The 55,430-nt window shown below is 61.6% G+C and carries 59 protein-coding genes (1 of these 59 running past the window's edge); 34 read left to right on the forward strand and 25 right to left on the reverse strand.

Annotation, left to right across the window (positions count from 1 at the left end):
• A protein-coding gene (locus tag BLU85_RS31260) for a GMC family oxidoreductase N-terminal domain-containing protein (protein WP_256572814.1) crosses the window boundary here: on the forward strand, positions 1-432 show its 3' portion. The gene continues 123 nt to the left of window position 1, outside the view; 432 of the gene's 555 nt are visible here — the last part of the coding sequence; its start codon lies off the left edge, out of view; its stop codon occupies positions 430-432.
• Here BLU85_RS31260 and BLU85_RS01370 read toward each other — a convergent pair.
• Entirely contained in the window at positions 347-1,327 is a 981-nt protein-coding gene (locus BLU85_RS01370; RefSeq protein ID WP_092197769.1) for an AraC family transcriptional regulator, read from the reverse strand. The two genes, BLU85_RS31260 and BLU85_RS01370, sit on opposite strands and share 86 nt — an antisense overlap.
• A gap of 115 nt (positions 1,328-1,442) precedes the next feature.
• On the opposite strand from BLU85_RS01370, the gene BLU85_RS01375 reads away from it, so the two are divergent.
• Together BLU85_RS01375 and BLU85_RS01380 are read left to right on the forward strand one after the other, a co-directional pair.
• On the forward strand, positions 1,443-2,369 hold the full coding sequence (locus BLU85_RS01375) for an alpha/beta fold hydrolase (RefSeq protein ID WP_092196812.1): 927 nt from the start codon (positions 1,443-1,445) through the stop codon (positions 2,367-2,369).
• Between the two features lie 3 nt (positions 2,370-2,372).
• Positions 2,373-3,284: an alpha/beta fold hydrolase gene (locus BLU85_RS01380; RefSeq protein ID WP_092196815.1), complete on the forward strand. Its 912-nt coding sequence runs from the start codon at positions 2,373-2,375 to the stop codon at positions 3,282-3,284.
• A gap of 2 nt (positions 3,285-3,286) precedes the next feature.
• On the opposite strand, the gene BLU85_RS31265 is transcribed toward BLU85_RS01380, so the two are convergent.
• Positions 3,287-3,754: a DUF6196 family protein gene (locus BLU85_RS31265; RefSeq protein WP_092196818.1), complete on the reverse strand. Its 468-nt coding sequence runs from the start codon at positions 3,752-3,754 to the stop codon at positions 3,287-3,289.
• A gap of 124 nt (positions 3,755-3,878) precedes the next feature.
• Between BLU85_RS31265 and BLU85_RS01390 the strand changes: the two genes are divergently transcribed.
• Positions 3,879-4,802: a LysR family transcriptional regulator gene (locus BLU85_RS01390; RefSeq protein WP_092196821.1), complete on the forward strand. Its 924-nt coding sequence runs from the start codon at positions 3,879-3,881 to the stop codon at positions 4,800-4,802.
• Between the two features lie 84 nt (positions 4,803-4,886).
• On the opposite strand, the gene BLU85_RS01395 is transcribed toward BLU85_RS01390, so the two are convergent.
• Entirely contained in the window at positions 4,887-5,789 is a 903-nt protein-coding gene (locus tag BLU85_RS01395) for a LysR family transcriptional regulator (RefSeq protein ID WP_092196824.1), read from the reverse strand.
• 94 nt (positions 5,790-5,883) lie between these two features.
• Between BLU85_RS01395 and BLU85_RS01400 the strand changes: the two genes are divergently transcribed.
• The gene (locus BLU85_RS01400) at positions 5,884-6,897 is read left to right on the forward strand and encodes an NADP-dependent oxidoreductase (protein WP_092196827.1); all 1,014 of its coding nucleotides are present in this window, start codon (positions 5,884-5,886) and stop codon (positions 6,895-6,897) included.
• 8 nt (positions 6,898-6,905) lie between these two features.
• Here BLU85_RS01400 and BLU85_RS01405 read toward each other — a convergent pair whose 3' ends face one another.
• Positions 6,906-7,652 carry a substrate-binding periplasmic protein gene (locus BLU85_RS01405; RefSeq protein WP_092196830.1) on the reverse strand — a complete coding sequence of 249 codons (747 nt, stop codon included), beginning with the start codon at positions 7,650-7,652 and terminating at the stop codon, positions 6,906-6,908.
• A gap of 405 nt (positions 7,653-8,057) precedes the next feature.
• Between BLU85_RS01405 and BLU85_RS01410 the strand changes: the two genes are divergently transcribed.
• From BLU85_RS01410 to BLU85_RS01420, 3 genes are all read left to right on the forward strand, one after another.
• A complete protein-coding gene (locus BLU85_RS01410; RefSeq protein ID WP_092196833.1) occupies positions 8,058-8,291 on the forward strand; it encodes a hypothetical protein in 234 nt (77 codons plus the stop codon).
• 37 nt (positions 8,292-8,328) lie between these two features.
• The gene (locus BLU85_RS01415; RefSeq protein WP_092196836.1) at positions 8,329-8,976 is read left to right on the forward strand and encodes a VOC family protein; all 648 of its coding nucleotides are present in this window, start codon (positions 8,329-8,331) and stop codon (positions 8,974-8,976) included.
• A 216-nt stretch (positions 8,977-9,192) separates the two neighbouring features.
• Positions 9,193-10,146, forward strand: coding sequence for an alpha/beta fold hydrolase (locus BLU85_RS01420; protein WP_092196839.1), 954 nt, complete (start codon positions 9,193-9,195; stop codon positions 10,144-10,146).
• A gap of 295 nt (positions 10,147-10,441) precedes the next feature.
• Here the strand turns inward: BLU85_RS01420 and BLU85_RS01425 are convergent, their stop codons facing one another.
• Entirely contained in the window at positions 10,442-11,368 is a 927-nt protein-coding gene (locus BLU85_RS01425; RefSeq protein ID WP_092196841.1) for a LysR family transcriptional regulator, read from the reverse strand.
• 133 nt (positions 11,369-11,501) lie between these two features.
• Here BLU85_RS01425 and BLU85_RS01430 point away from each other — a divergent pair, with 133 nt between their 5' ends.
• Positions 11,502-11,903, forward strand: a complete 402-nt coding sequence (locus BLU85_RS01430; protein ID WP_092196844.1) for a RidA family protein — start codon at positions 11,502-11,504, stop codon at positions 11,901-11,903.
• Positions 11,904-12,110: 207 nt separating this feature from the next.
• Here BLU85_RS01430 and BLU85_RS01435 read toward each other — a convergent pair whose 3' ends face one another.
• From BLU85_RS01435 to BLU85_RS01450, 4 genes are all read right to left on the reverse strand, one after another.
• Positions 12,111-12,590 carry a VOC family protein gene (locus tag BLU85_RS01435; protein ID WP_092196847.1) on the reverse strand — a complete coding sequence of 160 codons (480 nt, stop codon included), beginning with the start codon at positions 12,588-12,590 and terminating at the stop codon, positions 12,111-12,113.
• A gap of 67 nt (positions 12,591-12,657) precedes the next feature.
• Entirely contained in the window at positions 12,658-13,959 is a 1,302-nt protein-coding gene (locus tag BLU85_RS01440) for an Nramp family divalent metal transporter (RefSeq protein ID WP_092196850.1), read from the reverse strand.
• Positions 13,960-14,112: 153 nt separating this feature from the next.
• Positions 14,113-14,349: a hypothetical protein gene (locus tag BLU85_RS01445; protein WP_092196853.1), complete on the reverse strand. Its 237-nt coding sequence runs from the start codon at positions 14,347-14,349 to the stop codon at positions 14,113-14,115.
• Positions 14,342-15,130, reverse strand: coding sequence for an MlaA family lipoprotein (locus BLU85_RS01450; RefSeq protein ID WP_092196856.1), 789 nt, complete (start codon positions 15,128-15,130; stop codon positions 14,342-14,344). Before BLU85_RS01450 ends, BLU85_RS01445 begins: the two co-directional genes overlap by 8 nt.
• Positions 15,131-15,513: 383 nt before the next feature.
• Between BLU85_RS01450 and BLU85_RS01455 the strand changes: the two genes are divergently transcribed.
• The 4 genes from BLU85_RS01455 to kefC all read left to right on the forward strand — a co-directional run bounded on the left by BLU85_RS01455 (position 15,514) and on the right by kefC (position 20,094).
• Entirely contained in the window at positions 15,514-16,224 is a 711-nt protein-coding gene (locus BLU85_RS01455; protein ID WP_092197771.1) for a response regulator, read from the forward strand.
• On the forward strand, positions 16,221-17,567 hold the full coding sequence (locus BLU85_RS01460; protein ID WP_092196859.1) for a sensor histidine kinase: 1,347 nt from the start codon (positions 16,221-16,223) through the stop codon (positions 17,565-17,567). Before BLU85_RS01455 ends, BLU85_RS01460 begins: the two co-directional genes overlap by 4 nt.
• A gap of 177 nt (positions 17,568-17,744) precedes the next feature.
• Positions 17,745-18,266: a glutathione-regulated potassium-efflux system oxidoreductase KefF gene (gene kefF, locus BLU85_RS01465; protein WP_092196862.1), complete on the forward strand. Its 522-nt coding sequence runs from the start codon at positions 17,745-17,747 to the stop codon at positions 18,264-18,266.
• 1 nt (position 18,267) lies between these two features.
• Positions 18,268-20,094 carry a glutathione-regulated potassium-efflux system protein KefC gene (gene kefC, locus BLU85_RS01470; RefSeq protein WP_092196865.1) on the forward strand — a complete coding sequence of 609 codons (1,827 nt, stop codon included), beginning with the start codon at positions 18,268-18,270 and terminating at the stop codon, positions 20,092-20,094.
• Positions 20,095-20,186: 92 nt separating this feature from the next.
• On the opposite strand, the gene BLU85_RS01475 is transcribed toward kefC, so the two are convergent.
• Positions 20,187-21,050, reverse strand: a complete 864-nt coding sequence (locus tag BLU85_RS01475) for an aldo/keto reductase family oxidoreductase (protein ID WP_092196868.1) — start codon at positions 21,048-21,050, stop codon at positions 20,187-20,189.
• Between the two features lie 100 nt (positions 21,051-21,150).
• On the opposite strand from BLU85_RS01475, the gene BLU85_RS01480 reads away from it, so the two are divergent.
• From BLU85_RS01480 to BLU85_RS01505, 5 genes are all read left to right on the forward strand, one after another.
• On the forward strand, positions 21,151-22,104 hold the full coding sequence (locus tag BLU85_RS01480) for a LysR family transcriptional regulator (RefSeq protein WP_092196871.1): 954 nt from the start codon (positions 21,151-21,153) through the stop codon (positions 22,102-22,104).
• Positions 22,105-22,381: 277 nt separating this feature from the next.
• Positions 22,382-23,065: an SOS response-associated peptidase family protein gene (locus tag BLU85_RS01485; RefSeq protein WP_092196874.1), complete on the forward strand. Its 684-nt coding sequence runs from the start codon at positions 22,382-22,384 to the stop codon at positions 23,063-23,065.
• A 231-nt stretch (positions 23,066-23,296) separates the two neighbouring features.
• Positions 23,297-23,677 carry a RidA family protein gene (locus BLU85_RS01495; protein WP_092196880.1) on the forward strand — a complete coding sequence of 127 codons (381 nt, stop codon included), beginning with the start codon at positions 23,297-23,299 and terminating at the stop codon, positions 23,675-23,677.
• Positions 23,678-23,860: 183 nt separating this feature from the next.
• On the forward strand, positions 23,861-24,406 hold the full coding sequence (locus tag BLU85_RS01500) for a thioesterase family protein (protein WP_092196883.1): 546 nt from the start codon (positions 23,861-23,863) through the stop codon (positions 24,404-24,406).
• A 322-nt stretch (positions 24,407-24,728) separates the two neighbouring features.
• On the forward strand, positions 24,729-26,492 hold the full coding sequence (locus BLU85_RS01505; protein WP_092196886.1) for an L-lactate permease: 1,764 nt from the start codon (positions 24,729-24,731) through the stop codon (positions 26,490-26,492).
• Between the two features lie 188 nt (positions 26,493-26,680).
• Here the strand turns inward: BLU85_RS01505 and BLU85_RS01510 are convergent, their stop codons facing one another.
• Positions 26,681-27,016: a hypothetical protein gene (locus BLU85_RS01510; RefSeq protein ID WP_060741587.1), complete on the reverse strand. Its 336-nt coding sequence runs from the start codon at positions 27,014-27,016 to the stop codon at positions 26,681-26,683.
• Positions 27,017-27,262: 246 nt separating this feature from the next.
• Here BLU85_RS01510 and BLU85_RS01515 point away from each other — a divergent pair, with 246 nt between their 5' ends.
• Positions 27,263-27,919, forward strand: a complete 657-nt coding sequence (locus BLU85_RS01515) for a polysaccharide lyase family 7 protein (RefSeq protein ID WP_092196889.1) — start codon at positions 27,263-27,265, stop codon at positions 27,917-27,919.
• A gap of 18 nt (positions 27,920-27,937) precedes the next feature.
• Here BLU85_RS01515 and BLU85_RS01520 read toward each other — a convergent pair whose 3' ends face one another.
• The 3 genes from BLU85_RS01520 to BLU85_RS01530 all read right to left on the reverse strand — a co-directional run bounded on the left by BLU85_RS01520 (position 27,938) and on the right by BLU85_RS01530 (position 31,625).
• Positions 27,938-29,170 carry a nucleoside permease gene (locus BLU85_RS01520; protein WP_092196892.1) on the reverse strand — a complete coding sequence of 411 codons (1,233 nt, stop codon included), beginning with the start codon at positions 29,168-29,170 and terminating at the stop codon, positions 27,938-27,940.
• A gap of 191 nt (positions 29,171-29,361) precedes the next feature.
• Positions 29,362-30,486, reverse strand: coding sequence for a sugar phosphate isomerase/epimerase family protein (locus BLU85_RS01525; RefSeq protein WP_092196895.1), 1,125 nt, complete (start codon positions 30,484-30,486; stop codon positions 29,362-29,364).
• Complete coding sequence (locus tag BLU85_RS01530; protein ID WP_092196898.1) at positions 30,450-31,625, reverse strand: Gfo/Idh/MocA family protein; 1,176 nt, start codon at positions 31,623-31,625, stop codon at positions 30,450-30,452. The genes BLU85_RS01525 and BLU85_RS01530 overlap by 37 nt, the downstream gene beginning before the upstream one ends.
• 164 nt (positions 31,626-31,789) lie before the next feature.
• Between BLU85_RS01530 and BLU85_RS01535 the strand changes: the two genes are divergently transcribed.
• Entirely contained in the window at positions 31,790-32,788 is a 999-nt protein-coding gene (locus tag BLU85_RS01535) for a LacI family DNA-binding transcriptional regulator (protein WP_092196901.1), read from the forward strand.
• A 171-nt stretch (positions 32,789-32,959) separates the two neighbouring features.
• Here BLU85_RS01535 and BLU85_RS01540 read toward each other — a convergent pair whose 3' ends face one another.
• Positions 32,960-34,051: an SMP-30/gluconolactonase/LRE family protein gene (locus tag BLU85_RS01540; protein WP_092196904.1), complete on the reverse strand. Its 1,092-nt coding sequence runs from the start codon at positions 34,049-34,051 to the stop codon at positions 32,960-32,962.
• Between the two features lie 96 nt (positions 34,052-34,147).
• Positions 34,148-35,278, reverse strand: a complete 1,131-nt coding sequence (locus BLU85_RS01545; RefSeq protein WP_092196907.1) for a sensor histidine kinase — start codon at positions 35,276-35,278, stop codon at positions 34,148-34,150.
• A gap of 321 nt (positions 35,279-35,599) precedes the next feature.
• On the opposite strand from BLU85_RS01545, the gene BLU85_RS01550 reads away from it, so the two are divergent.
• Complete coding sequence (locus tag BLU85_RS01550; RefSeq protein ID WP_092196910.1) at positions 35,600-36,565, forward strand: EamA family transporter; 966 nt, start codon at positions 35,600-35,602, stop codon at positions 36,563-36,565.
• Positions 36,566-36,570: 5 nt separating this feature from the next.
• On the opposite strand, the gene BLU85_RS01555 is transcribed toward BLU85_RS01550, so the two are convergent.
• On the reverse strand, positions 36,571-37,104 hold the full coding sequence (locus BLU85_RS01555; protein WP_092196914.1) for a cysteine hydrolase family protein: 534 nt from the start codon (positions 37,102-37,104) through the stop codon (positions 36,571-36,573).
• A gap of 40 nt (positions 37,105-37,144) precedes the next feature.
• Positions 37,145-38,872 (reverse strand): gamma-glutamyltransferase, encoded by a 1,728-nt coding sequence (ggt, locus tag BLU85_RS01560; RefSeq protein WP_092196916.1) that lies wholly within the window; start codon positions 38,870-38,872, stop codon positions 37,145-37,147.
• Positions 38,873-39,036: 164 nt separating this feature from the next.
• Here ggt and BLU85_RS01565 point away from each other — a divergent pair, with 164 nt between their 5' ends.
• On the forward strand, positions 39,037-39,465 hold the full coding sequence (locus BLU85_RS01565; protein WP_092196919.1) for a GNAT family N-acetyltransferase: 429 nt from the start codon (positions 39,037-39,039) through the stop codon (positions 39,463-39,465).
• A gap of 129 nt (positions 39,466-39,594) precedes the next feature.
• Here BLU85_RS01565 and BLU85_RS01570 read toward each other — a convergent pair whose 3' ends face one another.
• Complete coding sequence (locus tag BLU85_RS01570; RefSeq protein ID WP_060741574.1) at positions 39,595-39,945, reverse strand: hypothetical protein; 351 nt, start codon at positions 39,943-39,945, stop codon at positions 39,595-39,597.
• Positions 39,946-40,084: 139 nt separating this feature from the next.
• On the opposite strand from BLU85_RS01570, the gene BLU85_RS01575 reads away from it, so the two are divergent.
• The 8 genes from BLU85_RS01575 to BLU85_RS01610 all read left to right on the forward strand — a co-directional run bounded on the left by BLU85_RS01575 (position 40,085) and on the right by BLU85_RS01610 (position 44,418).
• A complete protein-coding gene (locus BLU85_RS01575; protein ID WP_092196922.1) occupies positions 40,085-40,345 on the forward strand; it encodes a hypothetical protein in 261 nt (86 codons plus the stop codon).
• Between the two features lie 2 nt (positions 40,346-40,347).
• Positions 40,348-40,683, forward strand: a complete 336-nt coding sequence (locus tag BLU85_RS01580) for a DUF6388 family protein (RefSeq protein ID WP_092196925.1) — start codon at positions 40,348-40,350, stop codon at positions 40,681-40,683.
• A gap of 264 nt (positions 40,684-40,947) precedes the next feature.
• Complete coding sequence (gene tusD / locus BLU85_RS01585) at positions 40,948-41,340, forward strand: sulfurtransferase complex subunit TusD (RefSeq protein ID WP_060743167.1); 393 nt, start codon at positions 40,948-40,950, stop codon at positions 41,338-41,340.
• Positions 41,340-41,702: a sulfurtransferase complex subunit TusC gene (gene tusC, locus BLU85_RS01590; RefSeq protein WP_092196928.1), complete on the forward strand. Its 363-nt coding sequence runs from the start codon at positions 41,340-41,342 to the stop codon at positions 41,700-41,702. The genes tusD and tusC overlap by 1 nt, the downstream gene beginning before the upstream one ends.
• Positions 41,702-41,995, forward strand: a complete 294-nt coding sequence (gene tusB, locus BLU85_RS01595; RefSeq protein ID WP_092196930.1) for a sulfurtransferase complex subunit TusB — start codon at positions 41,702-41,704, stop codon at positions 41,993-41,995. The genes tusC and tusB overlap by 1 nt, the downstream gene beginning before the upstream one ends.
• Complete coding sequence (locus BLU85_RS01600) at positions 41,992-42,327, forward strand: TusE/DsrC/DsvC family sulfur relay protein (RefSeq protein WP_060741569.1); 336 nt, start codon at positions 41,992-41,994, stop codon at positions 42,325-42,327. Before tusB ends, BLU85_RS01600 begins: the two co-directional genes overlap by 4 nt.
• The gene (locus tag BLU85_RS01605) at positions 42,324-43,325 is read left to right on the forward strand and encodes a glycosyl transferase family protein (RefSeq protein ID WP_092196932.1); all 1,002 of its coding nucleotides are present in this window, start codon (positions 42,324-42,326) and stop codon (positions 43,323-43,325) included. The genes BLU85_RS01600 and BLU85_RS01605 overlap by 4 nt, the downstream gene beginning before the upstream one ends.
• 88 nt (positions 43,326-43,413) lie before the next feature.
• Positions 43,414-44,418: a glutathione S-transferase family protein gene (locus tag BLU85_RS01610; protein WP_092196934.1), complete on the forward strand. Its 1,005-nt coding sequence runs from the start codon at positions 43,414-43,416 to the stop codon at positions 44,416-44,418.
• 240 nt (positions 44,419-44,658) lie between these two features.
• Here BLU85_RS01610 and cysG read toward each other — a convergent pair whose 3' ends face one another.
• The 6 genes from cysG to BLU85_RS01640 form a co-directional block, all read right to left on the reverse strand.
• Positions 44,659-46,053 (reverse strand): siroheme synthase CysG, encoded by a 1,395-nt coding sequence (gene cysG / locus BLU85_RS01615; protein WP_092196937.1) that lies wholly within the window; start codon positions 46,051-46,053, stop codon positions 44,659-44,661.
• Positions 46,054-47,334 carry a serine--tRNA ligase gene (gene serS / locus BLU85_RS01620; RefSeq protein ID WP_025213005.1) on the reverse strand — a complete coding sequence of 427 codons (1,281 nt, stop codon included), beginning with the start codon at positions 47,332-47,334 and terminating at the stop codon, positions 46,054-46,056.
• 15 nt (positions 47,335-47,349) lie between these two features.
• A complete protein-coding gene (gene crcB, locus BLU85_RS01625; RefSeq protein WP_018608522.1) occupies positions 47,350-47,724 on the reverse strand; it encodes a fluoride efflux transporter CrcB in 375 nt (124 codons plus the stop codon).
• A complete protein-coding gene (locus BLU85_RS01630; RefSeq protein ID WP_092196940.1) occupies positions 47,721-49,046 on the reverse strand; it encodes a replication-associated recombination protein A in 1,326 nt (441 codons plus the stop codon). The genes crcB and BLU85_RS01630 overlap by 4 nt, the downstream gene beginning before the upstream one ends.
• Before the next feature lie 200 nt (positions 49,047-49,246).
• Complete coding sequence (gene lolA, locus BLU85_RS01635) at positions 49,247-49,870, reverse strand: outer membrane lipoprotein periplasmic chaperone LolA (protein WP_092196943.1); 624 nt, start codon at positions 49,868-49,870, stop codon at positions 49,247-49,249.
• 58 nt (positions 49,871-49,928) lie between these two features.
• Positions 49,929-52,334, reverse strand: coding sequence for a DNA translocase FtsK (locus tag BLU85_RS01640; RefSeq protein WP_092196945.1), 2,406 nt, complete (start codon positions 52,332-52,334; stop codon positions 49,929-49,931).
• A gap of 261 nt (positions 52,335-52,595) precedes the next feature.
• Between BLU85_RS01640 and trxB the strand changes: the two genes are divergently transcribed.
• The 4 genes from trxB (at position 52,596) to infA (ending at position 55,422) form a co-directional block, all read left to right on the forward strand.
• Complete coding sequence (gene trxB, locus BLU85_RS01645) at positions 52,596-53,555, forward strand: thioredoxin-disulfide reductase (protein WP_092196948.1); 960 nt, start codon at positions 52,596-52,598, stop codon at positions 53,553-53,555.
• An 80-nt stretch (positions 53,556-53,635) separates the two neighbouring features.
• Positions 53,636-54,316 (forward strand): leucyl/phenylalanyl-tRNA--protein transferase, encoded by a 681-nt coding sequence (gene aat, locus BLU85_RS01650; protein ID WP_092196951.1) that lies wholly within the window; start codon positions 53,636-53,638, stop codon positions 54,314-54,316.
• A 57-nt stretch (positions 54,317-54,373) separates the two neighbouring features.
• Positions 54,374-55,081, forward strand: coding sequence for an arginyltransferase (locus BLU85_RS01655; protein WP_092196954.1), 708 nt, complete (start codon positions 54,374-54,376; stop codon positions 55,079-55,081).
• 122 nt (positions 55,082-55,203) lie between these two features.
• A complete protein-coding gene (gene infA / locus BLU85_RS01660) occupies positions 55,204-55,422 on the forward strand; it encodes a translation initiation factor IF-1 (RefSeq protein WP_002553999.1) in 219 nt (72 codons plus the stop codon).
• The last annotated feature ends 8 nt before the right edge of the window (positions 55,423-55,430 follow it).

The raw sequence follows: 55,430 nt of genomic DNA on the forward strand, positions 1-55,430 counted from the left end.
AACGAATACGCCGGCCCTGAAGTTGCAGAGCCGGCGCAGTGGCCGCTGAACCTCGGTTCAGAGCGCGACTGGGCATTCGCAGGACAACCCAATCCGCACCTCAACGGGCGTCGTCTTTCCTTGAACATGGGCAAGGGACTTGGAGGTGGCTCCAGCATCAACGTGATGGTCTGGGCACGCGGGCAGCGGATCTCGTCCTCGCAGCCCAGGGTGTCGATGCGCTGGGGACGGACCTCTTTCAGTCAAAAAAGGAACGACGCCCTCAACTGGAAGATAGCGTCAGCCAGGGAGGCAAAGCGGGACCGTCATGCCGAGGGCGCCTTGACTGCTCGCAGGGCCATGAAGATCAACCTGCAATTGTGCGCATTGTCTGGTCAGCCAGGGTGTTCGCGGCCCGGACCGCACTCGGGGACAAGCCCACTGAACGTTTGAAAGCCCGGCTAAAGGCGGCCAATGAGCCGTACCCCAATTGGCTGGCGACGATTTCGACAGGTTGATGCTCTCGGCTCAGACTTAGAAAAGCCAAACGCATTCTCAAATCTGTCAGGTATCGAAGCGGAGAAACGCCTGTCGCCAGAAGAAAGCGTTGCGCAAACACCGAGCGAGACTGATTGGCTTCGTTCGCAAGCGACGCCACCGTCCAATTTTTACCGGGATGCTTGTGCATCATGACGATAGCCCTGCTCAGTCGGGGATCCCTTAACGCGCTTAACCATCCGGTGGCGCTACCGCATCCGCCTGCCACCCAACTTCGTACGATGAGCGCGGCGACCACTTCGGCGAGGCGCGCCAAAATGCCAATGTGCCCCGGGTGTAATGTGAGCGATTCCCGCTCCATTGCCTCAAGCATGGGGCGGATTTCGGGTGATGTGTCCAGGAGCGTGCTCACCAGCAGAACCTCCGGCATCGCAGAAACGAGAGGCTGCATCCCGCCAAGCTCCAGTTCCATGCAGCAACTGAAGATAACCGCATCTTCCTGCGTACCCATTTCATCGCAAATGCCCTGCTCGCGGCGTTTACCCTCGATGACAGCGTCCAAGGCAAACGGCCTTACATCTGAAACAAGCGTGTCTTCGGTGGACAACACCCCATGGGACCCTCCACGGGGGATGAGCACGGCATCCCCGGTATCAAGCCTATACAGATCTGCGCCGGGGCTGCGCAGCCAGACGGGCCCACGTCCGACGAAATGAAACTGTGCTCGTCCTGTTTCGTTGCTGAAGCCAACCCCCAGGGGCTTGGGAATTTCTATTCTGCGAAATTGAACACCGAAAAGGCGCATGCCCATTAGCAATTCGCTGATCAGCTCACTGGAATTGGTTTGCATAGAGGGAACCTTGGAGTCTGGACGAATGATCAACATGTCCGCACCCTGGATCATAGACCGTCCTGAACCCGCGCTCTAGACTCTCCTCATCAACCTTGAGTCTGGAAGCAATCCCATGAATCACCCTCTCCTCACCCGGCTATTACGTGGCGCCTGGCTTGTCGTTTTGTTAGCTGGCCTCTCGTCAATGAGCATGGCGGCAGACAAGCGCTACACAGTGACGGCACCGGATGGAGTCAAGCTCGCGGTACAAGAGTCAGGAAACCCCGACGGTCCCACCATTATCTTCATTCATGGCTTGCTCGGGAGTCGGCTCAATTGGGAAAGGCAGACGAGTAGCCCCGCGCTGCAACGCTACCGGATGGTCACCTATGACCTGCGCGGCCATGGTCTTTCCGGTATGCCCACAAACGCGGATGCATACACCGACGGGCGCCGGTATGCCGATGACTTGGCAGCGGTGATCAAGGCAACGGGCAGCGACTATCCGGTATTGGTCGGCTGGTCGTTGGGTGGCGTGGTCATATCCAACTACCTTGCCACTTATGGTGACGCTGACCTCGGTGGCGTCATGTATGTCGACGGTGTAATCGAACTCAACGCTGCGCTGATTACATCCCATCCCGATGTGTATAGCGGCCTGGCGTCTGACGATCTGAAGACCCACTTGAACGCTATACGTACTTTCCTTGCACTCTGCTTCCACACCCAGCCAGATGGATCGATATTCGAACTGCTGTTATCCAATGCCTCGATGGCTTCCTGGACGATGACTCGCGCCACCCCTTCAATGACTGTCTCTATCGCAGAGGGTTTGCCGAAAGCGCGTGTACCTGTCCTGATGCTGTATGGCGCAAAGGATGAGCTCGTCCAAGTTCAACCCAGCATCGCCCGCGCCAAACAGCTGAATGCTCACATCCAAACGAAGATTTATGAAAATTCGGGTCATGCCCCATTCCTGGAAGAAGCGCCACGATTCAATCAAGATCTGGCGAAGTTCATGGAGTCGGCTACCAGCGCGACAACGGGTATAGCGAGGTGACTGATGACTGATCTTCCGGGCACCACATCTGCACCGTTCTTTCCTGGATTCCGGCCTCTCGAGGTAATGGCCGGTGGTGTGCAATTCGCTGGCGCCATTGGTGGCGAAGGCCTGCCGGTGCTGCTGCTTCACGGCTACCCGCAGACTCATATCGCTTGGAGGCGGATTGCACCTGAGTTAGCGAAGAATCATACGGTGATTATCCCGGACCTTCCGGGGTATGGCTCGAGTCAGCCTCTGGAGACGACCCCAAGATGGACAAAGCGGCGTGTCGGTGATGCGCTGGTAGCTCTTATGGACGCGCTGGGCTACAGGCGATTCGCAGTGGTTGGCCATGATCGGGGAGCACGGGCTGGGTATCGCTTGGTGCTGGACCATCCCGACTCAGTCACTGCCTTCGCCTCCCTTACCGTGGTGCCCACTCTGGACGCGATGGCCTCCATGGACTTCCGCGCCGCAACCAAGGCTTTCCACTGGTTTTTATTTGCTCAGAAGGCCGATCTGCCGGAGCGCTTACTTGCAGCGGACCCGGACGCTTTCATCGATGCTGCTTTGGCGCAAATGACAGAGGGGCGAGACTTTATTGAGGCGACGGCAATGGAGGCCTATAGAGCAGCATTCCGAAGAACCTCGGTGCGTCACGCCATACTTGAAGATTATCGAGCAGCGATGGATGAAGACCTGGTACAGGACGCCGCTGACTTCGCAGCGGGTCGGAAAATACATTGTCCAGTACTGGTTCTGTGGCCCGACGCAGAACACACGAATGGCCGACCTACGCCCGCCGATATCTGGCGACGTTGGGCAACCGACGTCAGTGGTACCTCCATCGGCGGTGGGCATTTGCAGCCAGAAGACACTCCAGCGCAAGTGTTGGCCGCACTGAAGCCATTCCTTGCCCGGAGCGAAGTCTGATATCAAGGCATGAGGTCGCGTTGCGATGCAACGATCAAGGGCCCATCAACCAGAGCCTGGATCTCCCTGAAGACATCCGAGGCCAACGTGGCCGGTACGCCCCAATAGTCAAATATTCCCCCGTCATCTCGATGTTGGCCGCAAGTGACGAAAACACCCGTTCCAAAGCGCTGTTTCAGTCGAGTCGCCAACCACCCTACAAACCCACTGTTGTCTGCACCCTCTGGAAAATGGAAGCGGAAGACACCGAATAGCTCCTGGTCGACGGCATCGCAAGGGACCAGTTGACTCCATACGTTGTCATCCCGAACGAGCGCCAGCGCGTCAGGACGTACTGCGTTTGGAAAAGATGACAACGGAAACTCTAAAAACGCATACGTGCCGCTAAAGAACCGGACGCGCGCTTGGGTTGTCACGCGTAACAGTCGACGCTCCGCAGCCTCTGTCGTTTCATGCGATATGTTCACCATTCCAGCTCTCCGACCTATAAAGCGCAAGGCGCTACCTTTGATTGACCTGGGGGCATGTTAAGCGGGAAGATTTCCAAGATAAACGTTCGATATAGCGCAACATTGACAACCAAAGGTTGTAGATATGGATAAGCTGAAAAGCATGGCGGCTTTCGTTGCGGCCGCCGAATCAAGTTCTTTTTCGGCAGCGGCGGCTGTATTGGGCGTAACCCCGCAACAGATTGCCAAACAGGTCGGCAACCTGGAATCGCAGCTAGGCCTCAAACTGATCACCCGAACCACTCGCCGACAAAGCCTGACCGCCTTGGGAAAAGAATATTATCTGCGCTGCAAGGCCATCCTGAGCGACGTTGAAGACGCCGAAGCGCTGGCACTTTCAGCGAACTCAACACCGCGCGGAAAGATAAGGATCAGCGCCCCTTATAATTACGGCTCCCATCGATTAATCCCGTTCCTTACCCAATATCTGACGCGCTATCCAGAAACCGAAATTGAATTGGAATTGACAGACAGGTTTGTGAATATCGTGGAGGAGGGATACGAAGTGGTTTTCCGGCTAGGAAAACCGCGATTAGCCGACAGTGCCGCGTTGGTACAACGCGGTTTGAAACCTTTCAGGATGTTTGCCTGCGCCTCTCCAGGTTACCTGTCGCGCAAAGGGACCCCGCTCCACCCCCAGCAACTCGTGGACCATGACTGTCTGGGGTATCTGTTTTCTGATCGAATGACGGACAAGCTTTGGCGGTTTACGAAAAACAGGCAGACATTTGCGATTCCCATTGCGAGCCGACTGAAAGTCAATAACACCCTGGCCAAGGTAAACGCAGCGTTGTCGGATTTCGGCATCACGCTCTGTGTAGAGGACGTGCTTGCGCCCTACGTGCAACGTGGGGAGCTGGTCGTACTCTTCGAAGACTTCGAAGGACCTACCTACCCCGTGAACCTGATATACCCAGCCGACCGTCGTCCCTCGGCAAAGGTCAGGCGCTTCATAGACGAAGTAGTCGTCGCTCTCGGCGTGCCACAAGCCCGGAGCGGCGAGGGCTGATCTTGAACTGATGATTCGCATGTTGATCGTGGGCTATCGCTACGGCATTCGGGTAACCCTGCTGGAAAACGACGCCCCCCTCATTCAAAGCAGCTCGATCAACCTGTCGAGAAAGGCACGTACGGCCGGGTTGGTGCGCCGACTCTCGGGCCATATGGCCGTGACGTTGTGTCGGTCCACGGCAAAATCGGACAGGATCGGGATCAACTCTTGGCGCCTCACCCAGGGGGCAGCCATGAAACTCGCGGCCATTCCGATGCCTGCGCCCGCCGCAATCGTCGCGATGACGGCTTCGCTTGCGTCAACGACGATAGGAGACGACGGCAATATCTCAATCTCCTTGCCCGCCATTCGGAACGGCCAGCGAAACACCTGCCCTGTGTTTTGATAGCGCAGGTTGACCGTTTCGTGCCCCACCAGCTCATCGGGATGCCGGGGGGTACCGCACCTGGCCAAATAATCGGGCGACGCATAGCAGCAGAGCCTGTACGGCGAGAGTCGGTGCGACAGCAGGGACGAATCCGGGAGATCGCCGATCCGGACTGCAAGATCGATGCTCTCTTCGACCAGGTCCACGATGTGGTCGCTCAGCCGCAAGTCGATCATTACCTTTGGGTGGAGCTTGCGGAACGCCGTAATGACGGGAGCGATCATGTGCAGACCGATCGGCAGGGATGTCGCTATTCGCAAGGTGCCTGCGGGTTCGGAACGTGCTGACTTCGCCACCTGTTCGATCTCTTCGGCATGGCGCAACAGCTGCAACACACGCTCATGCAGTTCGCGACCTTCGGCGGTGAAACTCAGCGAGCGTGTCGTACGGGTAAAAAGGGAAAAGCCGAAATGACGTTCCAGCCGCTGGATGCTTTTGCTGATCGCAGAGGGAGAAACAGACAGAGACCGGGCTGCGGCTGTATAGCTGCCCAAGGAGCCCGCGCGGGCGAATGCGATTAAGCCAGTCAGGCTCTCGAAACCAATTTGTTCCTTCATGGCATGATTAAAACGAAACCAGGCACCATTATCAATCCTGCAGAATCATCCTACATTGGTCATCCAGGCTAAATCTCTGAGTGAGGTTATTGTGATGAACGAGATGATGAAAGCGGTGCGGCTGCACGAATTCGGTGGCCCGGACGTATTGCATTACGAAGATGCGCCTCGGCCCATGGCGAAAGCCGGCGAAGTACTGGTCCGCATCCATGCGGCAAGCCTCAACCCACCAGACCTCTACCTGCGTGACGGCTATCGGGCGCTACCGCCTGAGTGGCAACCCCATCCAACCTTTCCGCTGATCCTGGGCACCGATGTATCCGGCGTCGTTGCCGCGGTCGGCGACGAGGTTGGCGGGATCAGCGTTGGTGACGAAGTGTTCGCAATGGTGCGTTTCCCGGAAGATCTCATGAAAGGCAGCGGCGCCTATGCCGAATATGTCTGCGTCCCTGAATCCGAACTGGCCTTCAAACCCAAGGGTATCGATCATGTCCAGGCTGCGGGTGTGCCGATGTCGCTGCTCACTGTGTGGCAGTTTCTGATTGATCCCGGCCATGACTTGCCGAACCCCTTCCAGTCGTTTCCACATACCCCCGTCCCGCTCGAAGGCAGGACAGTCCTGGTGAATGGCGCTGGAGGTGGCGTGGGGCATCTGGCGGTTCAGGTTGCCAAATGGAAAGGTGCGCGCGTGATCGCGGTCGCTTCCGGCAAGCACGAGGCGCTGCTTCGCAGCCTGGGAGCGGATGAGTTTATCGATTACACCAAGGGCGCTGCCGAAACGGTCGCACATGATGTGGATCTGGTGATCGATGCTGTCGGCGGCCCGAACATGGAACGCTTTCTGAGCGTCATCAAGCAGGGTGGCGCGCTCTTCCTGGTCAACCCCCTGGGCTTCTCGGGGCATGATGAAGCAGCCCATTGCGCGATCACGGTGTCCTCGACACAGGTGCGTTCCAATGGCGCGCAATTGGCGGAGGCCGGACGCCTGCTCGATAACGGTACCCTTCGTGTCGTTATAGACAGCACCTATCCGCTGGCCGAAGCCTCGGCTGCGCATCGGCGAGCTTCACGCGGCGGTCTCCAGGGTAAGGTGGTGCTGATCGTCTGAATGCGCTTTTATGGCCCGACCTGCCCTTCATACCGCCGCTGAATCCGCTCCAGCTCCCCTGATCGGCGCAACTGCTCCAAAGCCTTGGTCCACGCCGCGATCACTTCGTCTTCAGAGTCCAAGCTAAAAGCGATATACAACGACGAACGATAAAGCTCGAGAGGAATTTTCCGCAGCGTGCCCGGTGCGATGTTCAACTGGCGGCTGTAGTAGGCCACGCCTGCATCGGTGTCGCCGACGATGATGTCGGTGCGTCCGGCAAGCAGCATGCGATAGAGCAGCTTGCTTTCGGTGGCACTTTTGTCCAGGTTGTTAAAGCCCAGGGACAACAGCATCGTCGGCACCAGGCCGGCATGTCGCGTGGTGATCTGCGGGGCGTGCAGCAGTTGTTCCAGGGAATTCACCGGCGGCGCCTTGGCCAGTTGATAGGGGTGGATGGACTCTTCCACGATAGGCCCGACCCATTTGTACAACGACTCGCGTTCCGGCGTGCGAAACAGGGAGTACATGATGGTCTTGGGGCGGTGCTTGAGTATTTGGGTGGCACGCATGCTGGGTTGCAGCAACACCTCGAAGTCATCCCCGGTCAGTGCCATGATGGCCCGGACGATCTCGGTGGTCATGCCGGTGAGCCGGTTGTTTTCCTGGTAGTTGTACGGTGCCCATTCTTCGGTGACGATCTGATACTGCTCGGCCCTGGCAACCGTGCCGAGCAAGAGACAAAGCAGCGCTGCAGCCGATATCGAATGTCTCACGCGTACTCCTTGTGGACCGTTCGGTGTTCGTGCATGGGTGGGCCTGATTCAAGAGGGGCAAGGTAAGCATAGACCCAAACACTTGCCTGGCAGTTGACGCAGTCCACATTTCACCCCTTAGCAACCTCTGGACCTTGGTGTAGGATCAGCGCGAACCGGATACGCGGCGCTCCCCTTTCGCCCTCCTCCCTGCGACCCAGCCCACATGAATCCTATCGATCCCCTGGAGAATTACCTGCGCGGCCATAAGGCCCAGGTGATCGAGGACGACATGGATGACGAGGACTGGGACTAAAACGAGCTGCATCGTCTACAAATATTAAGCGACGGCTGCCACGGGTTTTGCTCGGGCACCGCCCGCTTTTACCCGCCCAGGATGGGCCCCCTTCTTATGAGCCTCGACCCATGAAAATCTGTGATCAATGCAGGTCCGTCATTCTTGACGAAGACGCTGCTTGCCCGCGCTGCGCCGAAAAAATGAGGCTTTCGGAAGAGGCTCTCGCCCTTACGTCCCAGCCGTCGAAAGGGTTGAAAATCCTTAAATGGGTGTTTATCAGCATGGTGGTTGCGGTGCTGGCCGCCGTGGCGGCGGTGATGTGGATCTTGCACTCGTTGGGGCCGATGCCTTCTTTTGGTTGATAATTGCAGAGACTTCCCACGGATGGACGAATGCCCCATGAAAACCACTATTGATCACCTGGTCATCGTGGCAGCGGACCTCGATACCGGCTGCGCGTTCGTGACGGGTGCGTTGGGCGTAGACCTTCAGCCGGGCGGCGTCCATTCACGCATGGGCACCCATAACAGGCTGCTCCACCTTGGCCCCGGGCTCTACCTCGAAGTGATTGCCGTGGACCCGGCCGCCATGCGTCCGGATCGGGCACGCTGGTTCGGCCTTGATCAACTGGATCCCCATTCGCCTGCACGCCTGGCGACCTGGGTTGCACGCACCGATGATATCCATACGGCGCGTGATGCCTGCCACGGCGTTGTCGGATCTGTCGAACCCATGGCGAGAGGAACATTGAATTGGCAAATAACCATTCCAGCTGATGGAAGTCTCCCCATGGCCGGATCGGTCCCCACCCTCATCCAATGGGCGCCGGGGCTTCATCCGACGGACACACTCCAGGACAAGGGCTGCTCGCTATTGGCACTGGATGTCTTTCATACGGAGCCGGAGAAAATCAAAGCGATCCTGACGGCCATGAGCTTTTCTGGCCCGGTTCATCTTCATGCACTGCAAGCACCTTCGGCCCCCTACCTGCTTGCGCATATTCACACGCCAAATGGGCTGAAAACATTACCGCTTTCAGCCGTGTGAATTAGCATCCCATGGGCCCATGCAAACACTGACGGCAACGGCGCTCAGCCACGCCTGTTCACCTCGCAACCGAAGCGAAACGCAGCTATCCGATTTTCCTATAGTTGCTATCGATGCCCACGCCGTTCTCGTCACCGGCCTCTCTCTCTAATCTGCCCACCAACGCGATCGATGACCATCGCCGCAGATCAAACCGACCTTATGGAGAGAGACACGATGAACACCTTCAACCGCACCCTGGCTGTCGCGACCCTGGCATTGGCCACCCTCAGCGCCGAGGCCGCGTCGCCGGTCCAGGTCGCTGCAAGCGCATCCGCTGTCGGCAGCGTGATCCAGTCCGCCAGCTACATCACCACCAAGGATGGCGTTCAGCTGTATTACAAGGACTGGGGCCCGCGTGATGGCCAGGTCGTGACCTTCAGCCACGGCTGGCCGCTGGACTCCGACAGCTGGGAAGGCCAGATGATGTTCCTCGCTTCGAAAGGCTATCGGGTGATTGCTCACGACCGTCGCGGTCATGGCCGCTCCAGTCAGCCTTGGGAAGGCAACGACATGGACCACTACGCCGACGACCTGGCGGCGGTGATTGAAGCGCTGGACCTCAAGAACGTGACGCTGGTGGGCTTCTCGACGGGGGGTGGTGAAGTGGCGCGTTATATCGGTCGCCACGGTACCGGTCGGGTGAAGAAAGCCGTGCTGGTTTCTTCGGTGCCACCGTTGATGCTCAAGACAGAAACCAACCCCGGCGGCTTGCCTATCGAGGTGTTCGACGGCCTGCGCAAGGCGTCCCTGGAGAACCGTTCGCAGCTGTACCTGGACATCGCCTCGGGCCCGTTCTACGGCTACAACCGCAAGGGTGCCAAACCATCCCAGGGGTTGATCCAATCGTTCTGGATGCAGGGCATGCAGGGTGGCAGCAAGAATACCTATGACTCGATTGCGGCGTTCTCGGCGACGGACTTCCGCGACGACCTGAAGAAATTCGACGTGCCGACCCTGGTCATCCATGGCGATGACGATCAGATCGTGCCCATCGACGCAGCAGGACGGGCCTCGGCGGCGCTGATCAAAGGCGCCCGGCTGATCGTCTACCCTGGCGCACCGCACGGCTTGACCGAGACGCACAAGGACCGGCTGAATCAGGATCTGCTGACCTTCCTCAAGGAATAACACAGGATCAGTTGTGAGGGGCCTGCTCGCGCAAGCGGCGGGCCTGCTTGCAAGGGTGTTGAATGGGCTGCCGTCATCGCGAGCAAGCTCGCTCCCACAGGGGGTGGTTGTGAACCCGGAATTGGCGTGCACCCAAGATCAACTGTGGGAGCGAGCTTGCTCGCGATGACGGTGGAGCAAGTTGCATCTATTCCTCAGACCGCCCCGTCCCCTCACGATCATGCGCATAGCCTCGGGTGAGCGGAAACGCCGAATCGGTCCATTGTGCATCTCCTCTACAACTGGACAGACAATTTCACGAAACCGGTCGATCAATGATAGGCGCATGCTGCGCCATCAGTTCCACCACCCAATCGATGAACACCCGCAGCTTGGCATTGACGTGGCGATTCGGCGGATACGCCACGTAGAGCGGCATCGGGTCGAGGTGCCAGTCTTCGAACAACTGCACCAACTCGCCTTGCGCCTGGTGACGCCGGGACATGTACGCCGGCAACCAGAGCACGCCCAGCCCCGCCAGACCGGCGGCGAGGTAGGCGTTACCGTCGTCGATGGCCAGGGCGTAGCGCCCTTTGACGTGAAGCAGTTCACTGCCACGGCGCATGGCGTAAGGCAGGGATTTACCGGTGCGCGCCCACAGGAAACCCACGGTGCGATGGTGCGAATCTTCCAGTTCACGCGGATGCGCGGGTCGACCGAACCGTGCCAGGTAACTCGGGGCGGCGAAGACGCCCAAGGCAAGATCGCCGACGCGCCGGGCCACCAGCGACTGATCCATCAGCTCACCGCCGCGCACCACACAATCGACACTTTCATCGATCATGTCGACGATGCGATCACTGACGCCCATGTCGATCTGGATGTCCGGATAGCGTTCATAAAACGCCGGCAAGGCCGGTACCAGGATCATCACTGCCAGCGGGCTCGGCACGTCCACCCGCAGACGCCCGCGGGGTAGCGCCTGGGCGCTGGAGACGCTGGTCTCGGCATCGTCCATGTCGGCCAGCAAACGGATCACCCGCTCGTAATAAAGGGCACCGTCGGCGGTGACATTGACCTTGCGCGTGGTGCGGTTGAGCAACTTGACCCGCAACCGTGCTTCGAGCTGCTGCACCAATTGGGTCACGGTGGTCTTGCTCATGTGCAGGGTTTCCGCCGCCTTGGTGAAGCTGCCCGCCTCCACGACTCGCACGAACGCTTGCATCGCATCAAAACGATCCATTTCTGCCCCGGGTATCGATCCGATTGTTTGGAATTTACAAACAGTGATCGCCAAGGTTGCTCGTTTATCGCCCGGACACAAGCCCCTAGAGTGTGTTCATCGTTTGGAACCCACTCTTTGATGGAGGTATTTCATGACACAGCGCGATGTAGTTTTCCCGCCCGGACGCCAGGCACTGTATGAGCGCAATCGCTATTCACCGGCGATTCGTTCCAATGGTTTCCTGTTCGTATCGGGGCAAGTCGGCAGCACCGCCGACGGTTCGCCGGAACCTGGCCTGGAAGCTCAGGTGCGGCTGGCGTTCAACAACCTGAAGGCGATCCTGGCCGCGGCCGACTGCAGCTTTGACGATGTGGTGGATGTGACGGTGTTCATGGTCGATCCCGAGTCGACCTTCGAACGGATCTGGAGCGTTGTGCCCGAATTCTGGGGCAGCGCGCCCCATCCGACACTGACGGCGGTGGGCGTGACGTGGTTGTATGGTTTTCAGTTCGAGATCAAGGTGATTGCCAGGTTGCCTGAGGCCACCCCGTGATGAACTGAGCTGAATGTGTAGGCGCCATCGCGAGCGAGCTCACTCCCACAGGGGATCCAGGCAGGCCGAAAAATCAAAGCCACCGATGATCGAGTGTGGGAGCGAGCTTGCTCGCGATGGCGGTGGGTCAGCTTGCATCACTGTTGGCTGTGCCGACGCCATCGCGAGCGAGCTCGCTCCCACAAGGGAATGGAAGTGCTGCGCCGGCTAGCCTTTCACCGCTGCTTCAATCGCCGCGATGTCGATCTTGGTCATTGTCATCATGGCCTCGAAGGCCCGCTTGGCGACGGCCTTGTCAGGACTGGCGACCGCTTCAAGCAACACACGCGGGCTGATCTGCCACGACAAGCCCCACTTGTCCTTGCACCAGCCACACTCGCTGGCCTGGCCGCCGTTGTCGATGATCGCGTTCCACAAGCGGTCCGTTTCGGCCTGGTCTTCAGTTGCAATCTGGAATGAAAAGGCCTCGCTGTGCTTGAACACCGGGCCGCCGTTGAGGCCGATACAAGGGATGCCGATCACCGTGAAATCCACCGTGATCACATCACCCTCCTTGCCCGACGGATAATCGCCCGGGGCCTGATGGACGGCATTCACCGCACTGTCGGGAAACGTTTTGGCGTAGAACTGCGCCGCTTCCTGGGCATCGCCGTCGTACCAGAGGCAGATCCTGTTTTTATTGTTCATTCCGCTTCTCCAAAAGGGACTGGACGATAAAGTCTAGCAGCCCCCGAAAGTTGCAGATGACCGCATCTCAGGTAAACAGATCGACCGCCAGCTGGAACGCGACCCACAACGCCAGGCCCGTGGCAAACATCAGCGCGATGTTCTCGAACAGGTTGTTGCGATATTCCTTGTCCAGCAGGGACTTCTGGTTGGACATGATCAGCAGGCCCAGGGAAATCACCGGCAAGCCGATGATGTTCAGCGCGTTGACGCCGATGGTCAGCGTGACGAAGTCCGGCATGCCGGGGAGCGACCAGATCAGCGGCGTTACGAGAACAAACAGCATGAACCATTTGTGCATCGGATCATGGTGGAATTCTTTGCCGTAACGCTCCCGGCGCTCGGGCCGCACGTGCTGGAAGGCATCGGTGATCAGCATCGGAAACGCCGTGGTCTTGCCAGAGATGCTGGCGAACAGCGTGGCGAACACACCGACAAAGAACACGTACCAACCGATCGAGCCGAAGAACATTTCCAGGGCCTTGCCCAGATCGCCCAGGGTTTTGACCTCGATGCCGTTGGGTCGCAGGATTTCCGCACCGACGATCCAGATCGCCAGGTTGATGATGATCCCGACAAACACCGCAAACAGCAGGTCGTTACGCTGGATACGCTTGTGTTCAGGCCCCACCCAGCCCTTCTGGCGCATGACATACGGATGGACGAAGTTGGCGATGGAACCGGCCACCGCACCGATCACCGAGACGGCCACCAGCAGCGCACCGTGCACGCCTTCATCGGGCGGAATGCTGAAGCCGATGGTGCCTTTGACGATGCCCGCGACATCCGGGCCGGACATCACCGCCAGGGCCAGGAACGCCAACGTCATGATCGCCAGCAGGCCTTTCATCACGCCTTCGATCATCGAATAGATATTGCGCCCGACGAGCATCCACACCGCCAGGACCACCGCCACCGAACACAGCAGTGGATAGTCGACCTTGAGCAACATGGCCAAGGCTTCGCCAGCCCCCTTGATCATGTAGGCATTCATCAGGTGCCCCATGAGCAGCGCATACACCAGCAGGAACCAGGCGAAAAACGGATTGAGCTGGGCATAGCCTTGCAGGATGGTCATGCCCTGGTTATTGCAGAGTTGGAAGCGCGCGATGATGTTGACGATCAGGTAGCGCAGCAGCAGAGACACCGCCAGCACCCACATCATGGCGTAGCCGTAGTTCGCTCCGGCCACGGATGAGGTGATCAGGTCGCCGGCGCCCAGCCAGGAAAGGACGGCGATGATGCCAGGGCCGAGAAGCTTGAGCAGGCGCACGAAGCGGCCTTGCACGGGCGCCGCAGCCTTGCCTTCAGCGGAAGGGATGCTCGTCATGGATGGAATCTCCGTTTATTTTTTTTGTGAGAAACGGCCACAGTCGAACATATTAGATACGACGTCGTACAACCATTATTCATGCGTAATTATGTAAAAATGTTTCATGGTATCCGCCCCCGATGTACCGCTGTATTCAAGAGCAAATTGCCACTAATCCTTCACCTGTTCGCCGTTATCGACTAACCAGCGCACCATCTTCGGCAACGACACCCGATGCTGCTGGATGGCGCACCAACTGACGTGTTCATGGCGATACAACTCGACATAACGGTTGAGCAGCACATGGCGCCCATCCTCGGCCAAGCGCAATTCAACTTCCCGACAGTGCAATACATCCGGCTCGAGCGAGCGCATTCGCCGATGCAAGACCAACGCCTGGTTATTCATCGGCAGCGGCTCCATCCTGGCACTGGGGGTTGTCCTCCACCACCGCTCCCAACTTGCCCTGCGCGACAAATTCGGCACGCCGCTGCGCCGTGGCATCACGAAGCGCCGCGTAATAATCCGGTTCGGCCTGCAACGCGTCGGTCAGTGGCAATGCTTCGGCACGGCCATCGATAACGCCACCGACGGTGTTGATCGTGCCCAGGGTGTCGACGGTGCTGCTGTTGTCGCCGAACGGATCGACGGCAAAACTCAGCACTTTGCCCGTCGCGTCCCTCAGGTTGGCGCTGCCCAGCAGTGGCAGTTCCACGGTGGGCCCGGGGGCGAGGTTCCAGACGCCGAAGGTCTGGCCGAAATCGGCCTTGTGGCGCTCGATGCCCAGCTTGCCCGACACGTCGATCAGCCCGACGATGCCCGCGGTGGTGTTGATCACGAAACGGCCCAGTGTGTTGACCGAGCGTTGGGCATTGCCTTGCAGCAGGTCGTTGATGAACACCTTGGGCTCGCCGAAGTTCGCCACGAAGTTGTGGACGCCGGCCTGGAACATCTCCGGCAGCTTGCGATAACCACGGGCCACCGGGGCCAGCGCATAGTCATCCACGGTTCGGTTGAAGGCGAATATGCCGCGGTTAACCGGTTCTGCGGGATCGTAAACGGTGTAGGTCGCGCTTTCACACGAGCCCGGCGTTGCAGCGGGCGTACTGGCGCAACCGCTGGCGAGTGCCGCCAATACAACCACGAGGGTGGATCGAACGAACGACGGAGCGGGCTTGGTGATTGGCATACAGGGTGATCTCGGCGAGGAATGGGATGCTGCCAATCAACTAAGAAACAGTGCCAGACACAGCTCTTGTGGCGAGGGGATTTATCCCCGCTGGGTTGCGAAGCGACCCTCAAACCAAACATCCCAGTGTGTCTGGTTCATTGAGTCGACAGTTTTGGGGCTGCTTCGCAACCCAGCGGGGATAAATCCCCTCGCCACAGGTTCTGTGTGGGACCGGCTATCTTTTACTGACCGACATTGAGGCCATCCTGCCGCCGTCTTCTTGCCCGCAGATTTCCGGAATATTGCCCGCCGGCAACTTTATTACCGGGTTGAAATATATGACGCGGGCCTTGGATTGACCCTAGTATCCGCTCCTGTATTCATTACCCTGCGTGCCCGCCGTGAGCCATTTATTACTGGTGGACGATGACCTCGAAGTCCTCGCCCTCTTGCGCAAGTTCCTCGAACAACATGGCTACAGCGTGGATGTGGCCGCCGACGGCAACGCCCTGTGGCAGGCGGTGGAACGCCGGGTGCCGGACCTGATCATCCTCGATGTCATGTTGCCGGGCGACAACGGGCTGGTTCTGTGCCAACGGCTGCGGGCCGAGCACACGGTCGGCATCATCATGCTCACCGCCATGGGCGAGTTGAGTGATCGCGTCGTCGGCCTGGAGCTGGGAGCGGACGATTACCTGACCAAGCCCTTCGATGCGCGGGAGCTGTTGGCCCGGGTGCGTGCCGTGCTGCGGCGCACCGGTGAAGCCAGGGCCGCGTCGAGCGACGCCTCCCGGCCCATCCTGGAGTTCGAAAACTGGCAACTGGACGTCACCCGCCGCGAGCTGCGCTCACCGGACAAGGTCATGATCCCGCTGTCCACCGGCGAGTTCGAACTGCTGCTGGTGTTTGCCGAACACCCGCGCCGGGTGCTGACTCGCCAACAGTTGCTGGACCTGGCCCGCGGCGAAACCTTCGAGGCGTTCGACCGCAGCATCGACGTCCAGGTCAGCCGCCTGCGGCGCAAATTGGAGACCGACATCACCGGTGCATCGATGATCCGCACGGTGCGCAACAGCGGCTACCTCTTCAGCCCTCACGTGGTGAAACGATGAAACCCTCGCGCTCGAGCGCTCAACGTCCACGGGACACGGTGGCGCGCTGGATCGCCCTGACCACCATGATCGCCATGCTGACCTTGCTGGCCCTCAACGAACTGTTCAGCCTGCTGGCCGGTGCCTGGGCGCGCCCTCCCCTCATGGAAACCGGCCTGATGGAAAGGGCCGCCGCCATCACCCGCATCATCGACTCCGTCGCCCCCGCACAACGCCCCGCGATTGCCGCGGCCGCCAGCGACCAGGCGTTCGACGCGCACTGGTTGCAGCGGCATGAAGAGGCGCGCTTGCCGGTGATCGACGACCCGGAGTTCAGTGAGGGTTCGGTGCTCCTGCGCCAGCAATTGGGCCGGCCGGACGCCAGGATCGAGGCCTACGAACCGGGCGACTGGCCGGCCGGCCAACCGGATGCGCGCTACGCGGTGATCATCGAACTGACCGACCATTCGTGGGTGATCTTCTCCGTGCCGTCGCGCAGTTGGGGGCTGAGCGAATGGGCGCGCAACGGGATCATCATCGCGCTGATTCTGCTCTCGACCTTGATCGTCGCGCTGATCGCCACCCGGCACCTGGCCGCACCGCTGGAACGCTTCGCCGAAGGCGCCCGACGCTTTGGCGTCGATCACCAGGCGCCACCGATTCCGGTCATCGGCCCCCACGAAATCCGCCAGGCGATCCTCGCGTTCAATGCCATGCAGGCCCAGCTCAAGCACTTCCTGCAGGACCGCACCCAGATGCTCGCCGCCATCTCCCACGACTTGCGCGCGCCGCTGACCCGCATGCGCCTGCGCGGGGAGTTCATCGAGGATGCCGAGCAGCAATCGCGTTTGTTCAGGGACGTGGACGAAATGCAGGCGATGGTCAACTCGGCCCTGGAGTTCTTTCGCGACGATGCCCGGCTTGAACATGCCACCGCGTTCGACCTGGCCGAGCTGCTGCACACCCTCGTCGATGATCTCAAGGACGCCGGCACGGAGGTTGGGTTCGAAGGCACCCAGCGCTTGGTGTATGTCGGTCGGCCCATCGGCATCAAGCGTGCCTTGGTCAACCTGATCGACAATGCGATCAAATATGGCGGCGAGCCGACGGTTCGACTCGAAGCCGACGCCCACCGTGTGGACATCCGCATCCTGGACCGAGGACCTGGCATCGCCGCCCAATACCTTGAGCAAGTCTTCACGCCGTTCTTTCGCATCGAAGGTTCTCGCAACAAGCACACCGGCGGCGTCGGGCTCGGCCTGTCGGCGGCCCGGGCGACGGTGCTGGAGCATGGCGGGACGCTGACCCTGCGCAATCGCAAGGGTGGCGGATTGGAGGCCAGGGTCTCGCTGCCGCTTGACTGAAAGCCCCGATGTGTCGATCCGCGCTAAACAATCGGCGCCTTCCTCGGTAGGATGTCCGGCCTTTCCGGCCTCTCCCCTGTCCCGGGAAGGCGCTCTTGTTTGTATCGCTCGACCCAGTGCCATCGTTCGCGCCCACGACAGACAAGAATCGACGGAGCCAAACCAAGGAGTTCACCGATGATTCTTATCATTTACGCGCACCCCTACCCCGACCAGTCGCGGGTCAATCAGCAGATGCTCAAGCGAGCATCGAGCCATCCGGACGTGGTCATACGTTCGCTCTATGCGCTTTATCCCGACTTCGATATCGACGTCGAGGCGGAACAGCGCGCGGTGGAACAAGCAGAGCTTGTCGTCCTCCAGCACCCGATGTACTGGTACAGCTCCCCGCCCTTGCTGAAACTGTGGATCGATAAAGTCTTCACCCACGGCTGGGCCTATGGCAAAGGCACCACGGTTCTCAAGGACAAGCGCCTGCTGTGGGCCGTGACCACCGGCGGCGATCAGGCGCATTTCCAGATCGGCGACTACCCGGGTTTTGCCGCGCTGGCCCAACCCCTCCACGCCACGGCCATCTATTGCGGCATGCGCTGGCTGGAACCGGTCGTCGTGCATGGCGCCTATGCCGCCGAAGCGGATGCCCAACACGCCCAGATCGAACACTATGCCGCTCGCCTGGCCGCCTGGAAGGAAGATTGAAGTGGAAACTCACAGCCTGATTGAAATGCTCATCTACCTGGCCTCGGCGACGCTGATCGTACCGATTGCCGTTCGATTCGGCCTGGGCCCGGTGTTGGGTTATCTATTGGCCGGGTGCATCATCGGCCCGTGGGGGCTGAAGCTGATTACCGACGTCAAGGCCATCCTGGAGTTCGCTGAAATCGGCGTAGTGCTGATGCTGTTCATCATCGGCCTCGAGCTCGACCCCAAACGGCTCTGGGCCCTGCGCCGGATGGTGTTTGGTGGCGGTGCCCTGCAGATGCTCGCTTGTGGCACTGCCATTGGCTTGTTCTGCACGGCCTTGGGCCTGAATTGGACGGCAGCGTTGCTGGTCGGCCTGACCCTGAGCCTGTCCTCCACGGCCATTGCCATGCAGGCCATGAGCGAACGCAACCTGACCGCCACCGCGGTCGGGCGCAGCAGCTTTGCCGTGCTGCTGTTCCAGGACATCGCGGCGATTCCGCTGGTGGCGATGATCCCGTTGTTGTCGGCCCACGGTGATACACCTTCGGGCACCGCGCTGTTGCTATCAATTGGCAAAATCGTCGCCGCCATCGCCATCGTCGTGCTGTTGGGGCGCTACGTGACGCGACCGCTGCTGCGCTTCGCCGCACGCTCAGGCTTGCGGGAGATTTTCAGTGCCGTCGCGCTTTTTCTGGTGTTCGGCTTCGGCTTTCTGCTGGAGGAAGCTGGCCTGTCGATGGCCATGGGCGCGTTCCTCGCCGGGGTGCTGCTCGCCAGCTCCGAATACCGACATGCCCTGGAGAGCGACATCGAGCCCTTCAAGGGCCTGCTGTTGGGTCTGTTTTTCATCGGCGTCGGCATGTCGATCGATTTCGGCACCCTGGTCGACGCACCGCTGAAAGTCATCACCCTGACCCTGGGTTTCATCCTGATCAAGCTGCTGGTGATCAAGATGGCGGGCCGCTTCCTCAACGTCCCCGCCGGCCAGCGCTCCTGGCAGGCGGTGTTGCTGGGCCAGGGCAGCGAGTTCGCCTTCGTGGTGTTTGGCGCGGCGACCGTGGCCGGCATCCTGACCGATCAATGGGGCAAGAGCCTGACCCTGGCGGTGGCCTTGTCCATGTGCCTGACGCCCTTGTTGATCCTGCTGCTGGATCGCTTCGAGTCCGTCACCCGGAAAAACAAACGCGAATCCGACCTCGTCGACCAGCAGAACCCACGGGTGATCATCGCCGGGTTCGGCCGCTTCGGGCAGATCGCCGGACGCCTGCTGATGTCCTGCGGCGTCGACGTGGTGGTACTGGATCACGACCCTGACAACATCGAGACGCTACGCAAGTTCGGGGTGAAAGTCTTTTATGGCGATGCCACGCGCCTCGACTTGCTGCATGCGGCCGGCGCGGCCCAAGCGGTGGTGTTGATCAACGCGATCGACAACCAGGAAGACAACCTGACGCTGACCCGGCTGGCCCAGGAGCACTTCCCCGCCTTGCAACTGATCGTGCGGGCGCGGGACATGAGCCACCTCATCACCCTGCGGCAGATGGGTGTGGAGGCGGCCGAGCGGGAAACCTTCGAGAGTGCGCTGGCATTGGGTCGCAGTGCGCTGGAGCACATGGGGGTCGGGGCTTACGAAGCGCGTGAACGGGCGGATCAGTTCCGGCGGCTGAACCTCAAGATGCTGGCGGAGATCGTCGCCCAGCCGGAAGACGACCTCACGTTCCGCCACGACGCCTACCGACGCGCCAATGCGCTGCTCACGGAGATGTTCAACGAAGACCGTGCCCACCCCGTCGACAGCTGGCCGGAACACCATCGCAACGAAACCGACAAGACGCCGGATTGACCGGCGTCATACGCGCCCGAACTTGCGCCGGTATCCCGCCGGCGTCAGCCCGGTCAGCGCCGTTGCTGGCGAGACGCTGGTCTTTCAGGCCACTAAACCAACGCGTCCAGCTCGGCAATCATCGGCGCAGGGATCTTCAGCTCACTCGCCGTGAGGTTTTCCCGCAGGTGCGCCAGGGACGACGTGCCGGGAATCAGCAGCAGGTTCGGCGCACGTTGCAGCAACCACGCCAGGGCCACGCACAGCGGTGACGCCTGCAAGCGCGCCGCCACGCTGGAAAGGGTTTGCGACTGCAACGGTGTGAAGCCGCCCAGGGGGAAGAACGGCACATAGGCGATGCCCTGCCGGCCCAGGTCGGCGATGAGGTGTTCGTCGTCGCGATGGGTCAGGTTGTAGTGGTTCTGCACGCAGACCACCTTGGCAATGCCCTGGGCCTGCTTGACCTGCGTGGCCGTGACGTTGCTCAGGCCCAGGTGACGGATAAGGCCCTGGCTCTGCAGCTGCGCCAGTGTCGTGAACGATTCTTCGATGGAGTCTTCCGTGGGCGAATGCATATCGCCCCATACCCGCAGGTTGACCACGTCCAGGACCTCCACCCCCAGGTTGCGCAGATTGTCGTGGACCGCCCGGGTCAGCTCGGCGGGGCTGTGGGCCGGGTTCCAGGATGCATCGGCACCGCGCACGGCACCGACCTTGGTCACGATGACCAGGTCCTGGGCATAAGGGTGCAGCGCTTCGCGGATCAGTTGGTTGGTGACATGGGGCCCGTAGAAATCGGCGGTGTCGATGTGGTTGACCCCGCTCGCCAAGGCTTCGCGCAGCACGGCGATGGCGGCCGCCGGGTCTTTGGGCGGGCCGAAGACCTGGGGCCCCGCCAACTGCATCGCACCGTAGCCCATGCGATTGACCGTGCGATCGCCCAGTAAAAAGCTGCCTGCCTTGCTTGCAATGTTCATCTCGTCGCCCTCGGATCAATGTGAGTGGGCCGACTATAGGCGTTGACCATTCCCTTGATAATCAGGTGCAATCAGCACGGGCTGTACGGTGGAGAGAACAATGGCGACGGACATTCAAGACTTGCTGGCCTTTGTGGCCGTGGTCAATGCGAAGGGCTTCCGTGAAGGCGCGCGGCTGAGCGGCAAGTCCGCGTCGAGCCTCAGCGATGCCGTACGCCGAATGGAAAGCCGGCTCGGCGTGCGCCTGCTCAACCGCACCACCCGCAGCGTGGTACCGACCGAGGCCGGTGCCCGGTTGATGGAGCGCATCGTCCCGGCCCTGGGCGAGGTCGAGGCGGCGATGGACGTGGTCAACGACTTTCGCGACCGTCCTTCGGGCACCCTCAGGCTGAACGTACCAGTCAGCGCGGCCCGGCTGGTGTTGCCGGCGATCATCACGCCGTTCCTGAAAAGCTATCCCGACATTCGCCTGGAAGTGGTTACCGAAGAGAGCTTCGTCGACATGCTCGCGGCCGGCTGTGACGCGGGCATTCGCTACGACGAACGCCTTGAGCAGGACATGATCGCCATCCCCATCGGCCCCCGCTTCCAGCGCTTCGCCACGGCCGCCGCACCGGCGTACCTCGATGCCCGGGGCAGGCCGGAACATCCCAGAGACCTGCTGGAACACGCGTGCCTGCGGGGCAAGTTCCCCAGCGGCGCCATGCCGTTGTGGGAGTATGAACGTGACGGCGAAACCATTAGCGTCGACCCGAGCGGCCCGTTGATCACGCGCATTGGCGGTGCGGTTGACCTGTCGGTGCAAGCCGCTGTAGACGGTCTGGGCATCGTCTACCTGTTCGAAGACTGGCTGCGACCGTACCTGGACAGCGGTGTCCTCGAACCGGTGCTCGAACCCTGGTGGCAGCGCTTCACCGGGCCCTTCCTCTACTACCCCGGTCGTCGCTACCTGCCCTCGCCGTTGCGGGCGTTCGTGGACTTCATCAATGCACAACGGTATGGGAGCGAGCTTGGGCGCGATGGCTTCAACACAGCCAACACCCCCGCAAGCTGATACACCGCTATCGCGAGCAAGCTCGCTCCCACCGGGGGTCGGCTGTGTACCCGAAAATCCCGACCCACCCCACATCCATTGTGGGCGAGCTTGCTCGCGATGGTGCTCCCTCATCGTCCGCTCGTCTCCCCGCCGTGAGGATTTTCGAACCAAGCCATTCGCCACGCCTCGGACCTACATGACACCGTTGAAAGCCACGCTGACGCGCTTCGACGTCACGGCTTGAACAACGGGTATATCAAGGCTTCTTTGCGATTCACTGCCGGGAGTTTTCGTTATGTGTGACGGTCTTGTTCAACACGGTTCTTCAAAAGACTCCCTGGCGTATTTCGCCCAGCGGGACACGTCCGGCAGCCGTTTCGGTACCCGCGTGACACCCTTGGACCTGTACGTAACGACGCCGCCCAAGGCCCAAGAGCGGCACAGCCTGATCAAGCCAAACATGCAGGTCAGCGCCATTCGCCGTCGCCGTGGGCACTTGGAGTGCATCAAGGTTCGCTGGGGCTGGTCGCCGATCTGGTCGGTGGGAACGATGCCGCCGCTGACGCACCTGCCCTTGCATCTGGTCATGCGCTCCAAAGTCTTCGATTCCATCAAGCACGAAGGCCGCGTACTGGTCGCCGTGGAAGGCTGGTATGAGGCGCAAGCCCCGGCCTCGCCCTCCCAGGCGCAACGCCTCATCTACACGACCACCCGGCAGTCGACCCCGATCTTCCTGGCCGCCCTGGCCCAGGCCAGCGAGACGCCGTTTGGCTGTGACGGCCTGGCCCTGGTGACGTATGGCGACATCGCCAACCAGCAGCAGCGGGTACTGGCCTTCAGCGCCGAAGATGCACTCGATTGGCTGGAGCCCGAGCTGGGATGGGAGCAGGCACAACAACTGGCCGCACGCCTGAACGGCGCGCAACCGACCCTTGAACCGGCGCTGACAGCCCAACGGCCAGCCCAGGGCGGACGTTGATTCGGGGGCCCGCGGCGGCGCAGTCCTATAGGCGCATCAGCGCCGTCAGACTCGACAGTGGCTTCGCCGTGGCCGACGTGGCCCTGTGTGGCATCACGACGCTGGAGGCCGACATCAGACGCGGGTGCAAAGCGATGGGCTGGGAGCGTGCGGATAAAGGAATGCAGGAACGACGCAGCAAGGGACGGTAAACTGCGGCGGTTATTTTTCTTTTCCAGCATGAGGCTTTGCATGAGCAACCCAGACATCACGTTTATTCCAGATCCGGATGCGGACGCCATTTCCTCCGACGTCGCCGGTTTCGGCGGCCTGCTGGTTTCCACGCAAATCCCCACCCACGCCGACGGCAGCCTGGAACTGGGTGACATCACCCGGCAGAGTGAATGCACACTGCAAGCCCTCAAGAAGGCCCTGGAGGGCGCCGGCAGTTCCATGGACCGGGTCCTGCATCTGACCATCTACCTGACCGACATGGCTGACCGCGCCGCGTTCAACGAGGTCTACAAACGCTTCTTCGCCAAGCCTTGGCCGGTGCGTGCGGCGGTGGGTGTGGCGGCGCTGGCGGTTGAAGGCATGAAAGTGGAAGTGACCGCGATGGCGGCGAAGGGCTGAACGAGCGCCTTGCACTTTTGTAGCGCTGCACCGCTTTTGTGGTGAGGGAGCTTGCTCCTGCCACAAAAGCCGCTCGAACATGCCCCAAATGCGCGATTGCCACGCAAATCGTCATTTTCGCACCTAGCCCGTTCCCTGCATGGGGTCTAGAGTGCGCCGTTTTCCCTCTTCACGGCCCTGCTTATGAATCTCTGGTTCCGACTGTTGCTGATGCTGTTCCGCCGCCCGTGGCGCAAGCCGGCGGCGCCCTTGGGCACCACGGTGGTGCGCATGCGGGTATGGCCGCTGGACCTGGACTTCAATCGCCACGTCACCAACGGACGCTACTTCACGTTGGCCGATGTGGGACGCATGGATTACGTGCTGCGCAGCGGCGCTTACAAAGTGGCGTTACGCAACCGGGCGGTGCCGATCGTGGGGGATGTCTGGGGCAAGTTCAGGCGGGAATTGAAACTGTTCGAGATGTTCGAGGTGCACACCCGCCTGCTCGGCTGGGACGAAAAATGGACGTTCATGGAGCACCGTTTCATCAGCCAGGGACGTGTGGTCGGGGTGGTGATCATGCGCGGCCTGTTCCGCTCGGCCAAAGGTACGATCGCACCTGCTGAGTTCATCCGCGAGCTGGGCCTGGCCGAACAATCGCCCGCCATGCCCGACTGGCTGGTCGCCTGGTCGCAAAGCTGCGATGACTTGAGCCTCGGGCTTCGCCTGGAGGAAGGTGAGCGTTGATCCGCGCTAGCCACAGGTGCTTTGTCAACCCAGCGGATTGCTGGCGAACCGCGCGTTGGACAACGTCGAAGCACACCCGTCGACATAGCGCATCCCCCTGAGCAGGAACATAGGCAAAAAATGTGGGAGCGAGCTTGCTCGCGATAGCGGTGCTTCAGCCAATCAGCACGCAACTGACCCACCGCTATCGCGAGCAAGCTCGCTCCCACACTTAATAACCAGAGCCATAAGGTCCCAATCCCCTTCCCCAATCCCCGCCTATACTTTTCTGCCAATCCCCCCTGGGGCCTGCACTTCCAACAATAAAAAGCAGAGGTGGAACATGGTCTGGCAACAAGTCTACGATCCCTTCGGTAATGCGGTGCTGTCCACGCTCCTGGCGGCGGTTCCGGTGGTGGTGATGCTGGCGTCCCTGGCGTTCTTTCATGTCAAGGCACACCTGGCGGCCTTGCTGGCCCTGGGCTCGGCCTTGCTGATCGCGATTTTCGCCTTCGGCATGCCCGCTGGCATGGCCGGGTCTGCGGCGCTGTATGGCGCGGCCAACGGCCTGCTGCCCATCGGCTGGATCGTGCTCAACATCATTTTCCTGCACCGGCTGACCACCGAGAACGGTTCGTTCAAGGTCCTGCAGGACTCCCTCGCGCGCATCACCGACGACCGGCGCTTGCAACTGCTGTTGATCGCCTTTTGCTTCGGCGCGTTTTTCGAGGGCGCGGCGGGCTTCGGCACGCCGGTGGCGGTGACCGGCGCGATCCTGATCGGGCTGGGGTTTTCCCCCTTGGCCGCCTCGGGTCTGGCGCTGATCGCCAACACCGCGCCCGTGGCCTTCGGCGCCCTGGGCACGCCCATCATCACCTTGGCCAAAGTCACCGGGCTGGATGAAATGGAGCTGTCGATGATGGTCGGTCGGCAGTTGCCGTTTTTCTCGGTACTGGTGCCGTTCTGGTTGATCTGGGCTTTCGCCGGCTGGCGCAAGATGCTGGAAGTCTGGCCGGCGATCCTGGTGGCCGGAGTCAGCTTCGCCATCCCGCAGTTCCTGGTGTCGAACTACCACGGGCCGATGCTGGTGGACGTCATCGCCGCGCTGATTTCCATGGCCTGTCTCACCGGTTTCCTCAAGGTCTGGAAACCGGCCACGGTGCACACCTCCGCCGCGTTGTCCGGGCGGGTCGACGACTCGAAGATCGACGCCAGCGAGAATGAAAAACCCACCGCCAGCGCGGCGTTTTCCAACGAGGCCCGCCCCGCCGTGGGACGGGCCTGGATGCCGTGGATCATCCTCACGGTGTTCGTGTTCGCCTGGGGCACCCAGAGCTTCAAGAACCTGTTCGACACCCGTCCGGCGCTGGACCCGCAGACCCAATCAGCCAAGCTTGACCCCCAAGGCAAGCCGATGCGCGAGGCCAATCCGATCTTCTCGCCCCTGGTGACCTTCGGCACCATTCACCAGCAGATCGAAAAAGTCCCGCCCGTGGTGCCCCAGCCTAAAACCGAGGAAGCGGTCTACAAGTTCAACTGGTTCACCGCCACGGGCAGCGGCATTTTCCTGGCAGCGATTCTCGGTGGCTTGCTGATGGGTTATTCCATTCCACAACTGCTGCATCACTACCTGCGAACGCTCTGGGTGGTGCGCTACTCGCTGATCACCATCGTCGCGATGTTGGCCCTGGGGTTCCTCACGCGGTATTCGGGCCTGGACGCGACCATGGGCCTGGCCTTCGCCGCCACGGGCATTTTCTACCCCATGTTCGGCACCCTGCTGGGCTGGCTCGGGGTGGCGCTGACCGGCTCGGACACGGCCTCCAACGTGTTGTTCGGCGGCTTGCAACGGGTCACGTCCGAGCAATTGGGCATCAGCCCGGTGTTGATGGCCGCGGCCAACAGTTCCGGTGGGGTGATGGGCAAGATGGTCGACGCTCAGTCGATCGTGGTCGCCTCCACCGCGACCCGTTGGTACGGTCACGAAGGCGAAATCCTGCGCTACGTGTTTTTCCACTCGGTGGTGCTGGCGATTCTGGTGGGCGGGCTGGTGACGTTGCAGGCGTATGTGGCGCCGTTCACGCATATGGTGGTGGGAGGAGGTTGATTGAAGGCTTGTGTGGCGAGGAAGCTTGCTCCCACCGGGCCCGTAAGAGCTGACGAGTGAAGCGAGGCTGCGATCTTTGCGCTGACACTTGATCCCCAGTGAAAGATCAAAAGATCGCAGCCTTCGGCAGCTCCTACAGCGCTTACCTGCTGCTTCAAAGGTAAGCTCGCCCACTTTAGAGCTGGGTGTTACTGAACGCTTTTCAGCTTGACCACATCACCGGACACCGAGGTGGTGTAGCCGGTCAGGACCCAGGCCCAGAACCAGTTTTCCTGGACTTGGGTGTTGATCATGGCGTCGCCGCCCTTGGCCTTGATCGCCGCGGTCTGGGCGCGCACGAAACGGTTGTTCTGCTGGATCGGGATCAGGCCGAACAGCAGCAGGCCGGTGGCCTTGGCTTCACTGTGGCCGACAACGGTGTACTGGGTGCTGTCGTATTGCTGGGTTTTCATCGGGGTGCCGGTGCAACCCGCCAGGGCCAGGCCGAACAGTGCGCAGGCGACAACTTTGCTGATGTGGTTCATTTAACGCTCCATGGGAAGACGCCCGGGATCCGTCTCTCGGGCGGCGCGTACTCTAACCGATCAGTCATGAATTGACACACCCTAATCCGCCCAATTCAGTGCCTGAAAGGCTCGCCGCAGAGCCATCCGTCAGGTGCGCCTCCAGCGAAACAGACCCTTGTCGATAACATGAAAACTGCGCCACGGAAGGCAGTTTCTGTCTTGACGGCCGCCAGGTAGCGGCCGGTCCCGTTGGAGGGTTTTATCGTGATTGACCTGACTGTCTGGAACATTACCCTGCCGGTGCAAACGCCGGCGCAGGTCGTGGCGACCAAAGCCATGCCGGCGCTGAAAAACAAGTATTTCGACAATGACGGCCAGCGGATCGTCTTCTGGGCGCCGGTCACCGGTTCCCATACCGGTAAAAGCGAATACCCGCGATCCGAGCTGCGGGAAACCAGCAAGGACGGCAAACTGCGCAACTGGCGCTACAACAGCGGCACCAATGCCCTCAAGGGCACCCTGGCGGTGAACCAGGTACCTTCCGAAGGTCGGGTGGTGGTGGCGCAGATCCACGCCAAGGATGCACCGACGCCGTTGTTGAAACTGGTGTACCGCTACGCCAAGGGCACCGGCAATATCGACGTGGAATACCGGGTCAAGCCCAAGGACCAGAAAAGCCCGGTGATCTACACCGTGCCAAACGTACCGTTGAACAAGGCCTTCTCCTATTCGCTGCAAATGGACAAGCAAGGCCTGCTCTCGGTGCTGATCGGCAGCACAGGCAAACAGGTGAAGTTGGACCCGTCCTGGTACGGCTATGACTTCTATTTCAAGGCCGGCGTCTACACCCTGGACAACGTCGGTTATGCCAGCGAAGGTGGGAAAGTGACCTACACCAAACTGGACGTCAGCCACAAATGACTGACGCCCAACCCTGCTTCAGGCCTTTGACGACGCAACGAGCGCCTGCTGGCCACGGAAGGTAAACAGGAAGCAGACCAACACCAACAGCGCGAAACCGGCTGGGAACAGCCAGATGCTCTGCCAGTCATGACCGCCCGCCACGACAAATTGATCGGTCACCTGCCCCGCCACCCAGAAGCCGATCAGCATCCCCACGCCATAGGTCGCCAGGGTAATCAGGCCCTGGGCCGAGCTGCGAAAGCGCTCCGGTGCCTTGGCGTCGGTGTAGATCTGCCCCGAGACAAAAAAGAAGTCGTAGCAAACGCCGTGCAAGGCAATGCCGGTGAACAGCATGAACGCCAGGTCGCCGTTATTGCCGTAGGCGAACAACACGTAGCGCAGCGCCCAGGCCAACATGCCCACCAACAGTGCCAGCTTGATGCCGAAGCGCTGGATGAACAGCGGCAACAGCAGCATGAACAACACTTCCGAGACCTGCCCGATGGCCATCTTCGCCGTTGGGTTGGTCATCCCGGTTTCGGCCAGGAACGGGTTGGCATTCTGGTAATAGAACGCCAGGGGAATGCAGATCAGGATCGAGGCGATGAAGAACACCAAGTAGCTGCGATCTTTCAACAGGCCCAACGCGTCCAGCCCCAGCAGTTGCTTGACGCCGCCCGCGCTGGCCTGTTCCCTGAGCGGCGCCGTGGCCGGCAGCGAGAAGCTGTAGAGCCCCAAGACCAAGGACGCGATGGCCGCCATCAGGAACGTATTGCGCAAGGCGCCTGCCGAGATCGCTTCGCGCGAATCCCAGGCGAACACGAAGCTGATCACTACGCCGGCGACGATCCAGCCAAGGGTGCCCCACACCCGGATGCGGGAGAACTCCAGCGCCGGATCGCGCATCTGCCGGAACGCCACGGAATTGACCAGGGCCAGCGTCGGCATGTAGACCACCATGTACACCAGCACGTACGGGTAGAACACGCTGAAATCCGCCGCCGAATACAGCTGATACAGCAATACCGCGCCGAGCAGGTGCAACACCGCCAGGATCCGTTCGGCGTTGAAAAAGCGGTCGGCGATCAGGCCGATGACGAACGGCGCAATGATCGCCCCCCACGATTGCGTGGAGAACGCCATGCCGATCTGCCCACCGCTGGCGCCCAGCGTGCTGGACAGGAAGGTGCCGAGGGTGACGAACCAGCCACCCCAGATAAAGAACTGCAGGAACATCATCACGCTGAGGCGTGCATTCATCGTGGTCATGAGCGTCACCGTTTTATTGTTGTTCTTGTGGAAATGGCGTTTTGCAGAGCTCCTGTGGCGAGGGGATTTATCCCCGCTGGGCTGCGAAGCAGCCCCAAAAAACAGTCGACTCAATCAACCTGGGCGAACCGGGATGCCAGGGTTTAGGACTGCTTCGCAGCCCAACGGGGATAAATCCCCTCGCCACAGGGTTATGTCATTGGCATTGGGGGCAAGCCCAACAACCGCCGGTTGGAGTCCTCATCCGCCGTGACGCTGGCGAAATCGTCGAACGCCTTGCCGGTCTTGCTGATCATGTGCCGCTGGATGAACGCCGCCCCTTCTGCGGCGCCCTGTTGCGAATCCTTCAGGCAACATTCCCATTCCAGGACCGCCCAACCGCTGAAATCGTATTGGGTCAGCTTGCTGAAGATCGATTTGAAATCGATCTGGCCATCGCCCAGCGAACGGAACCGCCCGGGACGATCGACCCAGCCCTGGTAGCCGCCGTACACCCCGGATCGGGCATCGGGGCGGAATTCGGCGTCCTTGACGTGGAACATGCGGATCCGTGCGTGGTAACGGTCGATGAAGCCCAGGTAGTCCATCTGTTGCAGCAGCAGATGACTGGGGTCGTAGAGAATCGCCGCCCGCGGGTGATGATCGACCGCCTCCAGGAAACGTTCGAACGAGGCACCGTCGTGGAGGTCTTCGCCGGGGTGGATTTCGTAGCACAGGTCCACCCCCGCCGCGTCGAAGGCATCGAGAATCGGCAACCAGCGCCGGGCCAGTTCGGCGAACCCCTGCTCCACCAGGCCCACCGGCCGCTGCGGCCAGGGGTAGAAATACGGCCACAGCAGCGCGCCGGAAAACGTCGCATGGGCCTTGAGACCCAACCTCTGGCTGGCGCGGGCGGCCAGCTTGAGTTGCTCGATCGCCCACTCGGTCCGTGCCTGGGGCTGGCCGCGCAAATGGGCTGGGGCGAAATCATCGAACAGCGCGTCGAACGCCGGGTGCACCGCCACCAACTGGCCTTGCAGATGCGTCGATAATTCGCTGATCTCGACACCGGCCTGGGCACAGGTGGCCTTGAGCTCATCGCAATAGGCCTGGCTCTCGGCGGCCCGGGGCAGGTCTATGTATTGGGTGCCCGATGTCGGCAGCTGAATGGCCTTGTAGCCTTGTGAAGCGGCCCACTGGGCGATGTTGGCCAGGGTGTCGAACGGGACTTCGGCGGACATGAACTGCGCCAGGAAAATGCCCGGGCCGCGCAGGCCGCTCGGTGTCTTGTCGAGGGTATTCACAACAGGGATGCTCCGGTTTGCACGGCGGTCCATTTCGCCTCGCCACGGTGATTGAGAATGGCGGCCTCAATGAATGCCATGCCACGCAAGCCGATCTCGATGCCGGGTACGCCCGGGGCGTCGGGGCCTTCGACATGGCTGCGAATGGCGTGGGCGAAATCGCCGTAGAGGTTGGCCATGGCTTCCAGGTAGCCTTCGGGATGCCCGGCCGGCAGACGCATGCGCCGCGTGGCCGCCTCGCACAGCCACGGCTGGCCGAGGCCACTACGCAGGGTGCGCAACGGCTGGTCGAAGGCGCGATGGATCAGGCTCGCCGGCTCTTCCTGGCGCCACTCCAAGGCGCCCTTGTCGCCATAGACGCGAATCTTCAGCGGGTTCTCTTCGCCGGTGCAGACCTGGCTGGCGATCAACACGCCGCTGGCGCCACCCGCCATCTTGAACAGCATCGCCGCATCGTCATCCAGTTGCCGCCCCGGAATGTGCGTGCCCAACGCAGCACATAGTTGCTGGATCGGTTGGTCCGCGACGAACTCGGCCAGGGAAAACGCATGGGTACCAATGTCGCCGATGCAACCGCCCAGGCCGGACTGGTCGGGATCGTCGCGCCACTCGGCCTGTTTATTGCCCTGGGCGGCGACATCCTGGCTGAGCCAGCCTTGGGGGTACTCGACCAGCACTTTGCGCACCTGGCCGATCACGCCCGAGCGCACCATGTCCCGGGCCTGCCACACCATGGGATAGCCCAGGTAGGTGTGGGCCAGGCCATAGAGGCAACGGCTGCCGTGCAGCACCTCGCGCAGGTCCAGCAATTGCTTGAGGTCCAGCGCGGCGGGCTTCTCGCTGAACACATGGAAACCGGCTTTCAAGGCCTGGCTGGCGATGGGTGCATGAAGATGATTGGGGGTGACGATGACCAGCAACTCCATGCGCTGATCAAGCGGCAGCAGCGCTTCGGTGTCGAGCATTTGCTGCCAGTCGTGATAACAACGGGATGCGACCAGGCCCAGGGCCGTACCCGTCTGCCGAGTGTTGTGCGGGTCGCGACTGAACGCGCCGCACACCAGTTCGAAACCGCCGTCCAGGCCCGCGGCCTGGCGGTGAGCCTGGCCGATGAAAGCCCCCTCTCCACCGCCGACGAAGCCCATTCTTATTTTCGGTGCTACAGGATTCATCGCGATTCTCTTCCTGTCAGGATGATAATGTAACCGGTTACATCATAGCGGAAATCTAGGCTCAGTTTCCCCGCGTGTCAAACCCACAGGGTCACCCTGGAATATTTGTGAGGCGCTCAACCTGCGGTAAGCTCCCCACCGTACCCCCTGTTCCCGAGGTGATTTTGTCCAACATTCGTGAGGTGGCCCGGCTGGCGGGTGTTTCGGTGGCCACGGTGTCCAGAACCCTGAAATCGCCCGAGCGGGTACTCCCCGAAACACGGGACAAGGTCAACGCGGCAGTGGAACAGGCCGGCTATCGGCCCAACCTGATGGCGGTGCAGTTTCGCTCCCGCCGGACCGGCAACCTGGTGATCCTGGTGCCGGCCATCGCCAACACGTTTTTCGCCCGGGTCATCAGTGGCGCGCAACAGGCGGCGCAGGCGGCGGGTTATCGATTGCTGTTGTGCGACACCCAGGGTCGGGCGCAGATCGAGCGGGAATTCGCCGCCCTGGTCTACGCCCACCAGGCCGACGGAGTGATCCAGTTGCGTGCCAGCGATCCGTTCGAATCGATGCCCACTGGCGCCGACAGCCTGCCGCTGGTCAACGCCTGCGAAGTGGTCAAAGGTGCCCCCTACCCGACCATCAGTCTCGACAACCGCGCCGCCGCCCAGGCCATGACCGAGCACCTGATCGGCCTCGGCCATCGCCGCATCGGCATCATCAAGGGACCACGCAGCAGCCCCCTGACCCTGGACCGCGTGGCCGGCTACCAGGATGCCCTGCACCAGGCCGGCATCGCCGTCGACCCCAGCCTGATCTGCCATGGCGACTTCACCTTGAAGGCCGGTGACGACGGTGCCGGCGCGATGCTGGCGTTGGCCGATCGCCCCAGTGCGCTGTTCTGTGAAAACGACGAAATGGCCATCGGCGCGCTCAGGCGCATCAAGCGAATGGGCTTGCGAGTGCCCGAGGACATTTCCCTGGTGGGCTTTGACGACATCCCGTTCGCCGCCTACTGCGACCCGCCCCTGACCACCATTTCGCAGCCTGCCGAGATGTTTGGGCAAAAAGCGGTGGAGATGCTGATTGCCCTGATCGAGAAAAAGCCGATTGCCGAACGGCATGTGGTGTTGCCGTTTGAGTTGACGGTGCGGGGCAGTACAGCCCCTTTGGCATGACAAGGAACCTGTGGCGAGGGGATTTATCCCCGCTGGCCGCGAAGCGGCCCTAAAGCCTGGCATCTCGTGCATCAGGCTCATGAGGTTGACTGAGCTCAGGGCTGCTTCGCAGCCCAGCGGGGATAAATCCCCTCGCCACAATGGTCAACAGGCTGAAGATCAGTTGTTGCATCAGGCAAACGTCGCCCCCCGCGTATTCACGAACAGCGAATACAACGAGTGGCTGCCGGCCATGAACAACCGATTGCCTTCCCGGCCGCCGAAGCAGACGTTGGGGCAACGCTCCGGCAGGGAGATGTGCCCGATGGCCTTGCCTTCGGGGTTGAACACCCTTACGCCGTCGAGTTTTTCCAGGTCGGCCTTGGGGTCGCCATTGCCGCCCCAGCCGCACCAGAGGTTGCCGCTTTCATCGCACTTGATCCCATCGATCGCCGCGTAATCCAGGCCTTCGATGTGCTTGCGCCGCAAGCCCAGGGTGCCGTCGTCCTTGACGGTAATGGCCCAGATCAAGCGGTTGGGCTTGGCCCGGCCTTCGACCACATAGAGGATTTTTTCGTCCGGGGAAAAACACAACCCGTTCGGCCCCGCCAGGTCGTCGATCACCCGGCTGACCTTGCCGGTTTCGCCGTCGATGCGGTACACCGCGTGGGGCTGGACGGGCGTGACTTTGTGCCCCTCGTAGTTGTTGCCGGTCTGGAACGGTGGGTCGGTGAACCAGACCGAGCCATCGCGCTTGCACACAATGTCGTTGGGCGAGTTCAGCGGCTTGCCTTCGAAACTGTCCGCCAGCACGGTGATAGTGCCGTTGTGCTCGGTGCGGGTGATGCGGCGGCCTTCGCTGGCGGTGGTGGAACCTTCGCACACCAGCAGCCGGCCCTGGCGATCGCGGCACATGCCGTTGGAGAAGTTGGAATTCTCGCGGTAGACCGACAGGCCACCGGTAACTTCATCCCAGCGCACGATGCGGTTGTTGGGAATGTCGCTGACCAGCAGGTAACGACCATCACCGACCCACACCGGCCCTTCTGCCCAACGCAAACCGGTGGCGAGCTTCTCCACACTGGCGTTGAAGATGCGCAAGTCCATGAAGCTGGGGTCAAGAATGTTGATCAGCGGGTCTGGGTAACGCTGGCTCAAGGGCTCGGCCTGGGCGAGCCCGGGCAGGTTGCCAAGGGTGGCGGCGGCGGCCGAGACCACCAGGGATTTTTTCAGGAACACCCGGCGGCCCTGATCGGCGGCGGTTGCAGATTGCAAAACATCCATCGTGCGTCTCCGTTAATTATTATTGGACGGGACGACAGTTTTACTCCGTGATAAGACATCGTACAAGTATATGAAAAGGCTCATTCATACAGTCGATCAGTCCGGGTGCAGCGGTATACGCACGGTAAAGGTCGTGCCGACTCGCGCCTTCGAGTGAACCTCGATGGTGCCCTCATGGGCCGATACGATCGCAGAGGCGATGTGCAGGCCCAGCCCGAGCCCGGCCGTGGAACCGTACTGCATCTCCCCGCTGCGCAGATGCCGGATCATCGGGTTGAAAATGCTGGCCATGGCATCTTTCTCGATGGTCTTGCCCTGGTTGTTGATCGCGATCACTGCCACATCCTCTTCAGCGCTCATCGAAACGGTAATTGGCGTGCCTTCGGTGCCATGCTGCACGGCGTTGCCAATCAGGTTGGCGAAGACCTGCTCCATTCGGGCCTGATCGAACAGCCCCTCCAGGGCACCGGTCGCTTCAAAGATGATTTCGCTTTCCGGGTGATAGGCCCGCGCCTCCTCCACCATGCCTTCGCAGGCCGCCACCAGATCGCCGTTTAAGCGTCGCACCGGAATGCCGGAGCCGAGTTGGGTACGGGTGAAATCCAGCAGATCGCCGACGATTTTGTTGGCCCGCTTGACGCTGGTGTAGATGCGCGAAGTGATCTTGGTGGCTTTGGCGGGCAGGTCCACCGCCCGCAGCAGCACTTCGGAACTCAGCAGGATCGCACCCAAGGGGCTGCGCAGGTCGTGCCCGAGAATCCCGAGAAAGATGTTGCGCGACGCATCCACCGCCCCGGAGTAGCTAACGACAGACTCGGCCAAGGCCTGGTCCACGGCCTCGTTGAATCGAATCAGATCGTCCATGACCTGCTTGTGGTCCAACTGCGTGTGCGGCATCCAGAGCATAAGCACGCTGGTGCGCAGGGCCCGGTATTCGGAGACCATTTGCTCCACGGTAAAACCCGAAGACTGGCGGATGACCGCATGGGTTTCGGCGGCGGTTTCGACATCGGTCGCTGGCGCCTCCCCATGGGATTTGGCAATCGCCTCCTTGCGCGTTTGCGAGGTACGCAGGTCGGCGGCGATGGTGCGCAACATCTGTTCGGCATGGTCGCGCAGGGCAACGGAATCCATGCCAATGGACGCGGGGGTGATGGTTTTGGCGAAGTCTTCCCACGCCTGAAGAATCGGCTCGATATTGTCGAGAATGAAATCAGCCAGGCGCATGAGTTGTTCCGCAAGAAGGGCAAGGCTGTAAACGACACAGCGGCAAGATTGTTGTACAGCAAAGCGCCGGACAATGTGCGAGGCATACGCTGTGGCGAGGGAGCGTGCTCCCGCTTGAGTGCGAAGCGCTCATAAAAAAGGGCTGCTACGCAGCCCAGCGGGAGCAAGCTCCCTCGCCACAGGTTTTCCGACGGTCTCTTGAGTGGGCCTTGTCTGTTACCACCCCATGGGGTAAAAAGTCTCTAGTTGTACGACAACCTATAACTAAAAATAACCGCTCTGAGGCCTTTGGCCTTGTCGGCCGCCTTCGAGACACCTGCCATGACCCGTTCCACTGCCACACCTGATACCCCGGCGCCGTTACCCCGCCATCTCGCGGTGCTCGTCCTGCTGTGCATGGGCTGTGCCTTCGCCGGCAACCACGTCGCTGCCCGGGCCGCCTTCGACGACGGAGCCGGTGTGCTGCTGGCGATCCTGCTGCGCTCGGGTGGGACGCTGCTGGTATTGGCGGCGATGGTGCTCTGGCAACGCCAGCGTCTGCGCCTGCCGCCCGGTGCGTGGCGTTGGCAGTTGGCCCTGGGGTTGTTGATCGGCGCCCAGAGCCTGTGCCTTTACTCCGCCGTGGCGCGCGTGCCAGTGGCGTTGGCGCTGTTGGTGGGCAACGTGTTTCCGATCCTGCTGGCGTTGCTGACCTGGGCGCTGGGCGGGCCACGCCCGACGGCGCGCACAGCCGCGTTGATGGGCATGATCCTGGTGGGGCTGGTGTTCGTGCTGGAAGTGCCGGCACGCTTATCCTCCGCACAGGACGTCGGCCCGCAATGGTTGCTCGGGGTGGGCCTGGCCTTCTGCGCCGCCTGCGTGTTCGCCTGCGCGCTGTGGATCACCGACCACAAGTTGTCCCAGGTACGCGGTTCGGTACGCAGCCTGTTGACGATTTTCATCGTGTTCAGCAGCGTCAACCTCGCCGGCCTGACCGGTGCCCTGCCCGGCGGTTTCGATCTGCCGGCCAGCAGTACCGGCTGGCTCGCCCTGGCGACCCTGGTGGTGCTCTATGGCACCGGGTTCATCGTGCTGTTCATTTCCGTGCCCCGCCTGGACATGCCGCGCAACGCTCCGGTGATGAACATCGAACCGCTGGCGACACTGCTGATCGGCTGGCTGGTGCTGGACCAGATGCTCAACCCGGGCCAGGTGATGGGCGGCGCGATTGTGGTGACCGGCATCGTGCTGCTGACCTATCGCAAGGTTGAGCAGGCCAAGGTGCCTGTGGCTGAAACGGCGAATTGAACAGGCTACAGGCGGATTTCAGCAGCCGGCATTACATCAATCCGCGACACCGCACTGCTCAGTCGCCCCAGCCGGTTGTTGTGGTTGGCGATGATCTGCTCGGCCGCCATGCTGCCGTTGTCCACGGTGGAGTGGGCATCGGCCACCAGGACCACGTCGTACCCCAGGGCATGGGCCTGGCGCACGGTGGCATTGATGCAATAGTCGGTTTGCAGCCCGCAGATCACCAGGCGGTCGATGCCTCGGGCCTGCAACAACGGTTGCAGGTCGGTCTGGTAGAAAGCATCGGCGGTGGTCTTGCGCACCCGCAGGTCATCCGCCGCGGTCGACAGGCCGACGGCCAGTTGCCAGCCGGCGGCGCCATGGGTCAGCGCCCCTTCCAGCTCTTCATGCTGGATCAGGATCACCGTCCGGCCGGCAGCCCTGGCCCTGGCACCGAGGTCGCTGATGGTCCGGATGATGCGCTGGCTGTCGAAGCATTCCTCTTCACCGCTGCACAGCGCGTTCTGGACATCGACAATCAGCAATGCGCTGTTCATGACCTTCCCTCTTCAAACAGTGTCGCAGCCGCGCAACCCATCAATAACCCAGCGACAACCCGGTGTTGCGACGGGGGTCGTTGGCGCCATAGAAGCGGTTCTTGCCCACCGGCTTGCCGCCCAATGACGGCGCGCCGACCAGGATCGCGGCAATGTGGTTGGGGTCCTGCGGGCCGGCAAACTTGTGCCCCCAGCTCTCCAGCAGTTTCTGGGTATCGGGGCTGGCCGCGAACGTCTCCAGGTTGGTTTCCTCCGGCATCCATTGCTGGTGGAAACGCGGCGCATCGACCGCCTCCTGGAGGTTCATGCCGTAGTCGATCACGTTGAGGATGGTCAGCAACGTCGCGGTGATGATCCGGCTGCCGCCCGGGGTGCCCACCACCATGACCGTCTTGCCATCCTTGGTGACGATGGTCGGGCTCATGGATGACAGCGGTGCCTTGCCCGGCGCGATGGCGTTGGCCTCGCCCTGAACCAGGCCATACATGTTGGGCACGCCGACCTTGGCGGTGAAGTCGTCCATCTCATCGTTGAGAATCACCCCGGTCTTGCTCGCCATGACGCCCGCGCCGAACCAGTCGTTCAAGGTGTAGGTGACCGAAACGGCATTGCCCCATTTGTCGACGATGGAGTAATGGGTGGTGTTGCTGCCCTCATGGGGCGCCACGCCAGGCTTGATTTTCTGCGAGTCGCCGGCTTTTTGCGGCTCGATCGCGGCCCGCAGCCTGGCGGCGTAGGTCTTGTCCAGCAGATGGTCGATGGGGTTCTTCACGAAGTCCGGATCACCCAGGTAGCTGTTGCGGTCCACGTAGGCGTGGCGCATGGCTTCGATCTGATAGTGCATGCCCTGGGCCGAATGGAACCCCAACTCCTTCATCGGATAGCCGTCGAGGATGTTCATGATCTGGCACAGCACCACCCCGCCGGAACTGGGCGGCGGCGCCGAGATGATGTGGTAGCCACGGTAGTCGCACTCCACCGGGGCGAGCTCGCGGGTCTTGTACTTGTCCAGGTCGGCCTGGGTGATGATGCCTTTGTTGGCCTGGCTGGAGGTGACCAGGGCATCGGCGACCCAGCCCTTGTAGAAACCGTCGGCGCCCTTGGCGGAGATTTCCCGCAGGGTCTTGGCGAGATCCTTTTGCACCAGCTTCTGGCCGACCTGCATGGGCTCGCCGTTGTGCAGGAAGATCGCACCGGAGTCGCGCATGTCCTTCTTGAACACATCGGTGGCGGTTTCCAGCAGATCGACATCACCCTGTTCCAGGGCGAAGCCTTCCTCGGCGAACTTGATGGCCGGGGCGATCAATTCCGCCCGCGGTTTGCTGCCGTACTTGCTCAACGCCAGCTCCATGCCGGACACGGTGCCGGGCACGCCCACGGCCAGGTGGCCGCGGGTGCTGAGTTCGGGCACGACGTTGCCGTCCTTGTCCAGGTACATGTTGGCGGTGGCGGCCAGGGGGGCCTTTTCGCGGAAATCCAGGAACGTCTTGCGACCGTCGGCCAATTGCAGGGTCATGAAACCACCCCCGCCCAGGTTGCCCGCCGCCGGATACACCACCGCCAGGGCATAGCCCACCGCCACCGCCGCATCCACGGCATTGCCACCGTTCTTGAGCACGTCGACGCCAACATGGGTCGCCAGGTGCTGGGCGGTGACCACCATGCCGTTCTCGGCCGCCACCGGCGCCTGGGAAGCGGCGTACGCCGATAAACAACCGAGGGTCAATGACGTGGCGATGAGGGTCCGGGCCAAGGATTCGAACTTCATGAGTCGGTCTCTTCTTGTTTTTTGGGATAGGGATCGCTTCAAAAGCATTAGGCAGTATGGCTTGGTTTGCGTAATGCGCCTGTTTCCCCGCCGACCGGATGACGTCACGCCAGCCTTTGGGATAGGCTCCTGCGCTTGATCTTGACTGAATAGGGACATCGCCGATGACGCTACGAATCGAACGCACGGACACGCCCACCGACGAAGAGCGCCAAGCCATCCTCGCCCCGCTACGCGCCTTCAACACCGCCAAGACCGGTGGCAGTGCACCTGAACTGGTGGCCTGGCTGGTGCGGGACGAACAGGGCGAAATTGTCGGTGGGCTCTACGGCCGAGTGTTCTTTCGCTGGCTGTATATCGAGCTGCTGGTGGTGCCGGAACAGGCCCGGGGCCAGGGCACCGGCTCGACCCTGATGCAGATGGCCGAAGCACTGGCCCGGGAGAAAAACTGCGTGGGCATCTGGCTGGACACCTTCGACTTCCAGGCCCCGGCGTTCTACCGCAGACACGGTTTCACCGAGTGCGGCCAGATCGACGACTACCCGCCGGGCCACCAGCGCTTCTTCTTCCAGAAGCGCCTGGACACGGCTTGAAACGCAGCCCCTGTGGGAGCGAGCTTGCTCGCGATAGCCATTTAACAGTCAACATTTCTGTCGTCTGACCCGCCGCTATCGCGAGCAAGCTCGCTCCCACTTATGATCCGGGGCGTTAGTGCCAGCTGCTTACAAGCAAGTCGCCAACGCCGCCAACCGGCGCTTGGCCACAAAGTCGTCATGCTTGGCGTAATAACTCAACTCGGTGCCCGTCGCACCGGCGTGCAGATCGACAAACGATTCGGCGGAGCGGGTGTAGACCGTAGAGCCGCCTTTCTTACCCGGTTGCAGGTAGGCGCCGGCATCGACACCGAATACCGCTTCGTCCTGCCAGGAAAACTGCACGCACTGGGCCACGACCTGTTCCGGCTTGTCCGAGGTCAAGGTCTTGTAAGGGGCCTGGGTCCGAGCCTCGTTCATCGCCGAACCCGCGCAGCCGACCAGCAAAGTGGCGGCCAGGGCCACCGTCAACATTCGCATTGCGTTCACTCATCGAAAAAAAACGGACTGTAGCACTGCGGCCCGAGCCATCGTGCTGCTTTACTGAAATTTACCCGCGACAGCGAGCACCGATTCACGCAATCTGTCGCGCCATCGCCACCAGCCACGCGGAACACCCATGACCCCCAACGCCGAGTTCTACAAGCCCACCCCGGAATATGCCGACAAACTGATCAGCCAGATCGGCCAGACACCTTCGTGGATCGCCAAGCGAATCGGCGTCACCGACAAGCGGATTCGCTACATCCTCGACGGCGAACGCACCGTCAAGGGCGAAACCACGCCGATCCAGATGACCTACATCGAACAATTCGCCCTCGAATGCCTGGCGGCTGCGGCCAAGGCCAGCAAGAAGCAGTCTTCGTCTCCCAAGGAGTGACCATGGCGGCAACCGAACAGCAACACGAACGGGCCCTGGCGAAGTTCCTCGACGAGCACCCCGAACTGCGCCACGAACTGGACCACCTCAACCCGCTGCTGGCCCAGGCCAAGGGCGAGACCGCCGCGCAGTACCGCGACGAGCGCTTGCACGAAGCGTTCGAAGCCGAGGCCGAGCGCCTGGGCCTGTTTGCCTGGGAACTGACTTTGCAACTGACCGCCACCTCGCCCGAGGCGTACCAGGCCCAGCGCCTGGAGGTGCATAAGGAAGTGGCGGAGATGGCGGGGATGGCGTGGGCGGAGTATTGCCAGTTGCATGGCCTGAAGGCCAAGCCCTGACCCCTGTGGCGAGGAGCTTGCTCCCGCTGGGCCCGTAGGAGCTGCCGAGCGAAGCGAGGCTGCGATCTTTTGATCTTTCGCTTGAGACTCAATTGAATTCGAAAAGATCGCAGCCTCGCTTCGCTCGGCAGCTCCTACCATGCAATCGAGCAGGAGCAATCTTTGAATCCCCCTGATACAAACAGGTCTAGCCCCCTTTCCTGACAATCGCCCCACCGCCCATAAAGCTTTATCATGGCCGCAGTTTTGCTGATCGGGTCTGTCATGAAGTTCGCCATCGCGCTGTTTTCCGCCGCCCATGCGCCCTCCTCGCGCCGTGCCTTGCTGTTTGCCCAGGCGGCGCTGGCGGGTGGACATGAGATCGTGCGGCTGTTTTTCTATCAGGACGGCGTCTATAACGCCTGCGCCAGTGTCGTCACGCCCCAGGACGAACAGGACCTGCCCCAGCAGTGGCGCGCATTCGTCAGCGACAACCGGCTCGACGGCGTGGTCTGCATCGCCGCGGCGTTGCGTCGTGGCGTGTTGAACGAGGAAGAAGCCCAGCGTTACCAGCGTGCGGCGGCCAGTGTCGAAGCGCCCTGGGCCTTGTCCGGGCTCGGCCAGTTGCACGATGCGATCCAGGACGCCGACCGCTTGATCTGTTTTGGAGGCGCGTGATGGCCAAGTCTTTATTGCTGATCAGCCGCCAGGCCCCCTGGTCCGGCCCCGGCGCCCGTGAAGCCCTGGACATCGTCCTGGCCGGCGGTGCGTTCGACCTGCCCATCGGCCTGCTGTTTCTCGATGACGGCGTGTTCCAGCTCACCGCCGGCCAAAACGCCAAGGCGGTCCAGCAGAAAGACCTGAGCGCCAACCTGCAGGCATTGCCGATGTTCGGCGTCGAAGACCTGTTCCTCTGCGCCGACAGCGCCGCCGAACGCGGCGTCGCCAGCACTGCCCTGGCGCTGGGCGAGGTGAAAGTACTGAGTGCGCCGGACATCGCCGCGCTCATCGACCGTTACGACCAGGTGATCACCCTCTGATGTCGACTTTGCATGTGTTGTCTCATTCGCCCTTCGGCGATAACCGCCTCGCCAGTTGCCTGCGCGTGCTGGGCAATCAGGATGCGCTGCTGCTGTGCGGCGACGCGACGTACGCGTTGCAACCGGGCAGCCCACCGTTCGAACGGCTGCAGGCCGCCGGCGTGAAGCTGTTCGTGCTCGCCGAAGACCTCCAGGCCCGCGCCCTGGACACACCAGACTGGGCCGAAGCCATCAACTACTCAGGCTTCGTCGAGCTATCGATCGAGCACGACAAGGTCAACACCTGGTTATGAACACGCTGAACGTGGGCGACCGCGCCATCGCGCTGGACAAGGATGGCTACCTGGCCGACCTGGACGACTGGTCGGCCGAAGTCGCCACGGCCCTGGCCAGCGCCGAAGACATCGAGTTGAGCCCCGAACACTGGGAAATCCTTGAACTGCTACGGGGTTTCTACGACGAATTCCAGCTCTCCCCCGCGACCCGGCCGCTGATCAAGTACACGGCGCTGAAACTGGGGGCGGACAAAGGCAACAGCCTGCACCTGAACCGATTGTTCAAAGGCACTCCCGCCAAACTCGCCGCCAAGCTGGCGGGCCTGCCCAAACCGACGAATTGCTTATGACCGATTTTCCTGCACTGACCCTTGAGACCCCGGCCGAACACCCGTTCGCCCAGTTCGTGCGCATCCTTGGCAAAGGCAAGCGCGGCGCCCGCAACCTGACCCGCGAAGAAGCCCGCGAGGCCATGGGCATGGTGCTCGATGAAAAGGTCGAGGACACCCAACTGGGCGCCTTCCTGATGCTGCTGCGGCACAAGGAGGAAAGCGCCGAGGAAATGGCCGGCTTCACCGAAGCCCTGCGTGAACGCCTGGTGGTCCCGGCGTTGACGGTGGACCTCGACTGGCCGACCTACGCCGGCAAGAAGCGCCATTTGCCGTGGTACCTGCTGGCGGCCAAGTGCCTGGGGCAGAACGGCGTGCGGATTTTCATGCACGGCGGCGGCGCTCACACGGCCGGTCGCCTCTACACCGAACAATTGCTGGGCTTGCTGCAGATCCCGCTGTGCCGGGATTGGCAACAGGTCGGCAGCGCGCTGGACAACGGCGGCCTGGCCTTCATGCCGCTGGTGGACTGGGCGCCGCAAATGCAGCGGATGATCGACCTGCGCAACACCCTGGGCCTGCGCTCGCCGATCCATTCCCTGGCCCGGATTCTCAACCCACTGGCCGCCCGTTGCGGCTTGCAAAGTATCTTCCATCCGGGCTACCAGGCCGTGCACCGCGATGCCAGCGGCTTGCTCGGTGACACCGCCATCGTGATCAAGGGCGACGGCGGCGAAGTCGAGATCAACCCGGACGCCGACAGCCACCTGTATGGCACCACCGGCGGCGCCAGTTGGGACGAAGAATGGCCGCGCCTGGCCGAGCAGCGCCATGTCAAGCCGGAGAGCCTCGACCCCGAGCATTTGAAGGCGATATGGCGTGGTGACGTCGAGGACAGCTACCCGCAACTGGCGCTGATAGCCACCATGGCACTGGCCTTGCGCGGCCTGGGCCTGGCTCGCGAAGAAGCGTTCGATAAAGCCCGGCAGTATTGGGACGCGCGGGATCGTTCGATTTAACCGATCATTAACGCCCAACCTTTGCGCTTTTAGTTCGAACCTATGGGAATAGACTCGTCTCCAATGATCATTGAGCGAGGATATCCAGATGGGTTTGTTGGTCGAGGGCCGCTGGCAGGACCAGTGGTATGAAAGCAAGGACGGCACCTTCCAGCGCGAACAGGCGCAGCGCCGTCATTGGGTGACCGCCGATGGCAGCGCCGGCCCCTCGGGCGAGAGCGGCTTTGCCGCCGAGGCCGGACGCTACCATTTGTATGTCTCCCTGGCCTGCCCCTGGGCCCACCGCACGCTGATTTTCCGCAAGCTCAAAGGCCTGGAAGACCTGATCGATATCTCGGTGGTCAGCTACCTGATGCTGGAAAACGGCTGGACCTTCGACAAGGCCCACGGCTCCACAGGCGACAAACTCGACCCTCTGCAATTCCTGCATCAGCGCTACACCGCCGACACGCCGGACTACACCGGCCGCGTCACCGTGCCAGTGCTGTGGGACAAACGCGAGCAGCGCATCGTCAACAACGAATCGGCGGAAATCATCCGCATGTTCAACAGTGCCTTCGATGGTTTGACCGGCAACGACCTGGACCTGTATCCCGAGCACCTGCGCCGCGATATCGATGCCTTGAACGAGCGGATCTACCCGGCGGTCAACAACGGTGTGTATCGCGCCGGGTTCGCCACCACCCAAGCGGCCTACGAAGAAGCGTTCGACGGTTTATTCGCCGAACTGGACCGGCTGGAGACCTTGCTTGCGACCAAACGCTACTTGGCTGGCGAATACCTGACCGAGGCGGATATCCGCCTGTTCACCACGATCATCCGTTTCGACGCGGTGTATTTCGGTCACTTCAAATGCAACCTGCGGCGCATCGCCGATTATCCGAACCTGTCGAACTGGCTGCGGGAGCTGTACCAGTGGCCGGGCATTGCCGAAACCGTGGACTTCACCCATATCCAGGGCCATTACTACGGCAGCCACAAGACCATCAACCCTAACGGGATCGTGCCCAAGGGGCCGAAGCAGGACTTTACGGTCGCCCATGATCGGGAAAAATTGAGTGGGAAAGGGATCTGGCGGCAGACTGAGGATTGATCCGGAAAATCCGTTGTAGCTGAGGGCCTCATCGCGAGCAAGCTCAGCTCCCACATTGGATCTGCAGTGCGCCAAAAATCCCCTGTGGGAGCCGAGCTTGCTCACGATAGCGGTGGGTCAGCAGAGGTCATGTTGAGTGGGCCGCCCGCATCGCGAGCAAGCTCGCTCCCACACTGGATCTTCAGTACGCCAAAGGTCCCTGTGGGAGCGAGCTTGCTCGCGATCAGGGCGACGCGGTCTCTAGACCTGCCCCTGAGCCCCTTCAAACCAGGCCAGTTTCTCGCGTAACTGCACCACTTCCCCAACGATCACCAGCGTCGGCGCATGCACCTCATGCTCGGCCACCAGCCGTGGCAAGTCCGCCAAAGTACCGGTAAAGACCCGCTGGTTCGACGTGGTGCCCTGCTGGATCAATGCCGCCGGCGTATTCGCCGCGCGACCGTGCTTGATCAGCTCGTCGCAGATCATCGGCAGGCCGACCAAACCCATGTAGAACACCAGCGTCTGCGCTGGCGACACCAGGTCGGCCCACGGCAAGTCGCTGGTGCCGTCCTTGAGATGGCCGGTGATGAAACGCACCGATTGGGCGTAGTCGCGATGGGTCAGCGGGATCCCGGCGTAGGCCGCGCAACCACTGGCGGCGGTGATGCCCGGGACGACCTGGAACGGGATGCCATGGGCCGCCAGCTCTTCGATCTCCTCGCCACCACGGCCGAAGATGAACGGATCGCCGCCCTTCAACCGCACCACGCGCTTGCCCTGGCGAGCCAAGTCGACCAATTGCTGGTTGATCTGGTCCTGGGGTACGGCGTGGTCGGCCCGGCGCTTGCCGACATAGATGCGCTCGGCGTCGCGTCGGCACAGTTCGAGGATCGCCGGCGCCACCAGGCGGTCGTACAGCACCACGTCCGCCTGCTGCATCAAGCGCAAGGCGCGGAAGGTCAGCAGGTCCGGATCACCCGGACCGGCCCCCACCAGATAGACTTCGCCCGGCGCGTTCGGCGCCTGGCCGTCGATCTTTTCCCGCAGCAAGCGCTCGGCTTCGCCGCCCTGCCCGGCCAGTTGGCGGTCGGCGATAGGGCCTTGGAACACCTCTTCCCAGAACGCCCGGCGCTGCTGGACATCGGGAAACAGTTGCTTGACCTGATTGCGAAAACGCGCCGCCAGCCCGGCCAACTGCCCATAGGTCGAGGGAATCCAGGTTTCCAGCTTGGCCCGGATCAGCCGCGCCAACACCGGCGCGTCGCCACCACTGGACACCGCGATCACCAAGGGCGAGCGGTCGACGATTGCCGGGAAGATCACGCTGCACAGGGCCGGCGCGTCCACCACGTTGACCGGCACGCAACGCTTGTGGGCGTCGGCCGAGACCTGGGCATTGAGCGGTTCGTCGTCGGTGGCGGCAATGATCAGCCCGCAACCGTCCAGATCCGACTCAAGGTAACCGCGCTGGACACACTCGCCGCCGCTGCCACTGACCAGATCCCGCAACTGTGGTTCGATGTCGGGGGCGACCACCCGCAGCAACGCGCCGGCATCGGCCAGCAGGCGGGACTTGCGCAAGGCAATCTCGCCGCCGCCGACCACCAGCACGCGGCTGCCGCGCAGGTTGTGGAACAGTGGCAAATAGTCCATTTAGCCGATGACCTCGATACCACCCATGTAGGGTTTCAACACCTCGGGCACACGGATCGAACCGTCGGCCTGCTGGTAGTTCTCCAGCACCGCCACCAGGGTACGCCCCACCGCCAGGCCGGAGCCATTGAGGGTGTGGACCAGTTCCGGCTTGCCGGTTTCCGGGTTGCGGAAACGCGCCTGCATGCGGCGGGCCTGGAAGTCGCCGCAGTTGGAGCACGACGAAATCTCGCGGTATTTGTCCTGGCTCGGAATCCAGACTTCCAGGTCGTAGGTCTTGACCGCGCTGAAGCCCATGTCGCCGGTGCACAGCGCCAGGGTGCGATACGGCAGTTCCAGCAACTGCAGGACCTTCTCGGCGTTGGCGGTCAGGCTTTCCAGCGCTTCCATGGATTTCGACGGTTCGACAATCTGGACCATCTCGACCTTGTCGAACTGGTGCTGGCGGATCATGCCGCGGGTATCACGGCCCGACGCCCCGGCTTCACTGCGGAAGCACGGCGTGTGGGCGACGAATTTGATCGGCAGTTGCTTGGCGTCGACGATCTCGCCGGCCACGATGTTGGTCAGCGACACTTCGGCGGTCGGGATCAGGTACAGGTCGGCCTCGCCATCGCGGCTGATCTTGAACAGGTCTTCCTCGAACTTCGGCAACTGACCGGTGCCTTGCAAGGCCGGGGCCTGGACCAGGTACGGGGTGTAGGCTTCTTCGTAGCCGTGTTCGGTGACATGCAGGTTGATCATGAACTGCGCCAGGGCCCGATGCAGGCGCGCGATCGGCCCGCGCAACAGGGCAAAACGGGCGCCCGACAGCTTGGCGGCGGTTTCGAAGTCGAGCCAGCCGAACTTCTCGCCCAGGGCCACGTGGTCCTGCACCGGGAAATCGAAGGTTGTCGGCGTGCCCCAGCGGCGCACTTCGACGTTGCCGTCTTCGTCTTCACCCACCGGTACCGATTCGTGAGGCAGGTTCGGGATGCCCAGCAGGATCGAATCCAACTCGGTCTGGATCGCGTCCAGCTCGACCTTGCCCGCGCTCAATTCGCCCGCCATGCGCTCGACATCGGCCATCAGCGGTGCGATGTCTTCGCCACGCTGTTTGGCCTGGCCGATGGACTTGGAGCGCGCGTTACGTTCAGCCTGCAGGGCTTCGGTGCGGGTCTGGACGGTCTTGCGCTGTTCTTCCAGCGCTTCGATGCGCGCGACGTCCAGGGCAAAGCCACGGGAAGCCAGGCGGTCCGCTACGTCCTGGAGGTTGCTACGTAACAGTTTGGAATCGAGCATGTCGGTCTCTCGTTATCAAAGTTTGGTCAAGGACAGGCCAGCCCAGGTGGCGAGCAGCCCGCCGAATACGCTGATGGCCGCATAGCCCAGGGCCAGCGGCACCTGCCCGCTTTCCAGCAGGCGCACCGTATCCAGTGAAAAGGATGAAAAAGTCGTCAGGCCGCCGAGAAAGCCAACCATCAGCCCGGCCCGCACCTCGATGGGCACTTCCGGGCGAATCAAAAACAGACCGTATAGAACGCCGATCAGCAGACAGCCCACGATATTAACGGCCAGCGTCGCGGTATAGAAGTGCCGGGGCCAATTTGCGTTGATCCAGTTGCCCGTGGCGAAACGCAACAACGTGCCAGCGACACCGCCAGCGGAAACGGCGAGTATCAGGGGGATCAAGGTTTTCTCCGCTGTCGTGGACTCAGGCGATCCAGTTGTGCCAGGTGGTTGAGCTTCTCGCCGATCTTCAGTTCAAGGCCCCGGGGCACCGGCTGGTAGAAGCGCTGGGGTTCGAGTTCATCGGGGAAATAATCTTCGCCGGCGGCATAGGCGTCCGGCTCGTCATGGGCATAACGGTATTCTTCGCCGTAGCCCAGCTGCTTCATGAGCTTGGTCGGCGCGTTGCGCAGGTGCAGCGGCACTTCGAGGGAGCCGTGCTCTGTGGCGCTGCGCATCGCCGCCTTGAAGCCCATGTACACGGCGTTGCTCTTCGGCGCACAGGCCAGGTACGTGATGGCCTGGGCCACGGCGAGTTCACCTTCCGGGCTGCCGAGGCGCTCCTGCACGTCCCATGCCGCCAGGCACAGGCTCAGGGCCCGGGGATCGGCATTGCCGATGTCTTCGCTGGCCATGCGCACGACGCGCCGCGCCAGGTACAGCGGATCGCAACCGCCGTCGATCATGCGCGCAAACCAGTACAGGGCCGCGTCGGGGTTGGAACCGCGAATGGATTTGTGCAGCGCCGAAATCTGGTCGTAGAACGCCTCGCCGCCCTTGTCGAAGCGGCGCCGGGTATCGCCCAGCAGGCTTTGCAGCAGCTCGACGCCAATCTCGCTGTCGTCTTCGGCCAGGTCCGAGGCGTTTTCCAGCAGGTTGAGCAAGCGCCGGCCGTCGCCATCGGCGGCTGAAAACAGGATCTGGAAGCCTTCATCGCTGAGGCTCAAATGCCGCCTGCCCAAGCCGCGCTCCTCGGTCAGCGCCCGATGCACCAGCTTGCGCATCGCCGTCTCGTCGAGGCTCTTGAGTACATAGACCCGTGCCCGCGAGAGCAAGGCGTTGTTGAGTTCGAACGAAGGGTTTTCGGTGGTGGCACCGATGAAGATCAGCGTGCCGTCTTCGACGTAGGGCAGGAATGCGTCCTGCTGGGACTTGTTGAACCGGTGCACTTCGTCGACGAACAGGATCGTGCGCTTGCCGTACTGCCCAGCCTGCTGCTTGGCCACTTCCACCGCCTGGCGGATCTCCTTGACCCCGGCCAGCACCGCCGACACCGTTTCGAAGTGAGCGTCCGAGACTTCCGCCAGCAGCCGCGCCAGGGTGGTCTTGCCCACGCCCGGCGGGCCCCAGAAGATCATCGAGTGCAGGGCGCCCTGCTCCAGGGCCTCGCGCAGAGGCTTGCCGCGAGCGAGCACATGTTCCTGGCCGACGTACTCGTCCAGGTTGGTCGCGCGCAGGCGGGCCGCCAGTGGCTGGGCAATCGGGGCGCTTCGAAACAGGTCCATGATTACTACAAAACCTCCGCTGGGTCCTGTTGCCATTCCTCTCTGCCAGAGCAGATCCATGGGAGCCAATCTGTGGGAGCAAGGCTTGCCCGCGATTGCATCGTCTCGGTCCACCAGATGCACCGAGATGTTTGTATCGCGGGCAAGCCTTGCTCCCACAGACCTTTTCCCATAGGCCATTTCCAACAGGGGGCCAGTGTTTATTCCTGGATCACATCGGCACCCTTGGGGATGTCGAACTTGAACTTGGACGCGGCGATCGGCTCGTTGGCCTTGACCCCGGTGAACAGGATATTGGTGCGCTGGCCGACACTGTCGATCAATTGCATGTCGTTGACCAGGCCATTGCGGAACGACAGGCGCAGGCTGTCGAACAGGCTGTCCTTGGTCTTGGGCTTGAGGGTGAAGTCAATCACGCCGCCCGCTTCCTTGGCGCTGATGTCGAAGCTCTGGCTGATCTCGGAGATGTCGCCGGAGAGCAGCAAGGCCGGTGTCTGGGTCAGGCGCTGGTCGAGGGTCTTGATGGTCACCTGTTCCAGGTCCGGGTCCCACAGGGAGACTTTCTTGCCGTCGGACACCATCAGTTGTTCGGCTGGCGCATCCGTGTGCCAGTAGAACAGGCCCGGGCGCTGCAGGGCCATGTCGCCGGCGGTTTCCTGCAATTGGGTGCCACTGCCATCGAGGGTCAACTGGGAGAAACGTGCAGTCAGGGTCTGGGAGCCGCCCAGCAATTGGGTCAGGCGAGCCACGTCCTTTTCGCCGGCGTGGGCCGACAAGGTAGACAAGGCCAGTACGGGCAACAGCAACATGCGAATCAGGCGCATGGGAGTCCTCATGAAGTCGTGGGGGTTCGAGCGGTGCTTCGGCAGGCCGCCCGGGTCATTAGTCGCGCATCGGGCCCGGCGCCAGTACTTCGCGCGAGCCGTTGGTGTTCATGGCCGTCACCACCCCGGCCATTTCCATGGCTTCGATCATGCGGGCGGCGCGGTTGTAGCCAATCTTCAGCTTGCGCTGGACGGCGGAAATGGAGGCCCGGCGGCTTTCCAGGACGAACTGCACCGCTTCGTCATAGAGCGCATCGGTTTCAGCGTCGTCGTCACCGCCGCCACTGCTGCCCTCGAAACCGCTACCGGCTTCTTCGACACCGTTGAGGATGTCGTCGTTGTATTCTGGGGCGCCACGCAACTTCCAGGCTTCCACCACGCGGTGCACTTCGTCATCGGAAACGAACGCACCGTGCACACGAATCGGCAGGCTGGTGCCCGGCGGCATGTAGAGCATGTCACCATGCCCCAGCAACTGCTCGGCGCCACCCTGGTCGATGATGGTCCGCGAGTCGATCTTGCTCGATACCTGGAACGCCATGCGGGTCGGGATGTTGGCCTTGATCAGGCCGGTGATCACGTCCACCGACGGCCGCTGCGTGGCGAGGATCAGGTGGATACCGGCCGCACGGGCCTTCTGGGCGATACGGGCGATCAGTTCTTCGACCTTCTTGCCGACGATCATCATCATGTCGGCGAATTCATCCACCACCACCACGATGGTCGGCAGCTTGTGCAGCAGCGGCGCCTCGTCGTGGATGCTCTCGCGGTGATACAACGGGTCGCTCAATGGCGTACCGGCCTCTTCGGCCTCCTTGACCTTGGCGTTGAAGCCCGACAGGTTGCGCACGCCCATCTTCGCCATCAGCTTGTAGCGGCGCTCCATCTCGGCGACGCTCCAGCGCAGGGCGTTGGCGGCGTCCTTCATGTCGGTGACCACCGGGCACAGCAAGTGCGGGATGCCCTCGTAGATCGACAGTTCGAGCATTTTCGGGTCGATCATGATCAGCTTGGCGTCTTCCGGACCGGACTTGAACAGGATCGACAGGATCATCGCGTTCACGCCCACCGACTTACCGGAACCGGTGGTACCGGCCACCAGCAGGTGGGGCATCTTCGCCAGATCGGTGATGACCGGCTTGCCGCCGATGTCGTGGCCCAGGGCCAGGGTGACCGGCGACTTGTGGTTGTCATACTCAGGCGTCGACAGCACCTCGGAGAAACGCACGATCTGGCGGTCTTCGTTGGGAATCTCGATACCCACGGTGGTCTTGCCGGGAATCACCTCCACCACTCGCACGCTGGTCACGGCCAGGGAACGCGCCAGGTCCTTCGCCAGGTTGGCGATGCGGCTGACCTTCACGCCGGCGGCGGGCTGGATTTCGTAGCGGGTGATCACCGGGCCCGGGTGGATCGAATCCACCGACACCTCGACCCCGAACTCCTTGAGCTTGATCTCCAGCAGGTGGCCGACGGCCGCCAGGGATTCGGGGGAATAATTGAGCTGCTTCTTCTCGGCCGGGTCCAGGATCGAGATCGGCGGCAAGGTGCCTTCCACCGCACTGTCGACGAACAGCGGCGCCTGTTTCTCTTTCTGCACCCGCTTGCTCTGCTCCGGCGGCTTGGCCGGGGCCATGGTGATGACCGGCGGCACCTGTTTTTCGCGCTCGGACATGTGCTTGCTCAAGGCCTGCTCACGCTCGATCAGGCGTTCCTTGACCTTGGCCTGCTCACGCTTGTCCGGCGTCGTCGGGGCCACCACGTCGTGGACGCGGTCGTCGACTTCACGCAGTTGCGCCACCAGTTGCTTGCGCTCGGTGCGCGCCGCCCACCAGCGGTTGACGGCGCCATGGATCAGTTCGATCAGGTCGAGGGTGATCTTGCCGGTGACGTCCATGACCTTGAACCAGGACAGGTCGGTGAATACCGTCAGGCCAAACAGGAACAGGGCGATGAACAACAACGTGCTGCCCTGGATGTTCAGGGCGTTCCTGGCCAGGTCGCCGAGGCTTTCCCCCAGCGCGCCACCCGCCCCGGCCGGCAAGCCGGTGGGCGTATGGAAATGGATATGGGCCAGCGCGGCCCCCGACAACACCAGGAACACCAGGCCGATCAGGCGCCAGGAGAACAGCCAGCCGCTCCACTGCCACGGCTCGTGGCGCTGGCGGAAGATCTGGTAGGCCTTGATCGCCAGCAGCAACGGGAAAATGTAGGCGAAATAGCCCAGCACCATGAACAGGATGTCGGCGCTGTAGGAACCGGCCGGACCGCCGAAATTCTGCACGTCGTCGATCTTGCTGTTATGGCTCCAGCCCGGGTCGTCCTTGCCGTAGGTCAGCAAGGCCATCATCAGGAACAGGCACAGGGCACCGATGGCGATCAATGCACCTTCCTTGAGCCGGTAGTGCAATTGCTGGCGCCAGAGCGGAACGACTGGTTTGGGTGCTGCGGTGGATTTCTTCAAAACGCTTCTTTTCCTGCGCCAACGGCGCGTCCATCTGTTGAATGACTATAAAAAACTGCCCATGACGAGCAGGTAAAAAAGTGAATGTGCACAACCGGTACTACTTTTACCACTGTGAGGTGCATCCAGAAAACTGCAGGCGTGGCCGAAAATGTTGATCTTTAGCCCATCCCGCGTTCAAAACCCCGGCATTGTACGGGTTTGTCTGCACCAATTGGACCATGCATTCTCTTTTGTGACAAAGGCTTATGAGGTGTTTTTATGAGCGAAGTGAAGCATTCACGCCTGATCATTCTGGGTTCCGGCCCTGCGGGGTACAGCGCGGCTGTCTATGCCGCCCGCGCCAACCTCAAACCCGTTGTCATTACTGGCCTGCAGGCCGGTGGCCAGCTCACCACCACCGTGGAAGTCGATAACTGGCCCGGCGATGTCGAAGGCCTGACCGGCCCGGTCCTGATGGAGCGCATGCAACGGCACGCCGAGCGTTTCGACACGCAGATCGTCTACGACCATATCCACACCGCCAAGTTGCAGCAGCGCCCCTTCGAATTGATCGGCGACAGCGGCATCTACACCTGTGATGCGCTGATCATTGCCACCGGCGCCTCGGCCCAGTACCTGGGGCTGCCCTCGGAAGAGAGCTTCGCCGGCAAAGGGGTTTCGGCGTGCGCGACGTGCGACGGCTTTTTCTATCGCAACCAGGTGGTAGCGGTCGTCGGCGGCGGCAATACCGCGGTCGAGGAAGCCCTGTACCTGTCGAACATCGCCAGGGAAGTGCACCTGATCCACCGCCGCGACAAGCTGCGCGCCGAGAAAATCCTCCAGGACAAACTCTTCGAAAAGGCCACCAGCGGCAACATCAAGCTGCACTGGAACCAGAACCTGGATGAAGTCCTGGGCGACGCCAGCGGCGTGACCGGCGCGCGCCTGCGGCACAGCGAGACCGGCGAAACCAGCACCTTGTCCCTCGCCGGGGTGTTCATCGCCATCGGCCATAAACCCAATACCGATCTGTTCCAGGGCCAGTTGACGATGCGCGACGGCTACCTGCTCGTGCACGGCGGCAGCGAAGGCAACGCCACCGCGACCGATATCGAAGGTGTATTCGCCGCAGGCGACGTGGCCGACCATGTCTATCGCCAGGCGATTACCTCCGCTGGCGCCGGCTGCATGGCCGCACTCGACGCGGAGAAGTATCTCGATGACATCCCTGCCGTTTGACGGTTAACCTTCCAGGCGGGTGCTCGCTGACGGGCGAGCCCCGCATCTGCCGCCCTCCCCTTCTACAAAGCCGGACACCCATGCTGACCTGGTTACAACGCAACAGCCTCGAATTTCCGCCACTGGCAAAAGCCATGCGCGATCCCAACGGATTATTGGCCGCCGGTGGCGATCTATCCGCCGACCGGCTGATCCAGGCCTACCGCCACGGCTGCTTCCCATGGTTTTCCGAGGGGCAACCAATCCTGTGGTGGTCGCCGGATCCACGCACGGTGTTGTTTCCCGACGAACTGCACATATCCCGCAGCCTGGGCAAACTGTTGCGCAAGCAGCGTTATGAAGTGACGTTCGATCGGGATTTTGCCGCGGTCATCCAGGCCTGCGCGGCGCCGCGAGACTATGCCGAAGGCACCTGGATCACCGACGCCATGCAAACCGCTTATCTGGAACTGCACCGACGCGGCTTCGCTCATTCGGTGGAAGTCTGGGACCAAGGTCTGCTGGTGGGCGGCCTGTATGGCTTGGCCATGGGCCAGTTGTTTTTTGGCGAATCCATGTTCAGCCGGGCCGACAATGCGTCGAAATTCGGCTTCGCCACCCTGGTCCAACACCTCAAGGCCGCCGGGTTCGTGCTGATCGACTGTCAGATGCCCACCGAGCACCTGCACAGCCTGGGCGCTCGGTCAATTCCACGCACCGAATTTGCGGGCTATCTAAAGGCGCATCTGGACCTGCCCAACCAGGCAACATGGGTTTGCTGAGCGACATTCGCGCTCCTGGCTTACAATTAAATCCAAAGCTTATTCCGAGGGCCGATCATGACCGAGTTGGCGCGTTTGAAGTTCTATGCCACTCAGCCCCACTCTTGCAGTTACCTGCCGGAGGAGCAGGCCACGACGCTGTTCCTCGACCCTAGCCAGCCCATGGATGTGCATGTCTACGCAGACCTGTCGGAAATGGGCTTTCGTCGCAGTGGCGATCATCTCTACCGGCCCCATTGCCAGCATTGCAACGCCTGCGTCCCGGCGCGCATTCCCGTGGCGCAATTTTTACCCAATCGCCAGCAGAAACGCATTTTCAAGCGCAACGCCGACCTTCAGGTCCGCCCGGTCAAGCCGCAGTTCACCGAGGAATACTTCGACCTGTACCAACGCTACATCGAACAACGCCATGCCGATGGCGACATGTACCCGCCCAGCCGGGATCAGTTCTCGACCTTCCTGGTGCGCGACCTGCCGTTTTCCCGCTTCTATGAGTTCCGGCTGGAGGGGCGACTGGTCGCCATCGCTGTCACAGACCTGCTGCCCAACGGCCTTTCAGCGGTCTACACCTTCTATGAGCCGCAAGAAGAACGGCGCAGCCTGGGGCGCTTCGCCATTCTCTGGCAAATCAACGAAGCCCGGCGCCTGGGGCTGGAAGCGGTGTACTTGGGCTACTGGATCAAGAACTGCAAGAAAATGAACTACAAGACCCAATATCGGCCTATCGAATTGCTGATTAACCAGCGATGGGTCGTCCTGAGTTAGAACCCTTTGGCTTAAAAGCTAGAACCCCTTGGCTTGCCCCCCCTTTTTCGGGCACAATGCACGCCGCTTTTGCCTGGCGCAGTTGCACCGGGCCATTCACTGGACACCGAGGGCTTTACTGCATGTCGAAAGAAGACAGCTTCGAAATGGAAGGCACTGTCGTCGACACCCTGCCCAACACCATGTTTCGTGTGGAGTTGGAAAATGGGCACGTCGTAACCGCGCATATCTCCGGCAAGATGCGCAAGAACTACATTCGTATTCTTACCGGTGACAAAGTGCGCGTCGAGCTGACGCCCTATGACTTGAGCAAAGGGCGCATCACTTACCGCGCTCGCTAACAAGTCAA

It is taken from the genome of Pseudomonas sp. NFACC14, assembly GCF_900106885.1.
Classification (GTDB): Bacteria; Pseudomonadota; Gammaproteobacteria; order Pseudomonadales; family Pseudomonadaceae; genus Aquipseudomonas; species Aquipseudomonas fluorescens_AA.

Coding starts and splice junctions, on each gene's coding strand:
- BLU85_RS01505 (WP_092196886.1), top strand. CDS start 24,729: ATGGTCTGGCAACAAGTCTACGATCCCTTCGGTAATGCGGTGCTGTCC.
- BLU85_RS01630 (WP_092196940.1), bottom strand. CDS start 49,046: ATGGACCTGTTTCGAAGCGCCCCGATTGCCCAGCCACTGGCGGCCCGC.
- BLU85_RS01610 (WP_092196934.1), top strand. CDS start 43,414: ATGGGTTTGTTGGTCGAGGGCCGCTGGCAGGACCAGTGGTATGAAAGC.
- BLU85_RS01510 (WP_060741587.1), bottom strand. CDS start 27,016: ATGAACCACATCAGCAAAGTTGTCGCCTGCGCACTGTTCGGCCTGGCC.
- aat (WP_092196951.1), top strand. CDS start 53,636: ATGCTGACCTGGTTACAACGCAACAGCCTCGAATTTCCGCCACTGGCA.
- BLU85_RS01495 (WP_092196880.1), top strand. CDS start 23,297: ATGAGCAACCCAGACATCACGTTTATTCCAGATCCGGATGCGGACGCC.
- BLU85_RS01570 (WP_060741574.1), bottom strand. CDS start 39,945: ATGCGAATGTTGACGGTGGCCCTGGCCGCCACTTTGCTGGTCGGCTGC.
- BLU85_RS01555 (WP_092196914.1), bottom strand. CDS start 37,104: ATGAACAGCGCATTGCTGATTGTCGATGTCCAGAACGCGCTGTGCAGC.
- infA (WP_002553999.1), top strand. CDS start 55,204: ATGTCGAAAGAAGACAGCTTCGAAATGGAAGGCACTGTCGTCGACACC.
- BLU85_RS01430 (WP_092196844.1), top strand. CDS start 11,502: ATGACACAGCGCGATGTAGTTTTCCCGCCCGGACGCCAGGCACTGTAT.
- trxB (WP_092196948.1), top strand. CDS start 52,596: ATGAGCGAAGTGAAGCATTCACGCCTGATCATTCTGGGTTCCGGCCCT.
- BLU85_RS01565 (WP_092196919.1), top strand. CDS start 39,037: ATGACGCTACGAATCGAACGCACGGACACGCCCACCGACGAAGAGCGC.
- BLU85_RS01485 (WP_092196874.1), top strand. CDS start 22,382: ATGTGTGACGGTCTTGTTCAACACGGTTCTTCAAAAGACTCCCTGGCG.
- BLU85_RS01380 (WP_092196815.1), top strand. CDS start 2,373: ATGACTGATCTTCCGGGCACCACATCTGCACCGTTCTTTCCTGGATTC.
- BLU85_RS01450 (WP_092196856.1), bottom strand. CDS start 15,130: ATGCCAATCACCAAGCCCGCTCCGTCGTTCGTTCGATCCACCCTCGTG.
- tusD (WP_060743167.1), top strand. CDS start 40,948: ATGAAGTTCGCCATCGCGCTGTTTTCCGCCGCCCATGCGCCCTCCTCG.
- tusB (WP_092196930.1), top strand. CDS start 41,702: ATGTCGACTTTGCATGTGTTGTCTCATTCGCCCTTCGGCGATAACCGC.
- BLU85_RS01580 (WP_092196925.1), top strand. CDS start 40,348: ATGGCGGCAACCGAACAGCAACACGAACGGGCCCTGGCGAAGTTCCTC.
- BLU85_RS01550 (WP_092196910.1), top strand. CDS start 35,600: ATGACCCGTTCCACTGCCACACCTGATACCCCGGCGCCGTTACCCCGC.
- BLU85_RS01530 (WP_092196898.1), bottom strand. CDS start 31,625: ATGAATCCTGTAGCACCGAAAATAAGAATGGGCTTCGTCGGCGGTGGA.
- BLU85_RS01440 (WP_092196850.1), bottom strand. CDS start 13,959: ATGACGAGCATCCCTTCCGCTGAAGGCAAGGCTGCGGCGCCCGTGCAA.
- cysG (WP_092196937.1), bottom strand. CDS start 46,053: ATGGACTATTTGCCACTGTTCCACAACCTGCGCGGCAGCCGCGTGCTG.
- BLU85_RS01480 (WP_092196871.1), top strand. CDS start 21,151: ATGGCGACGGACATTCAAGACTTGCTGGCCTTTGTGGCCGTGGTCAAT.
- BLU85_RS01435 (WP_092196847.1), bottom strand. CDS start 12,590: ATGAACAATAAAAACAGGATCTGCCTCTGGTACGACGGCGATGCCCAG.
- BLU85_RS01410 (WP_092196833.1), top strand. CDS start 8,058: ATGAAAATCTGTGATCAATGCAGGTCCGTCATTCTTGACGAAGACGCT.
- BLU85_RS01370 (WP_092197769.1), bottom strand. CDS start 1,327: ATGCAAACCAATTCCAGTGAGCTGATCAGCGAATTGCTAATGGGCATG.
- BLU85_RS01545 (WP_092196907.1), bottom strand. CDS start 35,278: ATGCGCCTGGCTGATTTCATTCTCGACAATATCGAGCCGATTCTTCAG.
- BLU85_RS01500 (WP_092196883.1), top strand. CDS start 23,861: ATGAATCTCTGGTTCCGACTGTTGCTGATGCTGTTCCGCCGCCCGTGG.
- BLU85_RS01475 (WP_092196868.1), bottom strand. CDS start 21,050: ATGAACATTGCAAGCAAGGCAGGCAGCTTTTTACTGGGCGATCGCACG.
- BLU85_RS01400 (WP_092196827.1), top strand. CDS start 5,884: ATGAACGAGATGATGAAAGCGGTGCGGCTGCACGAATTCGGTGGCCCG.
- BLU85_RS01600 (WP_060741569.1), top strand. CDS start 41,992: ATGAACACGCTGAACGTGGGCGACCGCGCCATCGCGCTGGACAAGGAT.
- ggt (WP_092196916.1), bottom strand. CDS start 38,872: ATGAAGTTCGAATCCTTGGCCCGGACCCTCATCGCCACGTCATTGACC.
- BLU85_RS01445 (WP_092196853.1), bottom strand. CDS start 14,349: ATGAATAACCAGGCGTTGGTCTTGCATCGGCGAATGCGCTCGCTCGAG.
- BLU85_RS01420 (WP_092196839.1), top strand. CDS start 9,193: ATGAACACCTTCAACCGCACCCTGGCTGTCGCGACCCTGGCATTGGCC.
- BLU85_RS01395 (WP_092196824.1), bottom strand. CDS start 5,789: ATGAAGGAACAAATTGGTTTCGAGAGCCTGACTGGCTTAATCGCATTC.
- BLU85_RS01525 (WP_092196895.1), bottom strand. CDS start 30,486: ATGGACCGCCGTGCAAACCGGAGCATCCCTGTTGTGAATACCCTCGAC.
- serS (WP_025213005.1), bottom strand. CDS start 47,334: ATGCTCGATTCCAAACTGTTACGTAGCAACCTCCAGGACGTAGCGGAC.
- BLU85_RS01605 (WP_092196932.1), top strand. CDS start 42,324: ATGACCGATTTTCCTGCACTGACCCTTGAGACCCCGGCCGAACACCCG.
- BLU85_RS01415 (WP_092196836.1), top strand. CDS start 8,329: ATGAAAACCACTATTGATCACCTGGTCATCGTGGCAGCGGACCTCGAT.
- BLU85_RS31265 (WP_092196818.1), bottom strand. CDS start 3,754: ATGGTGAACATATCGCATGAAACGACAGAGGCTGCGGAGCGTCGACTG.
- BLU85_RS01520 (WP_092196892.1), bottom strand. CDS start 29,170: ATGACCACGATGAATGCACGCCTCAGCGTGATGATGTTCCTGCAGTTC.
- BLU85_RS01425 (WP_092196841.1), bottom strand. CDS start 11,368: ATGGATCGTTTTGATGCGATGCAAGCGTTCGTGCGAGTCGTGGAGGCG.
- BLU85_RS01460 (WP_092196859.1), top strand. CDS start 16,221: ATGAAACCCTCGCGCTCGAGCGCTCAACGTCCACGGGACACGGTGGCG.
- lolA (WP_092196943.1), bottom strand. CDS start 49,870: ATGCGCCTGATTCGCATGTTGCTGTTGCCCGTACTGGCCTTGTCTACC.
- BLU85_RS01540 (WP_092196904.1), bottom strand. CDS start 34,051: ATGGATGTTTTGCAATCTGCAACCGCCGCCGATCAGGGCCGCCGGGTG.
- BLU85_RS01655 (WP_092196954.1), top strand. CDS start 54,374: ATGACCGAGTTGGCGCGTTTGAAGTTCTATGCCACTCAGCCCCACTCT.
- BLU85_RS01575 (WP_092196922.1), top strand. CDS start 40,085: ATGACCCCCAACGCCGAGTTCTACAAGCCCACCCCGGAATATGCCGAC.
- BLU85_RS01375 (WP_092196812.1), top strand. CDS start 1,443: ATGAATCACCCTCTCCTCACCCGGCTATTACGTGGCGCCTGGCTTGTC.
- kefF (WP_092196862.1), top strand. CDS start 17,745: ATGATTCTTATCATTTACGCGCACCCCTACCCCGACCAGTCGCGGGTC.
- tusC (WP_092196928.1), top strand. CDS start 41,340: ATGGCCAAGTCTTTATTGCTGATCAGCCGCCAGGCCCCCTGGTCCGGC.
- BLU85_RS01390 (WP_092196821.1), top strand. CDS start 3,879: ATGGATAAGCTGAAAAGCATGGCGGCTTTCGTTGCGGCCGCCGAATCA.